At 65.5% G+C, this 57,671-nt stretch carries 45 protein-coding genes (2 of these 45 running past the window's edge); 28 read left to right on the forward strand and 17 right to left on the reverse strand.

Annotated features, from left to right (window positions below):
• From tssA to V3388_RS00775, 7 genes are all read left to right on the forward strand, one after another.
• Positions 1-341 carry the final stretch of a type VI secretion system protein TssA gene (gene tssA / locus V3388_RS00745; protein ID WP_336365606.1) on the forward strand. It extends 1,099 nt beyond the left edge of the window, so the window shows 341 of its 1,440 coding nt (coding positions 1,100-1,440); its start codon lies off the left edge, out of view; its stop codon occupies positions 339-341.
• 28 nt (positions 342-369) lie between these two features.
• Positions 370-3,996, forward strand: a complete 3,627-nt coding sequence (gene tssM, locus V3388_RS00750) for a type VI secretion system membrane subunit TssM (protein ID WP_336365607.1) — start codon at positions 370-372, stop codon at positions 3,994-3,996.
• Positions 3,997-4,046: 50 nt separating this feature from the next.
• Positions 4,047-7,694, forward strand: coding sequence for a hypothetical protein (locus V3388_RS00755; RefSeq protein ID WP_336365608.1), 3,648 nt, complete (start codon positions 4,047-4,049; stop codon positions 7,692-7,694).
• An 8-nt stretch (positions 7,695-7,702) separates the two neighbouring features.
• Positions 7,703-8,743 (forward strand): hypothetical protein, encoded by a 1,041-nt coding sequence (locus V3388_RS00760; RefSeq protein WP_336365609.1) that lies wholly within the window; start codon positions 7,703-7,705, stop codon positions 8,741-8,743.
• On the forward strand, positions 8,710-9,204 hold the full coding sequence (locus V3388_RS00765; protein WP_336365610.1) for a DUF4124 domain-containing protein: 495 nt from the start codon (positions 8,710-8,712) through the stop codon (positions 9,202-9,204). The genes V3388_RS00760 and V3388_RS00765 overlap by 34 nt, the downstream gene beginning before the upstream one ends.
• Positions 9,205-9,284: 80 nt before the next feature.
• Complete coding sequence (locus V3388_RS00770; protein ID WP_336365611.1) at positions 9,285-10,319, forward strand: DNA ligase; 1,035 nt, start codon at positions 9,285-9,287, stop codon at positions 10,317-10,319.
• A gap of 81 nt (positions 10,320-10,400) precedes the next feature.
• Positions 10,401-10,979 carry a porin family protein gene (locus V3388_RS00775; RefSeq protein WP_336365612.1) on the forward strand — a complete coding sequence of 193 codons (579 nt, stop codon included), beginning with the start codon at positions 10,401-10,403 and terminating at the stop codon, positions 10,977-10,979.
• 80 nt (positions 10,980-11,059) lie between these two features.
• Here the strand turns inward: V3388_RS00775 and cysK are convergent, their stop codons facing one another.
• Together cysK and V3388_RS00785 are read right to left on the reverse strand one after the other, a co-directional pair.
• Entirely contained in the window at positions 11,060-12,031 is a 972-nt protein-coding gene (cysK, locus tag V3388_RS00780) for a cysteine synthase A (protein ID WP_336365613.1), read from the reverse strand.
• A gap of 67 nt (positions 12,032-12,098) precedes the next feature.
• Positions 12,099-12,542, reverse strand: a complete 444-nt coding sequence (locus V3388_RS00785; RefSeq protein ID WP_336365614.1) for a methylglyoxal synthase — start codon at positions 12,540-12,542, stop codon at positions 12,099-12,101.
• Between the two features lie 82 nt (positions 12,543-12,624).
• Between V3388_RS00785 and V3388_RS00790 the strand changes: the two genes are divergently transcribed.
• Positions 12,625-13,404 (forward strand): ATP-binding protein, encoded by a 780-nt coding sequence (locus V3388_RS00790; RefSeq protein WP_336365615.1) that lies wholly within the window; start codon positions 12,625-12,627, stop codon positions 13,402-13,404.
• On the opposite strand, the gene V3388_RS00795 is transcribed toward V3388_RS00790, so the two are convergent.
• Both V3388_RS00795 and pdsR read right to left on the reverse strand, forming a co-directional pair.
• Positions 13,374-15,425: an ATP-binding protein gene (locus V3388_RS00795; RefSeq protein WP_336365616.1), complete on the reverse strand. Its 2,052-nt coding sequence runs from the start codon at positions 15,423-15,425 to the stop codon at positions 13,374-13,376. The two genes, V3388_RS00790 and V3388_RS00795, sit on opposite strands and share 31 nt — an antisense overlap.
• Positions 15,426-15,428: 3 nt before the next feature.
• Positions 15,429-16,130 carry a proteobacterial dedicated sortase system response regulator gene (gene pdsR, locus V3388_RS00800; protein ID WP_336365617.1) on the reverse strand — a complete coding sequence of 234 codons (702 nt, stop codon included), beginning with the start codon at positions 16,128-16,130 and terminating at the stop codon, positions 15,429-15,431.
• 235 nt (positions 16,131-16,365) lie between these two features.
• On the opposite strand from pdsR, the gene V3388_RS00805 reads away from it, so the two are divergent.
• From V3388_RS00805 to V3388_RS00820, 4 genes are read left to right on the forward strand one after another with little or no spacing between them, the layout of a single operon-like run.
• Positions 16,366-18,513 carry a marine proteobacterial sortase target protein gene (locus V3388_RS00805; RefSeq protein WP_336365618.1) on the forward strand — a complete coding sequence of 716 codons (2,148 nt, stop codon included), beginning with the start codon at positions 16,366-16,368 and terminating at the stop codon, positions 18,511-18,513.
• Positions 18,510-19,115, forward strand: a complete 606-nt coding sequence (locus V3388_RS00810) for a class GN sortase (RefSeq protein ID WP_336365619.1) — start codon at positions 18,510-18,512, stop codon at positions 19,113-19,115. Before V3388_RS00805 ends, V3388_RS00810 begins: the two co-directional genes overlap by 4 nt.
• A gap of 24 nt (positions 19,116-19,139) precedes the next feature.
• Positions 19,140-19,382 (forward strand): GlsB/YeaQ/YmgE family stress response membrane protein, encoded by a 243-nt coding sequence (locus V3388_RS00815; protein ID WP_336365620.1) that lies wholly within the window; start codon positions 19,140-19,142, stop codon positions 19,380-19,382.
• Positions 19,383-19,384: 2 nt separating this feature from the next.
• Positions 19,385-19,789, forward strand: a complete 405-nt coding sequence (locus tag V3388_RS00820; protein WP_336365621.1) for an MAPEG family protein — start codon at positions 19,385-19,387, stop codon at positions 19,787-19,789.
• Here V3388_RS00820 and V3388_RS00825 read toward each other — a convergent pair.
• Positions 19,777-19,968: a hypothetical protein gene (locus V3388_RS00825; RefSeq protein WP_336365622.1), complete on the reverse strand. Its 192-nt coding sequence runs from the start codon at positions 19,966-19,968 to the stop codon at positions 19,777-19,779. The genes V3388_RS00820 and V3388_RS00825 overlap by 13 nt on opposite strands.
• Before the next feature lie 242 nt (positions 19,969-20,210).
• On the opposite strand from V3388_RS00825, the gene V3388_RS00830 reads away from it, so the two are divergent.
• Complete coding sequence (locus V3388_RS00830; RefSeq protein WP_336365623.1) at positions 20,211-21,656, forward strand: rhomboid family intramembrane serine protease; 1,446 nt, start codon at positions 20,211-20,213, stop codon at positions 21,654-21,656.
• A gap of 66 nt (positions 21,657-21,722) precedes the next feature.
• On the opposite strand, the gene V3388_RS00835 is transcribed toward V3388_RS00830, so the two are convergent.
• Entirely contained in the window at positions 21,723-23,237 is a 1,515-nt protein-coding gene (locus V3388_RS00835) for a hypothetical protein (RefSeq protein ID WP_336365624.1), read from the reverse strand.
• Positions 23,238-23,401: 164 nt separating this feature from the next.
• Between V3388_RS00835 and V3388_RS00840 the strand changes: the two genes are divergently transcribed.
• Positions 23,402-24,925 carry a methyl-accepting chemotaxis protein gene (locus tag V3388_RS00840; protein ID WP_336365625.1) on the forward strand — a complete coding sequence of 508 codons (1,524 nt, stop codon included), beginning with the start codon at positions 23,402-23,404 and terminating at the stop codon, positions 24,923-24,925.
• Positions 24,926-25,100: 175 nt separating this feature from the next.
• The gene (gene acnA / locus V3388_RS00845; RefSeq protein ID WP_336365626.1) at positions 25,101-27,860 is read left to right on the forward strand and encodes an aconitate hydratase AcnA; all 2,760 of its coding nucleotides are present in this window, start codon (positions 25,101-25,103) and stop codon (positions 27,858-27,860) included.
• Here the strand turns inward: acnA and V3388_RS00850 are convergent.
• Both V3388_RS00850 and V3388_RS00855 read right to left on the reverse strand, forming a co-directional pair.
• On the reverse strand, positions 27,847-30,681 hold the full coding sequence (locus V3388_RS00850) for a PAS domain-containing protein (protein ID WP_336365627.1): 2,835 nt from the start codon (positions 30,679-30,681) through the stop codon (positions 27,847-27,849). The two genes, acnA and V3388_RS00850, sit on opposite strands and share 14 nt — an antisense overlap.
• The gene (locus V3388_RS00855; protein WP_336365628.1) at positions 30,662-32,482 is read right to left on the reverse strand and encodes a sensor histidine kinase; all 1,821 of its coding nucleotides are present in this window, start codon (positions 32,480-32,482) and stop codon (positions 30,662-30,664) included. The genes V3388_RS00850 and V3388_RS00855 overlap by 20 nt, the downstream gene beginning before the upstream one ends.
• 78 nt (positions 32,483-32,560) lie before the next feature.
• Between V3388_RS00855 and V3388_RS00860 the strand changes: the two genes are divergently transcribed.
• The 5 genes from V3388_RS00860 to V3388_RS00880 all read left to right on the forward strand — a co-directional run bounded on the left by V3388_RS00860 (position 32,561) and on the right by V3388_RS00880 (position 37,175).
• Entirely contained in the window at positions 32,561-34,252 is a 1,692-nt protein-coding gene (locus V3388_RS00860; RefSeq protein ID WP_336365629.1) for a diguanylate cyclase, read from the forward strand.
• Positions 34,252-35,415 (forward strand): response regulator, encoded by a 1,164-nt coding sequence (locus V3388_RS00865; protein ID WP_336365630.1) that lies wholly within the window; start codon positions 34,252-34,254, stop codon positions 35,413-35,415. The genes V3388_RS00860 and V3388_RS00865 overlap by 1 nt, the downstream gene beginning before the upstream one ends.
• Entirely contained in the window at positions 35,396-35,800 is a 405-nt protein-coding gene (locus V3388_RS00870) for a response regulator (protein ID WP_336365631.1), read from the forward strand. The genes V3388_RS00865 and V3388_RS00870 overlap by 20 nt, the downstream gene beginning before the upstream one ends.
• Positions 35,801-35,862: 62 nt before the next feature.
• A complete protein-coding gene (locus V3388_RS00875; protein WP_336365632.1) occupies positions 35,863-36,192 on the forward strand; it encodes a DUF2288 domain-containing protein in 330 nt (109 codons plus the stop codon).
• Positions 36,193-36,266: 74 nt separating this feature from the next.
• Positions 36,267-37,175 carry a lysine exporter LysO family protein gene (locus tag V3388_RS00880; RefSeq protein WP_336365633.1) on the forward strand — a complete coding sequence of 303 codons (909 nt, stop codon included), beginning with the start codon at positions 36,267-36,269 and terminating at the stop codon, positions 37,173-37,175.
• A gap of 6 nt (positions 37,176-37,181) precedes the next feature.
• Here V3388_RS00880 and V3388_RS00885 read toward each other — a convergent pair whose 3' ends face one another.
• Complete coding sequence (locus V3388_RS00885; RefSeq protein WP_336365634.1) at positions 37,182-38,390, reverse strand: HD-GYP domain-containing protein; 1,209 nt, start codon at positions 38,388-38,390, stop codon at positions 37,182-37,184.
• A complete protein-coding gene (locus V3388_RS00890) occupies positions 38,387-39,196 on the reverse strand; it encodes a TatD family hydrolase (protein ID WP_336365635.1) in 810 nt (269 codons plus the stop codon). Before V3388_RS00890 ends, V3388_RS00885 begins: the two co-directional genes overlap by 4 nt.
• A 136-nt stretch (positions 39,197-39,332) precedes the next feature.
• On the opposite strand from V3388_RS00890, the gene V3388_RS00895 reads away from it, so the two are divergent.
• The gene (locus V3388_RS00895; protein ID WP_336365636.1) at positions 39,333-40,604 is read left to right on the forward strand and encodes a D-amino acid dehydrogenase; all 1,272 of its coding nucleotides are present in this window, start codon (positions 39,333-39,335) and stop codon (positions 40,602-40,604) included.
• Here V3388_RS00895 and V3388_RS00900 read toward each other — a convergent pair.
• Positions 40,579-41,298 (reverse strand): tRNA/rRNA methyltransferase, encoded by a 720-nt coding sequence (locus V3388_RS00900; RefSeq protein ID WP_336365637.1) that lies wholly within the window; start codon positions 41,296-41,298, stop codon positions 40,579-40,581. The two genes, V3388_RS00895 and V3388_RS00900, sit on opposite strands and share 26 nt — an antisense overlap.
• Here V3388_RS00900 and V3388_RS00905 point away from each other — a divergent pair.
• Complete coding sequence (locus V3388_RS00905) at positions 41,297-42,586, forward strand: methyltransferase (RefSeq protein ID WP_336365638.1); 1,290 nt, start codon at positions 41,297-41,299, stop codon at positions 42,584-42,586. The genes V3388_RS00900 and V3388_RS00905 overlap by 2 nt on opposite strands.
• Here V3388_RS00905 and V3388_RS00910 read toward each other — a convergent pair.
• From V3388_RS00910 to V3388_RS00920, 3 genes are read right to left on the reverse strand one after another with little or no spacing between them, the layout of a single operon-like run.
• Entirely contained in the window at positions 42,543-43,061 is a 519-nt protein-coding gene (locus V3388_RS00910) for a DUF4124 domain-containing protein (protein WP_336365639.1), read from the reverse strand. The genes V3388_RS00905 and V3388_RS00910 overlap by 44 nt on opposite strands.
• The gene (locus tag V3388_RS00915; RefSeq protein WP_336365640.1) at positions 43,030-44,169 is read right to left on the reverse strand and encodes an OmpA family protein; all 1,140 of its coding nucleotides are present in this window, start codon (positions 44,167-44,169) and stop codon (positions 43,030-43,032) included. Before V3388_RS00915 ends, V3388_RS00910 begins: the two co-directional genes overlap by 32 nt.
• Positions 44,170-44,209: 40 nt before the next feature.
• Positions 44,210-46,522, reverse strand: coding sequence for an ATP-dependent helicase (locus V3388_RS00920; RefSeq protein ID WP_336365641.1), 2,313 nt, complete (start codon positions 46,520-46,522; stop codon positions 44,210-44,212).
• Between the two features lie 122 nt (positions 46,523-46,644).
• Here V3388_RS00920 and V3388_RS00925 point away from each other — a divergent pair, with 122 nt between their 5' ends.
• Together V3388_RS00925 and V3388_RS00930 are read left to right on the forward strand one after the other, a co-directional pair.
• Positions 46,645-48,858 (forward strand): GNAT family N-acetyltransferase, encoded by a 2,214-nt coding sequence (locus V3388_RS00925; RefSeq protein WP_336365642.1) that lies wholly within the window; start codon positions 46,645-46,647, stop codon positions 48,856-48,858.
• 179 nt (positions 48,859-49,037) lie between these two features.
• The gene (locus V3388_RS00930) at positions 49,038-49,682 is read left to right on the forward strand and encodes an ankyrin repeat domain-containing protein (protein ID WP_336365643.1); all 645 of its coding nucleotides are present in this window, start codon (positions 49,038-49,040) and stop codon (positions 49,680-49,682) included.
• A gap of 44 nt (positions 49,683-49,726) precedes the next feature.
• Here the strand turns inward: V3388_RS00930 and V3388_RS00935 are convergent, their stop codons facing one another.
• Positions 49,727-50,824 (reverse strand): enoyl-CoA hydratase/isomerase family protein, encoded by a 1,098-nt coding sequence (locus V3388_RS00935; RefSeq protein WP_336365644.1) that lies wholly within the window; start codon positions 50,822-50,824, stop codon positions 49,727-49,729.
• A gap of 143 nt (positions 50,825-50,967) precedes the next feature.
• Between V3388_RS00935 and V3388_RS00940 the strand changes: the two genes are divergently transcribed.
• Positions 50,968-51,306, forward strand: coding sequence for a c-type cytochrome (locus V3388_RS00940; RefSeq protein ID WP_336365645.1), 339 nt, complete (start codon positions 50,968-50,970; stop codon positions 51,304-51,306).
• 15 nt (positions 51,307-51,321) lie between these two features.
• Here V3388_RS00940 and ppnN read toward each other — a convergent pair whose 3' ends face one another.
• Positions 51,322-52,704 carry a nucleotide 5'-monophosphate nucleosidase PpnN gene (ppnN, locus tag V3388_RS00945; protein WP_336365646.1) on the reverse strand — a complete coding sequence of 461 codons (1,383 nt, stop codon included), beginning with the start codon at positions 52,702-52,704 and terminating at the stop codon, positions 51,322-51,324.
• Positions 52,705-52,861: 157 nt separating this feature from the next.
• Here ppnN and thiI point away from each other — a divergent pair, with 157 nt between their 5' ends.
• Complete coding sequence (gene thiI / locus V3388_RS00950) at positions 52,862-54,313, forward strand: tRNA uracil 4-sulfurtransferase ThiI (RefSeq protein WP_336365647.1); 1,452 nt, start codon at positions 52,862-52,864, stop codon at positions 54,311-54,313.
• A gap of 27 nt (positions 54,314-54,340) precedes the next feature.
• On the opposite strand, the gene V3388_RS00955 is transcribed toward thiI, so the two are convergent.
• Positions 54,341-55,354 carry a histone deacetylase family protein gene (locus V3388_RS00955; RefSeq protein WP_336366442.1) on the reverse strand — a complete coding sequence of 338 codons (1,014 nt, stop codon included), beginning with the start codon at positions 55,352-55,354 and terminating at the stop codon, positions 54,341-54,343.
• Positions 55,355-55,502: 148 nt separating this feature from the next.
• Between V3388_RS00955 and V3388_RS00960 the strand changes: the two genes are divergently transcribed.
• Complete coding sequence (locus V3388_RS00960) at positions 55,503-56,951, forward strand: NAD-dependent succinate-semialdehyde dehydrogenase (RefSeq protein WP_336365648.1); 1,449 nt, start codon at positions 55,503-55,505, stop codon at positions 56,949-56,951.
• 334 nt (positions 56,952-57,285) lie between these two features.
• Positions 57,286-57,671: the start of a DNA helicase II gene (gene uvrD / locus V3388_RS00965; protein ID WP_336365649.1), read on the forward strand. 1,780 nt of this gene lie beyond the right edge of the window; 386 of the gene's 2,166 nt are visible here — the first part of the coding sequence; it begins with the start codon at positions 57,286-57,288; its stop codon lies off the right edge, out of view.

Here is a 57,671-nt window from a genome sequence, read left to right on the forward strand (position 1 = left end):
CCGACTGGCTTTGGGCCGGCCCCAGTGGTTCGGTGGCCGCAGGTCCGGGGGCGAGCCCTTGGGAGCAGGCGTTGGCCCGGGCCAGGGAGGACCTGGCCGGCCACGACCTCGGCGCCGCCCTGACGCCACTGGAAGCCGGTCTCGCGGACGCCCGGGAACCCCGGGATCGGGTGTACTGGCGCCTGGCCAGCCTGACCCTGCTCAGCGATGCCGGGCTGACCCGCCTGGCGGCCCAGCAGGCTGGCGACCTGCGCCAGGGCCTGGACGGGCGCACCCTGGACGACTGGGAGCCGGGGCTGTTGCGCCAGCTCGACCGGCTGGCCGGTGACACCACTCATTAAGAACGGAAACACAGCAGGAAGGGATACCATGTGGAGAAAGGCATTACTCGTCGGTCGCTGGATGTGGCCACGCCTGCGCCGGGCGGCACCGATCGTGCTGTTCCTGGCGCTGGCCCTGGCCGTTGCGGCGGTTTGGTGGTTTGGCCCGGGCTGGCGCCTGGGGGGAGATTATCCGCTGGCCGCCTGGCAGATGCGGGCCATGGTGACCCTTGGCGCGGTGCTGCTGGTGGCCGTGATCTGGGGGGCAAGCCTGGCCGGCAAACTGCGCCGGGTGGACCGAAGCAAACAGGAAGCTGCCCGGGAACAGGAAGACCCGATCCTGCCTCTGGAGCGGCGCCAGCAACGCCAGCTTGATCGACAACTGGCGTCCCTGACCGGCAATCTGCCCGGCCGCCATGGTCGTTACCGATTGCCCTGGTATCTGCTGCTCGGGGCGGAAGGCGCCGGTAAAACCAGCCTGATCCAGCGTTCTGGCCAGACCTACACCCTCACCAACGTGACCCGGGAACAGCGAACCGACCGCAACCCGGTGGCGGTTGACTGGTGGGTGGGCGACGACGGCGTGTTACTGGACCCGGACGGTGCGTTGCTGGTCCACGGTGAGACCGCCGGCGCTGACGCGCCCATGCACGCCCGCCTATGGCGGCATTTTCTGCGCTGGCTGGAACAGAACCGCCCCCAGCGGCCGCTGAACGGCGTTGTCGTTGCCGTGGATCTGGCCGCTTTGGGGCAGATGGGTCCGGATCAGCGCCGGGCCCAGGCCATCACCCTGCGAACCCGTTTGCGGGAACTGATGGAGCAGCTGGGCAGCCGTCTGCCGGTGTATGTCGCCTTTACCAAGCTCGATCTCTTGTACGGTTTCACGACCCTTGCCCAGGCGCTGACGGCGGAGGAAAAGGCCTCAGCCCTCGGCTTCACCTTTCGCCTGGAAGGGCTGAACGAGCCGGACGACTGGATGGCAACGTTCGCCGAACGCTTCGATGAGCTGGTGGAGGGCCTGAACGCCCGTCTTCCGGAAATCCTGGAGCACGCCCGGGATCCGGAAGCGCGAGCGGCCGCGTTTTCCTTCGTGCGGCAGTTGGCCGGCCTCAGGGAAACGCTGGAAAGCTATCTGGCGGACCTGCTGTCGGCGGACGCCTTCTCCACGCCGGCGCTGGTCAGGGGCACCTATTTCACGTCGGTTTTGCAGGAGGGCGTTCCGGAGGACCCCTTCGTCAGCGCGGTTGCCGGCCACTACGACCTGCCGGCCCCCATCCAGCCGGCCCAGCGTCCCGGACAACCCGCGAGCCTGTTCACCCAGCGCTTGTTTCCGGACATCATCTACCCCGAAGCGGGGCTGGCCGGCGACAATCGGAAGGTGGCCGCGCGCCGGCACCGGGCGCTTGCCGCAGCGTCTGTGGTGGCGGTAGTGGCCGGCGTTGCCATGACCGCCGGCTGGCAGCACTACTTCATCAAGAATGCGGCCGCCGCCGATGCGGTTCAGCAGCGGGTCGGGCAGTTCCTGACCGACTGGCAGCCGGTCGGTTATGAGCCGGACAGCACCGGCCGAAGCCTGCTCGCGCCCCTCGACCAGCTTCGGGAAGCCACGTTTGCGTTCGGCGATTATCACAGCCGCTGGCCGGCCCTGGCGGATATGGGCCTTTACCAGGGCCAGCGGGTCGGGCCGGAAGTGGCTCAGGCGTACCAGAACCTGCTTGCCTATCAATACCTGCCGTCGCTGATGCTGGGCGTCATGAGCGCGCTGTCCGAGGCGCCGGATACCGATCTGGACCGGCTGCGTCACCTTCGTGTCCTGCGCATGCTTTACGACGCCAGCGGTCGGCGCCCGGCTCTGGTCACCGATTACTTCAAGGATTACTGGCAGGCCGCGTACCCCGGCCAGCGGGACCTGCAGGACCGGCTGATGGGTCATTTGCAGTTTGCCCTGGCCAACACCGACCTGGCCGGCATGGCCGAGGCCGGTGACCGGTCGGCCGAACTGGCCCTGGCGCCATTCCGCAGCAGTGTGGAATGGGCGCAGGCGTCTCTGGGGCAGACCCGCACGCCGGAACGGGTGTATCGCGACCTCGAGCAGCAGGCCGGTGAGCAACTGCGCGCGCCGCTCGATCTGGCCCGGGCCAGCGGGCCGGGTTTCGGCACCGTCTTCACCCGCCTGGATGACAACGGCGAACCGGATGACGCGAGCCCATCAACGGTCAGCGCCCCCGCCAGCGAGGGCAACGCAGTCGTCCATGACCCGCTGATGGTGCCGGCACTGCTCACTCGCCAGGGCCTGGATAAATGGTTCCTCAAACGCTCCGCCTCGGTGACCGACCTGGCCCTGGTGGATGCCTGGGTGCTCGGCCGCCGGGACAACGTCAACTTCAGCGACGCGGACGAGGCCCAGCTGCGGTCACGCTTGCAGACACTTTATGCCGAGCACTACGCCGCCGCGTGGCGAAACGCCCTCAGCCATCTGGACATCCGACCGTTCAGGGATCTGAACCAAGGGGTGCGAGTGCTGGAAACCCTCACCAGCAGCCAGCAGCCCCTCGCCACCCTGCTGGCCCAGGTGCAGCAGAACACCCGCTTCATTCCGCCCGCAGATACCGACGACAAAGCCGCACAGGCCCGGCGAGCGCTGCTGGAGCAGTCGCCGCAGATCCGTATGCTGAGGGACATTGAACGGCAGTTTGCCGAGTTGAATCAGCTCACCGACCGGACGGGTGAGCAGCCCAGCGGGCTCGACCAGATCATGAAGGTGATCACCAGCCTGCATCAGTACCTGCGCAACATCCAGGAGGCGCCGGACACCGGTAAAGCAGCCCTCGAGGCCGCCCGCGCCCGACTGAGCTTGCAGGGCGACGATCCCATCTTTACCCTTCAACGCATGGCCGAAGACCAGCCAGCGCCTCTGAACCGCTTGCTGAAGCGGCTGGCGGATGAAAGCTGGCGGGTTCTCCTTGATGGTGCAGTGGCCCAGCTGGAACAGAACTGGTACCGGGATGTGTATGTGCCGTTCCAGCAGACCCTGGCCCGCCGCTACCCGCTCAATCCGAAGGCCGGCCGGGACGCGGCGCTGCAGGATTTCGAGCGTTTCTTTGCCCCGGATGGCGTCCTGGCGACCTTCTACGACCAGAACCTGAAGCTGTTTCTGGACGAGCATCCGGGTGGTGTGAGCGGCGCGGAACGGGCCAGCCTGGTCCGCCGGGACGTGCTGGACGCCCTAGACCGGGCGGAGCGCATCCGCAAGGCCTATTTCACCCGCAGCGGCACGCTGGACGTGGAGTTCGCCCTGGAGCCACTGGACCTGTCGAGCAACAAACGCCGCAGCGTAATGAACCTCGATGGCCAGTTGGTGGAATACAATCACGGCCCCCGTCAGAACATCCCGCTGGTCTGGCCCAACACCCTGCGGGACGCGGTGGAGAGCCGGGTGACCCTGGTGCCGGTGCAGGTCAACCGATCGCCCCGGAGCGTGTCCGAGAGCGGCCCCTGGGCCCTGTTCCGCCTGCTGGACCAGGCGGACCTGACCGGCGTCAGCAACACCGCGGTGGATGTGCGCTTTGAGGTGGACGGCGGCGACATGCGCTACCGCCTGCACGCCGCCAGCAACACCAACCCCTTTACCCAGCGACTGCTGGCGGGGTATCGGTTGCCGCGCAGCCTCTACTAGGCTGCCGGCAGCGACACGGAACGTCATAAACTGGTACAGGAACGACACGGATGTCTGAATCTCGCACCTTGCAGCCGCCCCGCGGCCCCGCCTGCGAAGGCCCGGTCCTGATCATCGAAGTGGTCGGGCAGGATCACCCGGAGGGCCACCGCTTTCGCCTGTTCGATCCCGCCGATCAAACCGAGCAGGAGTGGATGGACCAGCGTGGTCACCGGGAGGCTCTGAGCCAGAGCGAACTTGCGGTCTGGCCGACCACCCCTGAGGCCCGCCAGAACGTCTGGCTGGATATTGACGCCGACGACGGCTCGCCCATCCGGGTGCTCCTGTTTGAACACGTTGGCGCCACGCCGCGCCAACCCATCGCCCAGTGGAACCGGGTATGTCCGCTGGTGCCGATCACCTCCCTGATGGCTCAGGACCCGGATCCAGGTGGTCATCCCAGCCATCCGGTGCCGGTGCGGGCCGGCTATGTCTACGTGTTCCGGGACGGCCGCTTGTGGCGGGAACTGCAGGTGGATGCACCGGCCGACCAGCCGCCGGGTTTCCGGGACGTGCGGCTGAGTGACTATCGGCAACAGGGCGGTGACGGCCTGACCGAAGACCGCCGCCCCGCCGTCGGGCGCCGGCTGGACGCCATCTGGGTGCCACTGAGGGAAATGGATAGCGCCCTGACCGGACAGATCCAGATGGCCTTCTCCGAAGTGCAATGGCCGGGGGACCGGGTGGCTTTCCTTGAAACGGACGCCGCCGCCCGCCGGGACCGCTGCCAGAGCCTCAGCGGCGATGGCTTGGTGTGGCAGGGGCGGCCACTGTCCGAGGGCGCCCCAGGCCCCGGCGTGATCCAGCCGGTGGCCACGCTGCCCCCGGCGCGGGCCCGGGAACCGTTTCTGGAACAGCACCTGCCGGACCCCTGGCGCAACGTCCTGGACCTGACCGGAAACTACGCGCACGGCCTCTATCAGAAAGCCTGCGACGAACAAAAAGCGTTTGACGAGGCGTCGGACGCTGCGCATGACGCCTGGGAGGCCGCCGGTTACCGGGATTGCCCCCTGCGCTGGGCCCCGGCGGCCCGCCTGCAGGCTTTTGCCGGCCGGGCGAATCAACCGAAGAAAAAGCCACAGCCCGAAGCCAAGCCCATCAGTCGCGTGGTCGACGTCTCCGCCGACAAAGCGCTCTGGGAACCTCTGGGCGCCGCGCCAGATGCCTGGGCCGACGCCCGCACCCGGGGCTACGCCTCGGTCACCCTGAACGATGACCTGTTTGAGGTGCGCCACAGCCTGAACCAAACGCTGTCCGCCCAGCGTTACCTCACCGCCGTGCTGGAGGCCGTGAACGAGGAACCGTATGGCGACAGTGCTCAGCTGATTGAGCGGGTGATGGGGCCGGAGTATCTGGGAGGCAAGAAAAATCCGCTGAACGACTACCTGAAAAACATCAACAACACCTACTTTGGAGCGCTTCAACGAACCCTGAAAAGCGCTGAGCGCCGACTGGCGACGGAATCCTTAGGATTGACACAGGCTGCCCTCACGCACCTGGTCCACCAACCCCGTTATCAGAACGCCTTCGCCGACCTGTTCGCGCTTAAAGGTCTCGACTATGCCGAGGGCTTTGCGCTCTTTGGGGACCTGGTTTCCGTGCTGAGGCTGGACCCCAACACGGTCGACCCGCTGAACAAGCAGCCGATGGTCAGCCGTGAACAGGTCCGTGCCGCCAATTCGGTGATCTTTGACATTCTTGACCCAGAAAAGCAGAAGCCGCTGAGTGCCATGGTGTTTCCACGACTCGACGGTACTGGTGGAAATGCTGTTGCCGAAACGGAATCTTCATCTGCCGAGCCCGTTGGTGGGGATGGTAGTTGTCGCCCGAATGATCTGCGTTGTTTGCCCGACGAGGCTCCTCAACCTGATACAGTCCAGACACTAACAGCAGCAAGCCTGCTGGCGGTTGCAAAGGGCAACAGCCTCAATGGAATTACCGAAGCCAAACGCTTTGGTAACGCGGTTAGTGCCATTTTGGACGCACTGGAACAAAAGTTGGTTGTATCGCTGAAGGCAGCAAAGCCGTGGCTAACTGCGGCGCCTGCACGCTTGTACGGACCTTTACTAAGCCTTGCGAATGCCCGCAATCCGAAACTCTTTGGTGACGTCAAAATGGTCCCGCGAAACGCCATCAGCAAAGATATGGTCATGCTCGGTGTGCATGATCCGGAGGGTGGACTGAAGTATGGTCTAACTGAAGCTGACCGTACTTATCTCCATAGCAAGAGAAACCTACGACGTTTCTACGGTGAGATCCGCACTTCTGATGGTGAATTGCTTGCTTCTACCCGCCGTTCAGAAATTTCTGATCTGGGCAAGTTGCCCGAGGCACGCAATGTTGTCGTTTTTGTGGCTGAAAAAGATTCGGACATTGCGAAGTATCTTAGGAACGTTCGTCTTGGTAGGACAGCCCAGAGTATTTCAAAAAATGTGCAAGTGCCCTTTTTTGTCTTTGGGCTAGAGCTTTTGAATGTTTGTCAGGAAATTCACTTAATTAAGAAAACGAGTAAACAAAGAGGGGAAGTCCGAGCTTCACTTGGTTTGACTTCTGCATTGTCTGAAGTGGGTATGGCCATCGCTTTGTTAGCTGATCAAATTTCCAAAAATATGCTGGGTTGGCAGGGCATTTCAAAATTCCTCGATAAGGCGGTTGTCACCGTTCCTAAATCTTTTGAAACGTGGGCAGAAGGAGGTATTGCAAGGGCGTTACCAGAAACGGTAACTCGCCGCATGGTGGGAGGAATGGCAATTGCTTATGTGGCCATTATGTTGTCACTTTGGGATATGCAACACGAATTCGACACTGCCGATTATGACGCCGCGTTTGCCCATGGAGTATTTGCGATCGGCACAGGTATGACTGTCATGGGGTCGTTAATGTCTAGCACGGCGACGGAAAGTGGTGCAGCCATCGTTTTGCTGGAAATGGGGCCCGTTGCATGGGCTGTCGTTGGCGTCGTCATGGCCGTCATTGCTGGTATCGCAGCTATTTTTCTTGATGATCCACCTCTGGTTGACTGGCTGAAACGAGGCCCCTTCGGAGACGAACAGGATGACCTTTATGACTACCTCCAGAATAATCCATCAGAGTTGTATTATCGTTTGCTTGGACTTTTGCTCCAACCCAGAATCCGAATTGAAAACGTCCGGGATTTGGCCGCATCGCTGTCATCGAAAGGATATCAAATTAGCCCTAAAAAGGCGTCAGTTATTGATCGCGTGAGCAAACGAGTCGTCGTTGAAAGCGACCTTGCTTTAATATTTGATGACATTCAACTTACGACGTCTTTCCGAGGTACCAGAGTTTCAGAGAAGGTCTTGGCTAAAGCGATTCTATCCAGTAAACAGCGTTTATGGCCGGATCCAGAACCGCTATTTACTCAATTGACGCCTTCTGGCGCAGTTTACTATTTCGACCAGCTTGAAACGGCGGTATCAACGCCGGCGTTTGGCGCAACTCGGGTTTCCTTCATTGATCTACAGGTCCGTGCCCAGTGGCGATTACAGGCGTCAGAGGCGCCTGGTGGCGAAGCGCGGGCTTTCCCTTCACCACCTTTATACGATGACGTCAAATTTCTGCCGGATTCTCATGAAAAGCCAGACTTCACAAAAACCGACAGGCCTTTTTGGGCAGATGAGCAAACTTACAGATTTTAGGGGGGGCCATGACAGTGGCTGTTGATTTACGGGGATATACTCGTTCTGCTTATCACGGTATGGGCAATGACGAGGTGGCTAACGGTGATTGTAAGCATAGTTTTATGTTTAGAAACAGCTGGACCATGGGACGCCCCCTCGTAAAAGACGGACGATACAGTGGCCTTTTTCCGCCACTTTTCCTGGATAAGTGGCGGCCAGACACGCTCAGGTCCTCCAAGCGACCCCTCGATATGGTGCTGGAAAGGCGAGCGTTATGGCACGACAGGTTTGATGAAGAGTGTCTGAAGTGGGCATCGCCGCCAGGAAGCAGCAAGATTATATTGCGGCTGCACTATTGGAGCCGTTTCATCTTTCTTATGTTTTTTCCTATCTTTTGTTTGGCCGTGGTCATTCAATGGCTTCTAGCTCCCGATGATCCTTCTTTCGGTGAGTTCTTGAATGGGGACGTCAGCCTGATTTTCATGGCGATGTTCGTTCCGATGCTCCTGTGCTGGTCAGCCGGCTGGTTTTTGGAAACCTATTTCCCCCGGACGGTTCGCCAGCCGATAAAGGGGCCGAAATGGGAGCTGAATCGTCGAACGGGTCTGGTGACGCTCTACCACAAGCCAGGCTCCAACCGGACCGGGGAGATTCGCGCACAGGCACCTTTTCGGGAGTGGGATGCCTACCTTCTAAGCCTGCCGGGGCCGCAGGGCAACTTCTGGTATCAATTGGTTCTGGTGCACCAGGTTCACGAGTGGGCCTTACCGATGAGCCAGATGTTTGCACCGACGACGAACAGGGAGCAGGTTCTGGCGTTGTGGGATGTTATCCGGCAGTACATGAACGTGACACAGCCTTTGCCGGACATGCCTGTTCTTGAACCGTATCGAAAGCTGGACCCGACGACCCTGAAATACGATAACGAAACGGGCCGAGACCCCAATTACTGGCGAAACATGGACGATGACGCCTATAAAGCGTTTTGTGATCGAAACTACAGGCAGCTTTGTCGATACAACTGGGAGAATGAATGCGACCAAATGCAAGCTGCCGATGCAGGCTAAAGTCCATCCTGCCAGGCCTTCGACACCTCACTCTAAGCACACTGCTACTGGCCCCGCTCCCTACGGCAGCCGGCGTCTACACCTGGGTCGATGCCCAGGGCGTGACGCACTTTGGCGATCGCCCGCCGGCGGGTTCGGCGCCGCGGGCGGTGGCGGTGGATACGCCGGTTTCGGGTGTGGACGATTCGGTGCGGGCTCGGCAGCAGCGGATAGACGCGTATCTGGAGCAGCAGCGCACCGCTCGGGAGCAGCGGGAGGCGGCCGATCAGAAGGCCCGGGCGGCGTCGGAGAAGCGGGCGGCGCTGTGCACGAAACTGCGGGCTCGCCAGACGAATATGGCGCGGATCTCCACCTTCTATCGTCTGAACGACCAGGGTGAGCGGGTGTTTGTGTCCGAGGACGAAAACCGCGCCGTTCGTGAACGTTTTGACAGACAGGTGGCGGAGGTCTGCGACCCGTAACCAATAGTGATCGCCCCACCCAAGAGCGATAGGTCGGCGCCTTGCGCGACCAGGACATTCCCAACGGCAAAGGAGTTGCCATGTTCACCGTTTTCCAGGCGGTTTATGCCCGCTTTATCCGTTTTATCCATTTCGTCCACGTCCTCCAACTCAATCATTCAGCCCGCCGGGCCGGCCTGGCCCAGGTCACCCTGGTGCTCTGGCTGGCCCTGGGCGCGGCCGCGTCGTTCGCCTCGCCCCGCGAGTTGCCGCTGGCAAACACCTACCATCGTGGCCTGGACCTGAGCGCCTACTGGGTCAGCGAGAAGTACGACGGTGTGCGCGCCTACTGGGACGGCGAGCGCTTGTGGTCCCGGGGCGGGCATCCGTTTCGGGCTCCGCCGGGGTTTACCGATGGCTTCCCGGCGCAGCCGCTGGACGGCGAACTCTGGCTGGGACGGGGGCGGTTTGCCGAGCTGTCTGGCATTGTGCGCACCGTTGAGCCGGCGCCTGTGGACTGGCAGTCCGTGCACTACATGGTGTTTGATCTTCCGGTCACCGGGGTGCCCTTCACCGAGCGCTACCGGCGCCTGAAGGCCTTGGTGGCGGCCGCGGGTTCCCGCCATCTGAAGCTGGTGGAGCAGGCGCCGGTGGCCTCCCATGAGGCCCTGATGCGCCGGATGCACGAGGTGGTCTCCGCCGGCGGCGAGGGTGTGATGCTCAAGCGCAAGGCCAGCCTGTATCAGGGCGGCCGGTCGGACGATCTGGTGAAGGTAAAGCCCTATGAGGACACCGAGGCCGTGGTGGTCCGGGCGCTGCCAGGGCAGGGCAAGTATGAGGGGCAGATGGGCTCGCTGCTGGTGGCGCTGCCGAACGGGCGCCGCTTCCGGATCGGGACGGGATTTTCCGACGCGGAGCGGGCGCGGCCGCCGCAGCCAGGGCAGACGGTGACCTTTCGGTTCCGGGGCTACACCGCCACGGGTCTGCCCCGGTTTGCCAGTTTCCTGCGGGTCCGGGACGATGAGCCACCGGGCGATCCGGGCGATCCGGGCGATCCGGGCGATCCGGGCGACGTCGATGGTAGGAAAGCCTCGGCAAAGGCCTCAAAAGATGGATATGGCATGACAGAATCGTAGTGGCGGGGTAACCCCCCGGAAGGTGGGGCTCAGGTACGGTGGTGGGGCGTGAAAGGACATTGACCCACGGAGGAAACCGCGATGAGTTACACCGTTCGATTTGCCTACGCCACCGTTCTGACCGCGGCCGTATTCACTGCCCCTGCTGTCTGGGCCGAGGACGGCGTTGACCGGGATACATCCGGCCCGTACATCACGGGCAGCTACGGCGGCTACAAGTCCCACGGCGGGGAGTTTGACGACGATAACGACCTGTTCGGTGCCGGCCTCGGGTACCAGTTCAACTCGTTCTTTGCCCTGGAAGCCGAGTACATCGATTTCGGCAAGTTCGGGAACGACGAGGTCGACGGCAAGCTCAAGGGCGTCAGCGTGGCGGCGGTGGGACGCCTACCCCTGACCCAGAGCTTCGGCATCTACGGTAAGGCGGGGGCCTTTGCGTCCGCGTTTGATGTGGATGCCTTCGACAACAGCGAAACCTACGACGACGTCAATCCGATGGTCGGCGCCGGCGTGGACTTTCGTGTGACGCCGCAGCTGACGGCGTTCGCGGAGTACAACCGCTACAACGTCGACATTGATGAGAGCGATTTCAACGGCCAGATCAACAACGATGGTCCGGATTTCGACACCGGGAAGGTGGGGCTGAAGTACCAGTTCTGATCCGGCCCCACTTCCACGTCCGAAAGCAAAAAGCCCCGCACGGATGCGGGGCTTTTTGTCGTTTGGCGAATCGCCCGGGCTTACTGCACGTTCTCCAGCTCGCCGAAGCGATCGGCAAACAGGGCGGAGGAGAGATAGCGCTCGGCCGAGTCCGGCAGCACCACCACGATGTTCTTGCCCTTGTGCTGCGGCTGCTGGCCTACCCGCACGGCGGCCACCACCGCGGCGCCGCAGGAAATCCCACACAGAATGCCTTCTTCCTGCATCAGCCGGTGGGCCATGGCCATGGCGTCCTCGTTGGTGACGCTTTCCACCTGGTCCACCAGGGACAGGTCCAGGTTGCCCGGCACAAAGCCGGCGCCCAGGCCCTGGAGTTTGTGGGGCGCGGGCTTCACCTCGTCGCCCCGCATGGTCTGGGCGATCACCGGGGAGTCCGCCGGTTCCACCGCCACCGTGGTGATGGCCTTGCCACGGGTGTGCTTGATGTAGCGGGATACGCCGGTGAGGGTACCGCCGGTGCCCACGCCGGCCACGAAGATGTCCACGGCGCCATCGGTGTCGTTCCAGATTTCCGGGCCGGTGGTGTCCTCATGGATACGGGGGTTCGCCGGGTTCTCGAACTGCTGGGGCATGAAGTGGTGGTCCGGATCGGTGGCCACGATCTCCTGGGCCCGGGCGATGGCGCCGGGCATGCCCTTGGCGGGCTCGGTCAGCACCAGTTCCGCGCCCAGGGCCTTGAGCACCTTGCGCCGCTCCAGGCTCATGGAGGCGGGCATGGTCAGCGTCAGCTTGTAGCCCCGGGCGGCGGCGACAAATGCCAGGGCAATGCCGGTGTTGCCGCTGGTGGGCTCGACGATGGTCATGCCGGGTTTGAGCACGCCGCGCTTTTCCGCGTCCCAGATCATGGCGGCGCCGATGCGGCACTTAACGGAGTAGGCCGGGTTGCGGCCTTCAATCTTGGCCCAGATGGTGGCGCCGTCGTTCACCCGGTTCAGGCGAACCAGCGGCGTATTGCCGATGGAAAGGGAATTATCGTCATAAATGTTGGCCATCACCGGTTCCTTCTGTCAGATCGTTGGGATGGCCTTCATCATAGCACCGGGGCCCGGCGCGGGCGCGTCAGTCGGTGACCTTGCGGCCGGTGTAATCCGAGAAATCCGGTTTGCGGGGCCGGTAGCCGTCGTCGGTCATGCAGGTGGACGCCAGCACGAACTCGGCGGTGGCGCGGTTGCAGGCCACCGGGATGTTCCAGAGCGCGGCAATCCGCAGCAACGCCTTGATGTCCGGGTCGTGGGGTTGGGGCTCCAGGGGGTCCCAGAAGAACACCAGCAGATCGATATCACCCTCGGCGATCTTGGCGCCGATTTGCTGATCGCCGCCCAGGGGGCCGCTGAGCAGGGACACCAGATCCACTCGCCCCAGGGCCTCTTTGAGCATGCGTCCGGTGGTGCCGGTGGCGTAGAGCCGGAGCGGCGCCAGGCGTTCCCGGTTCGATTCCGCCCATTCCACCAGTTCCCGTTTCTTGTTGTCGTGCGCCACCAGGGCGACGGATTTTACGGCCATTTGCGGTACAGTCTCCGGTTAACAGTGAGAACAGGTGTCAGTGTTCCACAACCCACCACTGGACGAAACAGGAACCCGCGTCATGCAAGAAACAACCTTCGACTGGCAAGACACGCCGGCGGCGGTCTGGCGCCGCCATCGAGCCGGCCTTCGCGCCATCCGCCGGCTGGACCCGGTGGCCTGGAACAGCCTGACCGGCATTGAACGCCAGCAGGCCGAACTGGCCCGCAACACCGAGCGCTTCCTGGCCGGCGAGCCTGCCAACAACGCGTTGCTCTGGGGCTCCCGGGGCACCGGCAAATCGTCCCTGATCAAGGCGTTGCTGAACCGCTACCAGGCGCAGGGGCTGCGGATGATTGAGGTGGACAAGGACGATCTGGTGAACCTGCCGGAGATCGTGGACGAGATCAGCGAGTTGCCGTTCCGATTCGTTATCTACTGCGATGACCTGTCGTTCGACGTGGGTGAGACCGGTTACAAGGCGCTCAAAAGCGTGCTGGAAGGTTCGCTGGAGCTGCCGCCGGAGAACGTGCGGGTGTACGCCACCTCCAACCGCCGTCACCTGATGCCGGAATTCATGAGCGACAACCTCAACAGCGAGGTCCGGGACGGCGAACTGCACCCGGCCGAAACCATCGAGGAGCACGTCTCCCTGGCGGACCGGTTTGGCCTGCAGCTGTCATTCTACCCGTTTGGCAAAGACGTCTACCTGCAGGCGGTGGATGCGTTGTTTCCCAGCGTGGCGGACCGGGCGGCCCTGCACGAGGAGGCGATGCGCTTTGCCACCGCCAAGGGCGTGCGCAACGGCCGCACGGCCCAGCAGTTTTTCCGTCAGTTCTCGGGGGATGGCCGGTTTCTGTGATCGCCCCCGGGCGTGTCCGCCTCGTTTGGAAAGGTCACCCGGAAGCGGACACCGCCGGGCTCGTTGACCGCGTCCACCTCGCCGCCGTGGTAGGCGGCAATCAGCCTGACGATCAGAAGGCCCTGGCCGAGGTGGCCCTCACCGCCACCGGCCCGGTGGGACACGAACGGATCGAAGATGCTGGCGGACGCGGGGCCCGGCAGCCGGGAACCTTCATTGAAGACCGACAACTGCCAGCCCGCCGGCGCGTCCGTCAGCGCCACCTCGATGCGCCCGCCCTCGGGGGTGAAATCCCGGGCGTTGTCCACCAGTTTGTCCAGCAGCTGCACCAGATGCTCCGGTGAGCCGAGGAGGGTGGCGCCTGTGGCCGGCCCCTGGTACGCCAGCCGGTGGCGGTCATCCAGGCTCTGGTAGGCCGCCGTGGCCTCGCTCACTACCCGGGCCAGGTCAAAGGTCTCCCGCTCCGCCTGGTCAAAACTCTGCTCCAGCCGGGCCGCCTCGCTCATGCCGTTCAGAATCCGTCGCAACCGCTCGGTGGCGCTGGCTGCCCGTTCCAGGTAGGGCCGGCTGGCGTCGTCGCCGGTGATGTGCTGGAGGTTTTCCAGGGACGAACGGATCACGGCCACCGGGGTTTTCAGCTCGTGGGACAGGCGCCGGGAGAACGCTTCGAGGTAATCGTGGTAGCCCCCCAGCCGCTGCACCATCTGACCAAACTGATCCTGCAGCTGGGCCAGTTCGTCTCGGCCGCGGGCCGGCGGCAGGGTGCCGGTGATGCGGCCGTCGTCGTCCACGGTGTCGTTGATCAGGCGCTGCAGCCGGGTGATGCGCCAGGACAGCCAGCTGGCGTAGCCGAGCAGCGCCAGGGTCAGGGTGAGGGTGATGAGCAGGCTGCGGGCGATCACGGAGCCCAGGGTGGTGCCGGACACCGTCAGTAACTGGTCAATAGACTGCTCGAGGACCAGGGTGCGATCGCCGTCGACGGGCGCCCGGGCAAGCAACCAGCGGCTGTCGTCGGTGTGCCGGACCAGCCCGGGGTCGGGCAGCGTATCGATGGCCAGGCGACGGTCATCACCGGCCAATGGTCGGGGCGTGGGTTGTACCCGCCTGACCAGCCAGCGCAGGGCGTTCAGCGTCGTCTGCTCAAGGATCTGGCCGGGGCTCAACTGGTCAAACTCTGGGGATGCCGCGGCCACCGGGCCGCCGGCGTCCGCCACCACCCACCCGGAAGGCTCCACTACCCGGGCCCTCTGGCCCGGCGCCAGCTGCCGTGCCAGGGCCCGTTGCAGCGGGGCGTCCGGGCCGAACAGCAACCGTCCGGCGCCGGCCGGTGCGCGGTCGCCTTCATCGGTGATCAGGCGCAGATCCAGGCGGCTGTAGGGCGCCGGTGCCGGCATCCGCAGCTCGAGCTGCCAGCCGCCCGCAGCGACCTGCCAGACCCCCTCCACCCGATAGTCCGGTGGCCCCGGTTGCCCGGTGTCCCCGCCCTGATGGCCGTAAAGTCGCCCGAACCCGAGGGGTCTAAGCCGCCAGCGCCGGGCATCGGCGCTGGCGTCCACCCGGGTTGCCGGCGGGTCCAGGCGAAGGGCGAGCTCATCGTGGGGCGCGGTCGGACGGTCCGGCTGGTAGAACGTCGGCGGTTGTTGCCGGTGTATCAGCAGGTAGAGCCAGCGGCCGTCCCGGGCGGCACGCCAGCGCAGGGTCGGGTCGTTGGTGGGCTGCCACAGGCTGGCGTGCGTGTCGGCGCCGTCTTCCTGGAACCCTGGCCAGTCGCCCAGGTAGCCGTCCAGGGTAAGCGGGGCCAGGGTATCGCTGGCGTACAGGATGGGGGTGTCCGACCCGATCACCGGCGCCCCCAGCAAGGCGTCGCCGGCCTGTTCCGCCAGCCGTCGGGCTTGCAGCGACAGTTGCTGGCGGGCCTGGTCCCGCAGCGCCGTATCCAGTTCCAGCACGAACGTCATCCCGGCCCAGGGGATCAGCAACATCAGCACGCTGGCGATGAACAGTTGCCGTTTCAGGGTCACCGGTCAGGCCTCATGGGCGTGCCAGCGGTAACCCATGCCGTAGGCGGTCTGGATGGCGTCAAAGTGTGGGTCCACCTGGGTGAACTTGCGGCGGATGCGCTTGATGTGGGAGGTCACGGTGTTGTCGTCGAGCACCGTGCTGGCGGCGTCCATCAACTGTTCCCGAGACCGCACATGGCCGGGGTGCCGGACCAGCGCGTGCAGCATCCAGAATTCGGTGACGGTCAGTTCCACCGGGCACTGGTTCCAGGCCACGGTCATTCGGTCCGCGTTCAGGCTCAGGCGGCCGCGCTGGAGCACCTCGTCGGGCTTGCGGGCCGCATCGGCCCAGGCTTCTGCCCGGCGCAGCAGAGCGGTAATCCGTGCCAGCAGGTGGTCCAGGCTCATGTCCTTGGTGACGTAATCGTCGGCACCGAGGCGCAGGCCGTGCACCGAGTCGATGTCGCTGTCCCGGGCGGTCAGGAAAATGATCGGCAGGGTGGCGGACAGCCCCCGCAGGTCCTGGCACAGGGTAAACCCGCCGTCCGGTTCATCCCCCAGGCCGACGTCGATGATGGCCAGGTCCGGCAACGCCTGGCGCAGGGCCTGGTAGGCGCTGGCGCGGGTGCCATAGGCAGACACCCGATAGCCCCGGCGCTCGAACGCCGCCCGGTAGTTGTCCCGGATACCGGGGTCATCCTCTATCAGCACAAGGTGTTTTTTCATGGCGTCCACGGGCCGGTGTTCGGAAACGTCTTAAGGCTAACCACGGCCCCGGGCCGGCACAAGCGGCACGGAGCGCTTCGCCATAATTCATCACATTCTGGCCCCGGAATTGTCCCACTTCGTCACGGCCTGTGCCTTTCGAAACGGTGAAATGGTTGTCATCCCATCCGCCGGGCCCATGGGTTCAGGGCCGCCGGCGGGACCTGGCCCGATTCGCCCGAAGGAGAACTTTGCCATGATGTTGCCCCTTTCGCTGCTCCGACTGACACCGTCGGCTCTTCACTCCGAGGCCCGCGCCCGGCGGCTTCGGCGACTGCTGGAAGGCGTGACCCTCTGGCTCGCCTTTGGCTTGCTGCTGATGGTTCAGCCGCTGTACGCCGAGGCCGCCGGCACCGGTGACCTTGGCTCCCTGGAACTGGTGGCACCGAGTGGTGGGGCTCCGGTGTCAGCCCTGGCTCTGGACAGCCGGTTTGACGTCACGGTCAGTGGCCTGATTGCCAGCACTCGTCTGGTGCGCCGGTTCCGGAACCCGTCCGATCAGTGGCGGGAGGGGGTGTTCGTATTCCCGCTGCCGGAAAAGGCCTCGGTGTACGGGCTGGTGATGACGGTGGGGGAGCGCCGGATTGAAGGAAAGGTGCTGCCCCGGGCGGAGGCCCGCCGGACCTACGACACCGCGAAGCAGGCCGGGCAGCAGGCGGCGACTGTGGAACAAGACCGCCCGAACCTGTTCACTTCCCGGGTGGCCAACCTGCCGCCCGGTGGTGAGGTGACCATTGAGCTGTCCTATCAGCAGCCGGTGGCCTATCGGCAGGGGGTGTTTGAACTGGACCTGCCGAGCACCCTCACACCACGCTACATGCCGGGGCCACCCCTGGCTCAGGCGTCGCCCGCCGACTGGCGTTCGGGCTGGGCGCTGGCGACCGCCCTGGTGCCGGATGCCGGGGCGATCAGCCCGTTTACCGTAACCCCTACCGACCTGGCCGACGGCAGTCACCGCATGGCCATTAACGTCACCCTCAACACCGGTCTGCCCCTGGCCAGCGTGGCCAGCCCCAGCCATCCGATTTCCGTGCAGGACACCGCCAACGGCGTTCAGGTCGCGCTGTCGCCGTCGACGGATGATGCTGACGGGCACCGGCCAACCACGGTGAGGATGGACCGGGATTTTGTCCTGCGCTGGGCGCCGGCGGCCGGCCAGGCACCGGTGGCGGCGGTGTTCCACGAGCGCTTCGAGGGTGAGGATTACCTGATGACCCTGCTGGTGCCGGGCCAGGCCTCTGAAGCTGCGCTGCCCAGGGACCTGGTGTTTGTCATTGATACGTCCGGCTCCATGGCGGGCGCCTCCATCCGGGAAGCCCGCTTGGCGCTGGCGCGGGGTCTGGACACTCTGGGGCCGGATGACCGTTTCAACATCATCCAGTTCAACAGCCAGGCCGAGGCCCTGTTCATGGCGCCGGTGCCGGCGGATGGCAACCACCTGGCCCGGGCCCGGCGCTACCTGGCGGGGCTGACCGCGGACGGTGGCACCGAAATGGCCTCCGCCCTGAGCCTTGCTCTTGGCGATGGCAGCGAGCGCAATGAGGCCCCGACGCGGGTGCGCCAGGTGGTGTTCATTACGGACGGCGCCGTGGGCAACGAGGCGGGCCTGTTCCAGCAGATCCGCCGACAACTGTGCAGCCAGCGGCTGTTCACCGTGGGCATCGGCTCGGCGCCCAATCGATATTTCCTGCGGGAGGCGGCCCGCTGGGGCCGGGGCAGCTACACCTCGGTGGCGGACAGCGGCGACCTGGGCGGGCCGCTGGATGCCCTGTTTGCGTCCATGGCCGCGCCGGTGCTCACCGACATTCGGACGGACTGGCCGGGCACCGCGGAGGCTTACCCGGCTCGCCCCGGTGACCTGTTCCAGGGCGAGCCTCTGGTGCAGGTTGTGCGCGGGGTACCCGCCCGCGGTCAACTCACGGTCTCCGGCCTGACCACCCGCGGGACGGCCTGGTCCCGCACCCTGGACCTGGGTCAGGCGGCGCCCGCCACCGGGCTGCACCGTCGCTGGGCCAGGGCGCGTATCGACGACCTTCAGGACCGGGCGGCGCTCTCCGGTACCGAGCCGGACAAAGCCACCATAACGGCGCTGGCCATGCGCCACAGCCTGGCCTCGCCCTACACCAGCTTTGTGGCGGTGGACACCACGCCGGCCCGGCCGGTGACGGCGCCCCTGATGACGGAGTCGGTGCCCACGTTGCTGCCCGCCGGGAGTGCCCCAGGGATGCTGAGGTACCCAGGTACCGCCACCGGCTGGCCAATGATGGTGCTTGTTGGCGCGCTCGGTGCCGCTTTCATGGGGCTGTGGTGGAGCGTGCTCGCACGCCGGAGGGTTGCAGTATGAACCGCCTGGCCTGTTCTGCATTTACCGCCTGTGCGCTGCTGGTGCTCATGGGCCTGTGGATTCCGCTGAAGGCGGTGGTGGCCCAACAACTGCTCGACCTGGCCTGGGCCCGTAGCCAGGCCGAGCAGGGGCCGGTGCGGCCATGGCCCTGGGCCGACACCTGGCCGGTGGCCCGCATGGACTGGCCGACCCTGTCCGAATCCATGGTGGTGCTGGACGGCGCCTCCGGCGAAAGCCTGGCCTTTGGCCCCGGCCGACTCGCCGGCACCGACGATCTGGACGGGCCGGTGATCCTGGCCGGCCACCGGGACACCCACTTCAAACGTTTGGGAGACCTGGCCCCAGGCAGCCCCATCCGTCTCCAGGGCCGGGACGGGCGCTGGCACGATTACACGGTGGTAGCCACCCGGGTGGTGGACAGCACGCAGGAGCGCCTGGCGCCCGGCCGATTGCCAGACGATTCCCTGTTGCTGGTGACCTGCTATCCTTTTGATGCCCTGCGCGCCGGCGGGCCGCTGCGCTACGTGGTGACGGCAAAGGCCGAAAAGCTTGAAGCTACCCAGGGAACCGGGCAGTCTTTGCGGGGTTTGCGTGTGATGTAAATCCAATTCAGGGAGAGACCTATCATGGGTGTGATTCTGTTTCTGATCATCGGTGGCGTGGCCGGCTGGCTGGCCGGGCTGATCATGAAGGGGCGCGGTTTCGGGGTGCTGGCCAATGTGGGTATCGGCATCGTCGGCTCGCTGATCGGCGGATTCCTGTTCGGGCTGCTCCAGCTCTCCGCCCACGGGCTGATCGGCGAGCTGATCACCGCCACCGTGGGCGCCGTGCTGCTGCTCGCCATCGTCAACAAGATCAAGAAGGGCTGACCATGATTGTTCCGGTAACCGGAGTGTTTGCGGCCGTCATCGGCTTGCTGCTGCTGGTGTTGTCTGCGCAGGTGGTGCGCTTTCGGCTGAAGTTCGGCAAGGGGCTTGGCGTTAATGATGATCTGGATTTCCAAGCGGCGGTGCGGGCCCACGCCAACCTGGTGGAGTACGCGCCGCTGGGTCTGCTGATGCTGGCGATTGCGGAAGTGAACGGCGTCGCCAGTGGCCTGGTTTACTGGACCGGCATGGCCCTGGTGGTGGGCCGCATCCTGCACGCCTGGGGCATGATCAAGGGGCGCGGCGGCCCTCACAAGGCCCGGATGGTCGGTATTTTACTGACCTGGCTGGCCATTCTGGCCGCCGCGCTACTGCTGCTGGGGAATGTCTGGCAGGTTTACAGCCGCTGAACCAGCGCGGGCAGGGCGCGCCGGGCGGCCTGATGACGATCGGGCGCTTCCAGGGCCTGATCGAGGGCCGGTGCGGTTGGCTTTTCGCGGACCGGTTGTGCGGATTCCGCGGCGGTATCTCCAAACAGAAGGGCGGCTCGGGCCAGCAGTTCCGGGTTGTCCAGTACGAGTACGGTCATGTGCAGTGTCCTTGGTCTCAACGTCCGGTCAGTTATTGTTATGCCTCGCCACTATTGGCGACGGTGGGCATAACGGCAATTGGCGAATGGTCGATAGACGCCGCTCACCGCCATTGAAGGCGGTTTCCGTGACGATCCTGTGACGACCATCGCCTGTGAGCCTATTTCAGCGCGAAAAGCCGGCGCCGCTGTGGTAAAACAGCGACGATTCACGGACCGAATATGACCAATTGTGGCGCCCCATGCTGATTATCCCCGCTGAAAAATCCATCGACTGGAAACACCCCCCCTGGGCCACCTTCACCATCATGCTGATCTGTCTGCTGGTGTTTGTGGGCTACCAGAGTGAAGACGACGCCAAGCTGACCGAGGCGGTGGACGCCTACCTGGAGGCGGACCTTGCCCAGCTGGAAGCGCCGGTCTACGAGGCCTACCTCCAGCGGCAGATCCGCTTTGAGGGGGACGCCGACCGGGCTCGGGATCTTAACCAGTTCCAGCAACTGCAGGCCGAGGACGAGCAGGAGTGGGTTGCGGTCACGCTGCTGCTGGATGAAGGCTTCTACCAGTACCTGCAAGCCAATCAGGACGTGCTCTGGGCGCCCCGGGAGCAGGCCTACTGGCAGGCCCACCGGCCGGCCATTGAAGATCAGTACATTCGCCAGATGAGCGGCCAGGCCCTGGGGTTGGTGCCCGGCCGGCTCACCTTGTATTCCCCGATCACCTATCAGTTCCTGCACGGCAGCTGGGGCCACATCATCGGCAACCTGGTGGTGCTGTTCCTGCTGGGCTTCACCGTGGAAAAGGCCCTGGGCGCGGCCCGCTATCTGCTGGCGTATCTGCTCTGTGGTGCGCTCTCGGGGCTGGTGTTCGCGGCCGTCTCCGGCAACAGCCTGGTGCCGCTGGTGGGGGCCTCTGGCTCCATCGCCGGGCTGATGGGCCTGTACGTGGCGATGTTCGGCAGCCGGCGCATCCGGTTTTTCTATTACCTGGGGGTGTACTTCAACTATTTCCGGGCGCCGGCCCTGGCGCTCTTGCCGGTCTGGCTGGCGAAAGAACTGTACGATTACTTCTATGCCGGTGCCACGGGCGTGGCGTATATGGCGCACGTGGGCGGTCTGGCCGCTGGCGCGGCGCTGTACTGGGTGTTCCGGCGCTCCCTGCTGCGGGTTCAGGACACGTTTTTTGAGCCGGAAGGCGAAACCGAGGACAGCAAGTTCACGGCCCGCTACGGACAGGCCATGACCAGTCTCGGGCGCATGGACTTTGCCCTGGCGGAGCGACAGTTCGAAGCGCTTACCGAGCAGTATCCGGAGCGTACCGTGCTGCTGGAGCACCTCTACCAGTTGGCCAAGCTTCGGCCGGACCTGCCGGCCTACCGGGAGCGGGCACGGGCGCTGATGAACGCGGCCCAGAGCCAGCGCCAACCGGAACGCATGGTGGCGGTGTGGCAGGAATACCTGGGCAAGGGCGAAGCTCACCATCCGCTGGCGGCGGAAGACCACAACCGGGTGCTGTTTGCCAGCCTGCGCCAGCAGGATTTCAAGGTCGCTGAGAAAGCGTTTGAACGGTTGCGTGCCACCGCCAATCCACTGCTGGTGGACGAGGCCTGCCGTTTGCTGGTGCAGGAGTTTGAAAAACGCCAGATGGAGCCCAAGGCCCGGCACTATCGCCAATTCCTGAGCGCCTAGCGTCCCCGGACCAAACGGCTGTGCCGGGCACCGGTTTATTCCGGTCCCCGGCGCCGTGGGCGGTCGTCAGCCCGTTCGCGATCGGGCGGGCTCCGGGAGATCGGCGGCGAAGCTCGCCCGGGGTTCTTTCAACGGCTGTTTCAGCCGGACCTGCTCCAGATACCCCGCCACTTGACCGTGCAGTGGATGCCCGCTGCACCGCTTTTCCACGAAGGTCAGAAACGCCCCGGCTTTTTCCCATTGCGACAGCCCGTTGGCCAGCACCTGGGCCGCCAGCAGGTAGGCCGGCGCTAGCTGGTCGCTGTCGGGGAAGCGCTTGTGAAAATCCTGTAGCAGGCGCAGGGCGGACTTGAAGGCCCCTGCCTGGTAAAGCGCGCGGGCGCAGCGCACCGCCAGTTCCGGATCCTCCAGTCGGAAGGCGGGATCGGCTTCCCGCAGCAGGGTCAGCAGTTCATCCATTCGCACCCCGTCGTTGCGATCCGCCAGCCAGCCCAGAATGCGAGGGTGATATCGGTACAGCTCGGAGCGGTCGTTCCTGGCCAGCAGCAGGGTGGCCAACTGGCCGATGCGCACCGGGTTGTCCGGCTGGCGCTTCAACGCCTCCTTGAGCATGGACTGCACCCGGTCGTAGTGGCCGTCCTTGAGATTCATATCCAGATCCGCATCGAACCGCAGGCTTCGGTCCCGCTCTGTCGGCGCGGCGTCGTCCTGCAGGTCGGCGGCAAAGCCCAGCTCCTCCTGATACTGGAACAGCAAGTAGCCGAGCATGTGGAACAGGATCAGCGTGAAGGTACTGTTGAGAAAGCCAGCCAGGGGTTGGGACAGCCACATCGGAAAGTGCGTCAGCGCCAGATCCTGGGCAGCGCCTGAAGCCAGCACCACCAGCACCAGGTAGCCGTAGAGCAGGAAGTAGGGCCAGCCGATGCGGGAGATCAAGGACACCAAGTGGGCCGGGTTCACCGCCGATTTCACCGACCTTTCCATGGCCAGGATCATGATGCTCGCGGGCAATGCCAGCACCACCAGGGCGACGGTGAGCCCCATCAGCAGCGGGCCGCCGAATCGCTCCGCCACGCCCACCAGGGCGCCCATCAGAATGAACACCAACACCTGGAGTACCGCAATATCGAACCCGCTGCCGGTGAACGCCGCCGAGATGGGCGGGGGCTTCAGATGGCCTTCGGCGGTGTAGTTGATCACCTCATAGGTGTATTTCACCAGCGCCAATACCAGAACCAGAGCAAGGGCAATACCCGCCAGCCCGCCCGGGGCAATCATGGGCACAAAGGTGCAGATGGCAATCACGATCAGCGGGTCCGCGTGGAACGGGTAGCGGAAAAAGGCACCGATGCGCTGCCAGAAAGGCACCACCTCGGTGGCCGCGCCCAGGTAGCGCATGGCCTGGCTGCAGTGGGGGCACAGGGCCCGGCGGTTGCGAACGTCGGCGTCCGGCATGCAGCGGCTGCAGTAGTGCGTGAGGCAGCCCGGGCAGTGCCATTTGGCCGGGTCGCCGGGATGGTAGTGGCAATCGTGTTTCACGGTGGGCAGGTCCTGGTCCGTCAGAATCTCGGGAGCGCCCATGATGACAGAAGCCCACGGGGCGTGCAGCGTTTCGGTTCACACGCGCTTCTACGGATGGTCGATTTTCACATTGCGACGTATATGTGCCGCGCCGGAGGGTGGTATCGGCATTCAGAAACCAGGGAGGGTTGATCTGCGCCGAGGGCGCTTTGAGGGTTGTTACGATGTTGTCGACCTTATCCCTGTCTCACGCCGTCCGCCAGGACCGTCTGGCCAGTGACCAGCGCATGCTCTGGATGGTGCTGGCGCACCTGCCGGTGGTTGGGCTGCTGGTGCCGCTGGGTATGGACACCCAGGCCTTTGCTCTCGTGTCCGTTCTTGCGATCGGCCTGCTGGCGACGGCGGGCTGGTGGCTGCTCAAGGGCGAACGGGCCTGCTCGGTGCTGTTTGCCGTCTGCCTGATGGCGCTGTCGGCCACCATGATTCAGGCCCGGCTGGGGGAAGTGGAAATGCACTTCCACATCTTTATTGGCCTGGCCCTGCTCATCGGCTACCGGGACTGGCTGCCCCTGGTGGCCGGCGCGGCGGTGATCGCCGTCCATCATTTTGCCCTGACCGCCCTGCAGATGGCCGGCGCCACCTTGGGTGACCTGCCGGTCATGCTGTTTAACCACGGCGCCAGTTACGGCATGGCCCTGGTGCACGCTGCCTTTGTGGTCTTCGAGACGGTGGTGCTGGGTGCCATGGCCGCGCGCATGGCCGCTGAGCGGCGTGAAGCCCAGAGCATCATTGCGGCTATTCAGGCGTTTGCCGATACCCGGGATCTGCTGGTGCGGGTGGATGGTGGTTCGCGCAGCGAGACCGCCCGCCATTTCAATGACCTGATGGCCCGATTCGGCACCCTGATTGATCAGGTTCGCGGCCTGTCACACACCCTGGATGAAAACGCGGGCGCCCTGCACCGGGCCAGCGACAGCACCGGCGACATCCTTACCCATCAGCACCAGGACCTGGACCAGGCCGCTGCGGCCGCCCATCAGCTGGCTACGGCTACCCGCTACGTTGCCGGCGGCGCCCGGCACGCCGCCGGCCGCGTCAGCGATGCCCGCCGGGCGGCGGCCGAGGGCAAAGCCACCGCCGACCAGGCTACCCGCCTGACGGAGGCCACTCAGAGTTGCCTGCAGGTTGCGTCGGACCGGGTTGAGCACCTGACGGACCGGATCCGCTCGATTGAAGCGGTGGTAGCGTCCATCAACGAGCTGTCGGACCAGACCAACCTGCTGGCGCTGAACGCCGCCATTGAGGCGGCCCGGGCCGGCGAGCACGGCCGCGGGTTCGCGGTGGTGGCGGAGGAAGTCCGACGGTTGTCCCGCCGTACCCAGGAATTCACCCGGGACATCGAGGACACCGTGGCGGAACTGGGGGCCTCCGAGCAGGCGGCCCTGGAAGCCATCCGGAACGGGCTTGCGCAATCGGAGCAGACCACCCACAAGATTCGCGAGACGGTTGCCGCGTTCCAGAGCGTGGACGCCGCCGTGGTGGAAGCCGATGACCTGGCGGACGGGATTGCCGCGGCCGCTGAGCAGCAGGCGGCGGCCTCGGTCCAGATCAGCGATAGCCTCGACATGCTGGCCGGCCGCAACGGCGACATCCGCACCAACACCGGTACCGTGGCCACCTTGGCCAGCGCTCTCGAGCACACCATCGCCGACGTCGAAGCCCTGGTCGGCGCCTACCGCACTGCCTGACATCGCCCCCTGAAACCACTGGGTATTCACCGTGCGAATGCCCGGTATTCAGGGGTCGGCGGTTGAAGTCTGGGGGATCGGTGCAATAGTTATAGGAGGAATTTCACGTCTGGGGTTTGCCCGCAAGCCTGCCAGCCTTCCGGACGCTCGGACAACGACGATAAGGAGGCACACTATGTCGAACAACCCGCTTGGTAAAGACAGCCTGAACACGCTCAGTTCGCTGGACGTGGAGGGCAAAACCTTCCACTACTTCAGCCTGCCGAAAGCCGCCAAACAGCTGGGCGATCTGGACCGGCTGCCATTCTCCCTCAAAGTGCTTCTGGAGAACCTGCTGCGTAACGAGGACGGCATCACCGTCGATAACACCCACATCCAGGCCATGGTGGACTGGCTCAAGAAACGCCATTCCGACACGGAAATCCAGTACCGCCCGGCCCGGGTGCTGATGCAGGATTTCACCGGCGTGCCCGGTGTGGTGGATCTCGCCGCCATGCGTGAGGCCGTTAAGCGCGCGGGCAAGGATCCGGCGCTGATCAACCCGCTGTCGCCGGTGGACCTGGTGATCGACCACTCGGTGATGGTGGATCATTTCGGCGACGCCTCGGCGTTCAAGGACAACGTGGCCATTGAGATGGAGCGCAACGGCGAGCGCTACGAATTCCTGCGCTGGGGCCAGCAGGCGTTTGACAATTTCCGTGTGGTGCCGCCGGGCACCGGCATCTGCCATCAGGTCAACCTGGAGTACCTGGGCCAGACCGTCTGGCACAAAGACGTGGACGGCAAGACCGTGGCCTATCCGGACACCCTGGTGGGCACCGACTCCCACACCACCATGATCAACGGCCTGGGCATCCTGGGCTGGGGCGTGGGCGGCATCGAAGCGGAAGCGGCCATGCTCGGCCAGCCGGTGTCCATGCTGATTCCTGAGGTGATCGGCTTCAAGATCACCGGTAAGCTCAAAGAAGGCATCACGGCCACCGACTTGGTGCTCACCGTCACCGAAATGCTGCGCAAGAAGGGCGTGGTGGGCAAGTTCGTGGAGTTCTACGGCGACGGCCTAAAGGACATGCCGGTGGCGGACCGGGCCACCATCGCCAACATGGCCCCGGAATACGGCGCCACCTGCGGCTTCTTCCCGGTGGACGACCAGACCCTGACGTACCTGCGCCTGACCGGCCGGGACGATGCCCAGATTGCCCTGGTGGAAGCCTACGCCAAGGCCCAGGGCCTCTGGCGGGAGCCGGGCCATGAGCCGGTCTACACCGACACCCTGTCCCTGGACATGGGCGATGTGGAAGCCAGCCTGGCCGGCCCGAAACGGCCTCAGGACCGGGTGGCGCTGAAGAACATGAAGGCGTCCTTTGAACTGCTGATGGAAACGGCGGAAGGGACGCCCTCGGCGCAGGAAGATCGATTGGCATCCGAGGGCGGCCAGACTGCTGTCGGCGTCGAGGACAGCTACAAGCATCCCTCCAGCCAGTCCCTGGAAATCAACGGCGAAAAGAGCCGGCTGGACCCGGGCGCCGTGGTAATCGCGGCGATCACCTCCTGCACCAATACCTCCAACCCGAGCGTGATGATGGCCGCCGGCCTGATGGCCCGGAAGGCCGTGGCCAAGGGCCTGAAAACCAAGCCCTGGGTGAAGACCTCCCTGGCGCCCGGTTCCAAGGTCGTCACCGACTACCTGAAAGTGGCCGGCCTGCAGGACGACATGGACAAACTGGGCTTCAACCTGGTGGGCTATGGCTGCACCACCTGCATCGGCAACTCCGGCCCGCTGCCGGACCCGGTGGAGAAAGCCGTCAACGACGGCAACCTGACGGTGGCCTCGGTGCTCTCCGGCAACCGCAACTTCGAAGGCCGCGTGCATCCGCAGGTGAAAACCAACTGGCTGGCGTCACCGCCCCTGGTGGTGGCCTACGCCCTGGCGGGTAACGTGCGGGTGGATCTGACCAAGGACCCGCTGGGTAAAGACAAGGACGGCAAGCCGGTCTACCTGAAGGACCTGTGGCCGAGCCAGGCGGAAATCGCCGAAGCGGTGGAGAAGGTCAAGACCGACATGTTCCGCAAGGAATATGGCGAGGTGTTCGAGGGCGACGCCACCTGGCAGTCCATCAAGGTGCCCGAGAGCAAGGTCTACGAGTGGTCCGAGGCGTCCACCTACATCCAGCACCCGCCGTTCTTCGACGGCATGGGCGAGGAGCCGGATGCGATTGAGGACATCAAAGACGCCCGCATCCTGGCGCTGCTCGGGGACTCCGTGACCACCGACCACATCTCCCCGGCCGGGTCCTTCAAGCCGGATACGCCGGCGGGCAAGTACCTTCAGGAGCACGGCGTTGAGCCCAAGGATTTCAACTCCTACGGCTCCCGCCGGGGCAACCACGAGGTGATGATGCGGGGCACCTTCGCCAACGTACGCATCCGCAACGAGATGCTCGACGGGGTCGAAGGCGGCTACACCCGCTTCGTGCCCACCGGCGACCAGATGCCCATCTACGACGCCGCCATGAAGTACATGGAGCAGGGCACGCCGCTGGTGGTCATCGCCGGCAAGGAATACGGCACCGGCTCCAGCCGGGACTGGGCCGCCAAGGGCACGCGCCTGCTGGGGGTGAAAGCCGTGGTGGCGGAATCCTACGAGCGGATTCACCGGTCCAACCTGATCGGTATGGGCGTCATGCCCCTGCAGTTCCAGGAGGGCACGGACCGCAAATCCCTCAAGCTGACTGGCGAGGAGACCATCACCATCGAAGGCCTGTCCGGGGACATCAAGCCGGGCCAGACCCTCACGATGACGGTCACCTATAAGGATGGCAGCACCGAAAGCTGCAAGCTGACTTCCCGCATCGATACCGCCAACGAGTCGGAGTACTTCCGCCACGGCGGTATCCTGCACTACGTGGTGCGGGAAATGCTCAAGTCGGCGTGACGGCCGGATCGGCCACGGGGACCTCCAGCCAGAAGGTGGCCCCGTGGCCGGGCTCCGACTCGAACCAGACCCGCCCACCCAGCTGTTCCATGATGGCCTGGGTGATGGCCAGCCCCAGGCCGGTCCCGCCCAGGTTCTTCCGGCGGCTCTCCGCTGCCTGGGCAAACTTTTCAAATACGTGGGCCCGGAAGGCCGCCGCAATGCCGGGGCCCTGGTCGCTGACCGAAATGCGCGCCGCGCCGTTCGTCTCGGCCACCCTTACCGACACCGTCCCGCCTTCGGGGGAGTACTTGATCGCGTTGGACAGAAGATTGTTCAGTGCCTGGGTCAGGCGCAGTGCGTCCGTGTGGGCCACCGGATTGTCCGAGCCCTGGAGCACCACCGAGACGTCCCGGTCGGCCGCGTAGGTTCGCAACTGGGCGACGGCGCTCTCTACCAGCGGTTGCAGCGGGTGCTCCTCCAGCAGAACCGAGAGGTTCCCCGAGGCGAGCTTTTCCATGTCGAGCAGGTCGTTGATCAGCATCTGCAGCTGGTCTGTATTGCGGTTGGCAATGTCCACCAGTTGAACCGCCCGCTCGGACAAGGCACCGGCCACCCCGCTGGCCAGAAGCTTTAGCGAGCCGGCCACCGAGGTGAGTGGTGTGCGCAGCTCATGGCTGACGGTGGTGATGAATTCGTTCTTCATCTGCTCCGCCCGCCGCTGTTCGGAAATGTCGTTGATGAGCGTCCAGATCAGCGCCCGCCCCGTGGCGTTCTTGATGCGTAGGCCCTCAATGCGGGCCGGGAAAGCACTGCCGTCCGCCCGTGACACGTTCGCATCGAAGGGGCCGAAACGGCCGGCGGTTTTCAGCCCCGTCAGGGCGTCCTCGCGCAGGGCCTCGAAGCGCTCCCTGAGCAGATCACGGAACGCCAGTTTCATGAACTCGGTCCGGCGGAAGCCGCTGGAACGCAGCAGTGCGTCGTTGACCGCCAGACACTCGCCGGAGTGGTAGTCGTTCAGGGCGATCCCCATCGGTGAAAGCTCAAACAGGCGCCGAAGCTGCTCTTCGCTTTCCTGCAGCCGGAGCTGGGTTCGCTTGATTTCATCAATATCAACGATATACCCATGCCAGATGGTGCTGTTGTCCGGCAACCGTTCGGGGCTTGCCCGCCCTTCTACCCAGCGCCAGCCGCCGTCTTTGCTTACCCGGTACTGATGCTGCCACAGGCCGAGCGTCCGCTCGGATTTGCGGATGCTTCTGCCGACCTTGTCCAGATCGTCCGGGTGAATACGGTCAAAGACCGGGCGGGCATCGGTGAGGACGTCCTCGGGGGAGACGCCGTAAATGGCCTGGATGCCGGCGCTGGCGTACGGAAAGGCGGTGCGCCCGTCCGGCCACTGCCGGTATTGGTAGAGGATGCCCGGGGCCTGCTCAGCCAGTTTGGCGAGCGTGCGCGTGGTGACATCGGACTCGATCTGGCTGGACAGCCAGCGGGCCAGAAGCCGGACAAAGGTGATGTCGATGTCGCTGAAAGGCGCATCGCGAGGGTCCGGCGACGAGAAGTTCAGGGTGCCGTAGAGCCGGCCGCGAACGGTCAGCGGTGCCGCGATGTAACTTTCCAGCTGCTGCACGGCGTAGGACGGATGATCGCAGTGGGGCGAGTGCGCCATATGATGGATGGCGAGCACGTCGTTGCCGTCGATCAGCAGATCGCAGTAGGTCTGCGCCAGGGGCAGCGTCAGTCCGGGCTTGATGCCGGTGGCCGATGGGGCTCGCACCTGAAGGACCGTGTACGCGTCTTCAGTGATCTCACTGACAATGGCAATCGGCAGACACAGGAAGTCACGGCCCTGCGCCAGAGCCTGTTTCATGCGATCGTCAAGGGAGCCCCGGGCGTTGATCACCAGGTCATTCATGACGGCGAGCGCGCGGTTCTGGCGGGCGAGGCGCTGGGCGGTGTGCATGTCCTCCGTGATGTCCGAGTGGGTGCCATACATGCGAAGGGGCTCGCCTGTCTCTGTCCATTCGAACACGCGCCCGCGATCATGCACCCAGACCCAGTGCCCCTCCTTGTGGCGCATGCGGCAGCGCACGTCGTATTCGCCGGTCTCGCCTCGGAAATGCGCCGCCAGCGCCTCGGAGGAGGCCGGCTCGTCGTCCGGGTGCGCCAGGTTGAGCCAGGTCTGAATGCTGATGGGTTCGAGTTCGGCCAGCCGGTACCCGCAGATCTCTGCCCAGCGCTCGTTGAACACCGTTTCCCCGGTCTGCACATTCCACTCCCAGGTTCCGACCCGGGTGCCCTCGATCACGGCCCGGGCACGGCGTTCGCTGGCTTTGAGCTGCCGAAAGGTGTCGATGTGCTGCTGCAGGGCGATTTCCCGCTCGACGTCGTTCGCCAGGTCCCTCAGCAGCCCCTGTTCGGTCTCATTCAGGTGGCGGGGCCGCCGGTCAATGAGGCACAGGGTGCCCAGACAGTGGCCGTCCGGCGCGTGCACGGGCGCGCCGGCGTAGAACCGGATGTGGGGTGCACCGACCACCAGCGGGCCGTCAGCAAAACGGGGGTCCGCCATGGCGTCCTCAACGATGAACAGCTCGGGCTGGCAAATGCCGTAGTGACAGAACGAAGTGGCCCTCGGGGTTTCCCGGTCGGCCAGGCCCTGACAGGACTTGAACCAGACACGGTCCTCGTCCACCAGGGACACGAGGGCGATCGGAACGTCGAACAGGCGGCAGGCAATGCGGGTGATCCGGTCGAACCGGTCCTCGGCGGGGCTGTCCAGCAATCCCGTCCGGGTCAGGGCGTCGAGCCGGTGGCGTTCCTCAGGGCTGAGCAGAGTCATGGCCGTGATTCCTTTCTTCGGGTTGATCCGTGACGGGCAGTTCCACCCAGAACTGGGCCCCTTCTCTGAACCGGTAACCGACCTCACCGTCCATCAGCTCGGCGAGTTCGCGGCAGATGGCCAGGCCAAGACCGGTTCCGGCACGGCCCCTCGCGGTGTTCGGCTCGGCCTGGGCGAAGCGCTGGAACAGTCGGGGCCGAAACGCCTCGGGTACCCCCTTGCCCTGGTCGGCGACAAACAGACGAATGCGGCCCGGGCCCGCCGGTGCGGCAAAGAGCTGCACCGAATGGTCGGCGGGTGAAAAGCGGATGGCGTTGCTGACGTAATTGTCGAGAATCTGACGGAGCCGATGCTTGTCGGCAACCACCCAGGCGGCCGGCCCGGGCTCGGCGCACAGTCGGACGTTGCGGCTGGCGGCGGTGGTCTGATGGGCCGCGGCGGCATCGGCAAGGGCGTCGGCCACCGACACCGGGACCAGGTCCACCGAGAGCTGACGGTTGACCGCCCGGCTGAAATCGAGCAGGTCCGAGACGAGCTGCTGCAGCTGTTCGCTGTTGCGCAGGGCGATGTCCACCAGCCCGGCCGCTTTCGCGGGCAGGGCGCCACCCGCGCCGGCGTGAACCAGTTTCAGGGCGCCGCCGATGGCGGTCAGCGGCGTGCGCAGCTCATGGCTGACGGTGGCGACAAACTGATCCTTCACGGCGTCCAGGGAGTCCCGTTCGGACATAAGTTGGTTGAACGCGATGGCCAGATTGCGCACCTCCGGCGGGCCGGAAACGTCCAGCCGCAACTCGCTGTCCGGGCGTTCCAGCCAGCGCCGGATGGCGGAGGCCATGCGGTTCAGCGGCTGGCTGATGGCACCGGACAACAGCGTGACCGCAATCAGCACGAACAGAAGCAGGGCGGCGCTCAGGGTCAGGAACCGCTGGAATGACGCCCGGGCCGGCGCCACGGCCTGTTCAAACGGCACGGCCTGCAGCAGTACCCAACCGACCCGATCCAGGTGCCGCGTGGCGTAAATCCAGGTTTGTCCGTCAGCCCCGGTTACCACGCCCGCAGTGACACCGGAAAGCGCCGCATCGGTCAGTGGATCGACCCCCGGTTCGGGCAGATCCAGGATACGGCCGTCGTGTGCAACCGAGTCCACCTGGGTAAAGGTTTCCGTGTCGAGGACTTTAAACAGCGTGCCGGAGGCGGTCTTTTCGGGGTGTGGCAGGAGGCTGTCGTTTGCAAGGGGTACGGCCGCACTGACCAAGCCAAGCAACTGTCCCTCACCGGACTTGATCGGCGCGACGAAAGAGAGCAGCGGAACGCCGGTTTTGCGGCCGATAATCGGATGACTGATGGTGGACTCGCCGGAGTTCATGGCCCGTTTGAAATGCCGTCGGTCCGCGTAGCCGGTGCCCAGGCGCCCCGGTACCGGCTGGCTTTCGGCAATGACCACCGCGCCCGCGTCCAGAATCTGAACACCGTCGTCAAACAACGCCAGGGCGCGGCTGGGCTGGCGCAGCAGCTGCTGGATGTCGGGCAGCGGCTTTAACGAGATGCCGTCCGTCATACGCGCGCCCAGCAACTCCAGGGCATCAAGGCGCTGACGCAGGCTGTCGTCCATCTCCAGGGCATAGGCCCGGGTCTCCAGCTGCTGCCGCTGTTCCACGACCTGTTCAAAGTCGTCCACCAGCTGGTCGAACGCGATGACCAACAGGAGTAACGCGGATAAAAGGCTGCTGGCGACACTGATCAGCGCAATGCGCGCGCCCAGGGAAAGACGGCTGAACCAGACGGACGGCGTTAACGACATGACGAATCGATTCCGGATTACACGGGGCCTAGCTTAGTGTATTTTCAGGCTTGGCACGACGATGTTTCAGGAGTAAACGTGGCCAGCCCAGACCGTATTGATATTGCCACCAAGCTGGCATCCCTTCGCCAACAGTTCCTCGCACGGTTGGACGATGATTTGCAGGCGCTGGCCGCCGATATCCACGCCGTTGAAACCGCGCAACAGCCTGCCGCGCTGGCCGGCGCCTACCACCGTTTGCATCGGCTGGCCGGTTCGGCCGGCACCTTTGGTCTGCCGTCGCTGGGCGCCGTCGCCCGTGACTGCGAAAAGCGGCTGAAACCCCTGGCCGAGCTGGATGAAGCGCCGTCGTCGGCGCAGTGGTCGGCGCTCGTACTCGACTTGCGGGCCTGCCTGCTTGAGCTGGCGAGGCTGGCCCAGGATGCCCGGGATGGCCTGGGCCCGGCCATGACGGCGCCGTCCGCCTCTCCTGAGATGCCCCACGCCCCGCGGCAGGCTGACGTGCTCATTGTCGAGACGGGTGACGGTCTGTCCACCCAACTGACGGAAGGCCTGACCCGTTTCGGTATTGGCAGCGTGTCGGTTCCGTTAGCGGAACTACCGGCTTGCCTCGAGACGACGACGTTTTCAGAGGCCCTGGCGGTGGTGGTCGCGGCCTCCGCGCTGACCAGGGCCCGCCAGGCCCTGATGGCCGCCGCGCCGGGTCTTGATGGTGTTCCCATCTTTGCGGTGGGCGGGCCGGACGATTTCGACACCCGCTACAGGCTGGCGGAGCATGGTGCCCTGGCTTTTTTTCCCGATCCCGTCCAGATTCCAGAGCTCGTGGACCGGCTTGAGCGGCTATCGATGGAGCGGGCCCGGGAGTATCAGGGCCGGGTTCTCCTAGTTGAGGATGATCCGGTGCTGGCGGAGCATTACCGCGTGGTGCTCGCCGACGCCGGCATCAAGTTGCGGGTGCTGGCGCGGCCGGCCGAGTTGCTGGATCAGCTGGCGGCGTTTCAGCCGGACCTGGTGCTTCTGGATATGCAGCTGGGCAGCCATTCCGGCGTTCATCTGGCCCGGCTTATCCGTTTCGATGCCCGCTGGCAGAGCCTGCCGATTACGTTTCTCTCGTCTGAGGACGATCTGGACGTGCAGCTCGATGCACTGTCCCGGGGCGCGGATGATTTTCTGACCAAACCCATCGCCGACCACTTCCTGGTTCGGGCCGTGCGCCTGCGCTGCCAGCGGGCACGACAATTGTCCGAGTTGATGAACCGGGACAGCCTGACGGGGCTGCTCAAGCACTCGATGATCAAGCAGGGACTGAATCGGGAGGCCGAGCGCTGCCGGCGGGACGGCGGCAGCGGTTGTGTGGTGATACTCGATCTGGACCATTTCAAGCAGGTGAACGATACCTGGGGTCACCAGGCGGGGGACACGGTGATCAAAGCCCTCGCGAACCTGCTGCGCAACCGCCTGCGAAGTACCGATCTGATTGGTCGTTACGGCGGCGAGGAGTTTGTGGTGGTGATGACCGCCTGCGGGCTGGCGGAGGCACGGCCGGTTATCCAGGCCATTGTCGATGGGTTTGCCAACCTTGAGTTCCGGGTCGGTGAGTCACGTTTTCACGTCACCGTCAGCGCGGGGCTTGCGCCGCTGGATGGCTTTGCCAGCGGTGAACGCGCCCTGGCGGCCGCCGACGCCGCGCTTTACCACCGGAAACGCCATGGCCGAAATGGCATGACCGTCTATCAGCCCGATATGAACAGCCCCGGGGCGGAGCCGTGATGAGAGTGTTGATACTTGAGGACGACCCGCTGGTGGGAGAGCTTCTGGAGACGGTCGTGTGCGGGCTTTACCCGGGCACCGAGGTGACGCTCTCGGAAACCGTCGAAGGCGCTCACTCGGCGTGGCGGGGCGAACGGTTTCAGTTGGTGATCGCGGACTGGAACCTGCCGGACGGGTCCGGTCTCGATCTGATTCGCGCCCTGCGCCAGGCCGGCGATGCCGTGCCGGTGCTCATGGTGTCTGGCCGTGCCGACCGGGAGTCTGTGCTGCAGGCCGCGCACTACGGCATCCACGGGTACATCACCAAACCGTTCAGCGTGGAGCGCATCCATCAGCGCCTGGTCGGATTGTTGCCGGCAACGACGTCAGCCGATGCGGGCCCGGGTACGCCGTCAGATTGGCTGGCGGAGCACCGGGATCGGGTGATCCAACTGCCCGGTGAAGTGTCCGTGCCGGATGTGCTGGAACTCATGGAACGCCAGGCCACGCTCTCGCCGGCGCAGCTCTCCGAGCGCTGGCGCGACCACACGGCGCTGATGGTGCGGCTGCTGGACGTTGCCAACGGGGTGTCGCTGCGCCGCTCCGGCAAGCCGGTCCAGGCGCTGAGGGATGCCATTGGCCTGCTGGGTGTGCCGATGACACTGAATCACGTGCTTGCCCTCGCGCTGGACGTGTCCAGCGCTTTGGCGTCGCCCACCCTCAAAGCCCGGGCTGATGGCTTCCGGGAGCAGACTCAGGCTGTGGCCCGCCGGGCCCAGGCGCTGGCCCTTCGCCTGGGGATTCCGCCATTTCCGGTGTACAAGGCGGCGCTGCTGAGCCGCGTGGGCGAACTGGCCGTCCTCCGGGTGCTTAATGATTACGTCCTGCGAGGCGGTGAGCTGCGGGTCGAGGACATCGAGGCCGGCCTGGCCACCTGGGCGGTGCCGTTTGGCAACCACCTGAAGATTCGATGGCGATTACCGCTGGGCCTGCGGGAGTTGATCGGATCGGTTCATCAGTTGCCCCGGGATGCAACCCGCCCGGAGCAAATGGTGATGCGATCGGCGGCACTGATGGCGGCTGGCGTGGAGGGGTCCGAGGAGTGTCAGCGACTGCTGCGACGCCTGGGGCTGGATCAGGACATGACCAGGGAGCGGGCATCCGATGCGCCCAGAGAGCGCTAGACCTTACCGTGTACTGTGTGTTGAAGACGACGCCGACATTCGTGCCATCGCCGAGCTGGCGCTGGCCGACATCGGGGGCTTTGAGACGCGCCTGTGTGCCAGCGGCGATGATGGCCTGAAGGAAGCCGTGGATTTTGCGCCCGACCTGGTGATTCTGGATGTGATGATGCCGGGGATGGACGGGCCTGAGACCCTCAGGGCGCTGCGGCAATTGCCTGATCTGGGCCCCGTGCCCGTGGTGTTCATGACTGCCCGGCTGCAGGACTCGGAAGTGGCCGACTACCTCGCCCAGGGTGTTATCGGCGTGATCCCCAAACCCTTCGACCCACTCACCCTGGCGGAGGAACTGAGGGCGCTGATGGCCTCCGCAATGGCTCAACAATGATGCGTCCGGCCGCCGTTTCCGGTAGGCTTCGCCCGGATAAACGGCAGTCACACGAGGTCCCCATGTCCACGCCCCCGTCCACGCCCTCTCCGGATGAGCTCAAGCAGAAGCTGCTTCTGGAAACCTCCCGCATTCCCTGGCACGAACTGCAGACCTACTATGCCCGCGGTCAGGTGGTTCGAGTGTCGGCCAGCCTTGATTTGCTGGACGTTGCCGCGGAACTGACGGCGGACAACAAGGCCCGTTTCGAGCGATGGATGGCGGACCAGCAGGTGGGCGAGGTCAGCCCGGACCTGGCGCGTACCTGGTACGAGCGCAACGCCGAGCTGTGGGCCGTGGTCGTCGCCCCCTGGGTCCTGGTCCAGGACCGCTCCGCCGGCGACCTGCACTGACTGATCCCCTGTCGCCCGACGCTTGAACGTAACACCCTGGCGCCGGGCACTTCCCTGATCTGAAAGGACACCCCATGCTCACCGGAGCCTTGCTGATTCTGGCGCCGCTGTTTGTCGGCTTTGCCATTTTGCTGTCCAATCGCCGGCTGATGACCGTGGTGCATCATCTGGTCAACGCGCTGGTGTACTTCATCCTGGCGCTGCTGGGCCTGGGGCTCGGGCAGATGGAGGGGCTGACCGACCAACTGGCCGGCATGGCGGGGCAAGTAGCCACCCTGACGGCCGCACTGTTGCTGACCAACCTGGCGGGCCTGTACCTGTGCCATCGCTGGCAGCCGATGACGCTGGAGGCGCCGCAGTCGGCCTCGGCGTCCGCTTACCACCGCTTGTTTCTGGCCGGGTTGAATCCCTTGCTGGCGGTGCTGGTCGGCTTGCTGGCGGGGTATTTTGTGGTGCCCGTGCTGGCCTGGGTGGATCAGTTGGCCACCGGCGCGCTGATGTTCCTGCTGTTTCTGATCGGCTTGCAGCTGCGAAACGCGGGCCTGTCCCTGCGGCGGTTGCTGATCAACCGCCACGGGCTGGCCATTGCGTTGACCGTCTGCGTCAGCTCGATGCTGGCGGGGGTGTTGCTGATGCCGGTGATCGGCCTGCCCTGGCACGACGTGTTGGCGCTGGCGTCCGGCTTTGGCTGGTATTCGCTGTCGGGGATCGTGATTGGCGATGCGTTGGGGCCGGCCTGGGGTGGCGTGGCCTTCTTGAACGATGTGCTGCGGGAAATCCTGGCACTGGCCCTGATTCCGGTGCTGATTCGCCGGCGCCCGGCCATGGCCATCGGCTACGGCGGTGCCACCGCCATGGATTTTACCCTGCCGGTCATTCGCAACAGCGGCGGCCTGGCCTGCGTGCCGGTCGCCATTGCCTCCGGTTTCCTGTTGTCGTTCCTGTCGCCGGTTCTGATGGCGGTATTTCTGTCCCTGGGCTGAGCCGGCTCAGCTCAGGAACTTGCGCACGTCCAGCTGGTACTCCTCCGGGTCCACCGCCCGCACGATGCGGTCCTGGGCGCTGGGTTTGGCCAGATCCACCCGGGCCACGGTGATCGGCATGCGAAATCGGGTGTGATACATCACCCGCACCACCGGCAGCCGCTGGTCGGCCTCGTTGGTCTCGATCACCACCCCCAAACGACCGCTTTCCAGCAGCACCAGTGATCCCACCGGGTACAGCCCCACGCAGCGGATGAATTGCCGGACCAGCACCGGGTCCAGGTGGTCGCCGCTCCACTCCAGCAGCTTCTTCAGCCCCTGGGTGGGCGTCATGCCCTTGTGGTAGACCCGGTCGGCGGTGATGGCGTCGTACACGTCGGTGATCGCCACCATGCGACCGTATTCGGAAATCTCATCGCCCTTGAGGCCCTCCGGGTAGCCGCTGCCATCGAGCTTTTCATGGTGCTGGGCGGCGGTGATCACGGTGATCTCGCCGACGCCTTCGGTGCTGGCCAGGATGTCCCGGGAATGCCGGGCGTGTTGCTTCATCACCTCGAATTCCTCCGGGGACAGCCGGCCCGGCTTGTGCAGGATCTCGTCCGGGGTCAGGATTTTGCCCAGGTCGTGCAGCAGGGCGCCGACGATGGTCTGGTGCAGTATGTCGGCCGGCAGCCCCCGGCTGGTGCCGAACAGGGACATCAGCACGCTCAGGTTGACCGAGTGTTCCAGCAGGTAGTTGTCTTTTTCGCGAATGCGGCCAAGGCAGCTCAGGGCATTGGCGTTGCGCAGCACCGAGTGACGAATGTCGTCGGCGAGCTGGTGAATCGGCGCCACGTCCACCGCCGCGCCGATTTTCACATTGTTGAGGAAGCTGCCCACCAGCCCCTGGGCCTGGCTGTGAATCTGCTGGGCGGCGGCCATTTCCTCCGCCCAGTCCACCTTCGCGGGCACCGCCGGTTCCGCTTCCCCCGCTCGCTCCAGTGCCGCCTGGTTGCGCCGGTCCACGTCTCTGGCCGGCTCGGCATCTTCGCTGTCCAGCCCCCGTTCGGTGTCAATGTACACCCACGCGACCCCCATCCGGCGAATGCGGTCGATGGTTTCCTCACGTTTGATCAGGCCCTGTCGGCGCTGGGCGTTGTGGGGAATCCAGTCGTTGTTCAGGTCGGAAATGAACATGCCGACCTTCAGGGCGCCAATGGGTACGCGTTTGATCATGGCGTTGGGAAGAACGTCCTCAGGCTGTTCAGGTAAGTCTGGCTCAGGACCTGCTCAAGGGACAGATTTTTTACGCTGGCGATGTTCTCGGCCACGAACGGCAGGAAAAACGGCGCGTTCTCCCGGCCGCGGTAGGGCACCGGCGTCAGGAACGGGGCATCGGTTTCCAGCAGGATCTGGTCAATGGGCGTCATGCGCACGATGTCCCGCACGTTCTCCGCCTTGTTGAAGGTGGTAATGCCGTTGAAGCCCAGGCACCAGCCCTGGTCCAGGGCATAGGTAGCCAGCCCGGGGCCGGAGGTGAAGCTGTGAATCACGCCCCGACGGGACAGGCTGTTCTCGAATTCCTTGAGGATGGTGATGGTGTCTTCGTCCGCGTCCCGGCTGTGAATGACCACCGGGAGATCGGCGTCGCAGGCAATCTGCAGCTGCCGGCGGAATACCGCCCGTTGCACGTCCCGGTCGGCGTTGTCGTAGAAATAGTCCAGGCCAATCTCGCCCACCGCCACAATGCGCTCATCCCCCGTATGGTTACGGATGTCCGCTTCCACCGCGTCGGTGTACTGTTCGGCATCGTGGGGGTGGATACCCTGGGTACCGTAGATGATGTCCGAGGCGCGGGTCAGCTCGCGGACTTTGGCCAGGTTGTCCGGTGCGACCGCGATGGTGATGATGCGCTCGATGTTGACCTGCCGGCTCTGGTCCAGGGTGTCCGCAAGAGGGCGGTCCTTGAGGTAGTCCAGATGGCAGTGGGTCTCGATGATCGGGTGGTCAAAAACCGGGATTTCACGGCGTTTTTTGCTCATAACAGGCGTTGGTCTCCGTGGCACCCGCCCGGGGCGGGCGCTGTGAGTGCTATTCTGCAGATGACGTCACAAAATAGTATCAGGTTCTGGGATTGTTAACCTGAATTGGACCGATAGGAAGCGACGGAGGATGTGCATGCATATTGCGGTTGTCGGCGGGGGCGTGGTGGGGACCACCACGGCCTATGAACTGGCGCAGCGGGGGCACCGGGTCACGGTGTTGGAGCGGCACCCGGTTGCAGGCAATGAGACCAGCAAGGGCAACGCCGCCCAGCGGTCCTATGGGGTGGTCTATCCCTGGGCCGACCCGGCCATGGTGTGGAAGGCGTTGCCCTACCTGATGCGCCAGGATGGCCCCCTGAAGCTGCGCCTGCCGCCGTCGCCGGCGGCGCTGAAATTCCTGTTCTCGACTCTGCGCTACGCCTGGTCACCGGGCCTGTTCGGGCTGAACCGGCGGGCCATGCTGCGGCTGGCCATGCACAGCCGGGACCGGTTCCTGGCGCTGGAAGAAAGCCTCCCGCTGGATTTTGATGGCGCCCACAAGGGCCTGCTTCACCTGGCCAGCACCCCGGAGGCGCTGGAGGGCTACCGGAGCGTTCACCGGCTGCTCACGGAGATGGGTATTGCCTCGCGCCTGCTCAGCCCCGAACAGGTGCGGGAGCAGGAGCCGGGCATGACCGGCAACGGCCCGCTCTATGGCGCCATCAGTTATGACACCGACGGCACCGGCGACTGCCACAAATTCTCCCAAGCACTGGCGGCGGCGTGCGAACGCCAGCAGGTGACCTTCCGCTACGGGGTGTCCGTGGATAACCTGATCGCCGGCAGCCAGCGGGTGGACGCCATTGCCCTGGCCAACGAACGGGGCGACCGGGAAGTGCTCGAGGTGGATGCCTGTGTCATCTGTGCCGGCTGCTGGTCGCCGGAACTGGTTCGGCCCCTGGGCCTGCGCCTGCCCATCTATCCGATCAAGGGCTACAGTCTGACGGTGCCCCTGAGTGACCCGGCGAAAGCGCCCACCAGTACCATTCACGACGACCAGTACAAAGTGGTGTCCACGCGCCTGGGCGACCGGCTGCGGGCCACCGGGTTCGTGGAGCTGGCGGATTTTCACCGGAACATTCCGGAGGCCCGCATCGCCACCATTCGGAAATCCGTACAGTCCCGTTACCCTGGCTGCGCCGACCTGGATGCGGCGGAAACCTGGACCGGTTTCCGGCCGATGACGCCGGATGGCCCCGCGATTATCGGCCAGGGCCCCCGGGACAACCTGTACCTGAACACCGGCCACGGCACGTTTGGCTGGACCCTGTCGGCAGGCAGCGCCTCGGTGATCGCCCAGGTCATCGAAGGCGAGCCGACCGCCGTGCCCCTGGACGCGTTCAGGCCGGGCCGTTATCAGGAGTAGGTTTGTCCGCCGCCCCGGCAAGCCGCCGCTCCAGATTGCCGCAAAGCGTGTGCACAAAGCCGAGGTCCCGCTCGGTGAGCAGCGGCAGGCGCTCGAGCGCCCATTGCTGCAACTTGCTGCCGTCCGGGGCGTCCAGGGCCGGCAGCAGCCGTTCCAGGCGTTGGCGCAGAGCCCCCAGTCGGGCGTCCGCCGGCGCAGGCCCCGGGGTGGCGTCCGCCGCCAGGCCGGACAGCTCCCAGGCGTAGAGCATGACCGACTGGGCCAGGTTCAGGGACGGGTACGTGACCGCCATCGGGAAACCGGTGAGCAGGTCGCACGCGTCCAGTTCCTCGTTGGCCAGGCCCCGGTCTTCCCGACCAAAGACCAGCGCTGCCGTGGCCACGCGGTCGCCCTTGTTGGCGAGGGTCTGGCGCAGGGCTGCCGGCGGGTGCCAGTCGTGCCGGTTGTGGCGGGGTTTGGCGGAGGTGCCGATCATCAGGTCGACGGCGTTCCTTACCGCCGCCAGATCGGGGAAAATGCGCGCGTTATCCAGCAGGTGGTCGCTGCCGTGGGCCAGCCAGTGGGCCTCGGGTTTGGTATGAAGATCCGAGTTGACCAGCCACAGATGGCCGAACCCCATGGTGCACAGGGCCCGCGCCGCCGCGCCAACGTTTTCCGGAACCTTGGGTTCCACCAGGACAAAGGCAAGTTGCATGACGATTCCTCCGGCCGAGAGTGTACACCAGCCGTCGCACGGGTTTTACTCCCGGTGGTGTGATCTGAACGCCTGGCTGGCGACCCATGAAGCGCTCTGGCGGCCATCGCCGTTCACCGAGCCAGCCCCGCACTGGATCCGTGCCTTCCCGGCGCTGGCCGACTGGCTGGACGCCCTGGACGACGCAGACTGCGACCGTTACGAACAGCAACCGGTGCAACTCGCGACGGCCCTGACCCACGCCCTGCCGGAGCTGGCTGATCATCTGGGATTGCCGGAGCACAGAGCGCGAATCGCGCTGCCTCAGGTGACCGGCTCGGCAGATGCACGGGCCGCCACCCTGCCGGAGCGCCGGGCGGTGGACATGCCCGGGCGCAAACGGGAGCAGGCCGGCGCCTTTGCCGCGGCGATTACGCCGCTGGTGGACCCGGTGCTCGACTGGTGCTGCGGCAAGGGTCACCTGGCCCGTACGCTGGCCAGCGCCGGCGCGCCGTCAGTGGTTGGGCTGGAATGGCAGACACCGCTGGTCGCGGACGGCAACGGCCTGGCAGAACGGTTCGGGGATCCGGTACGCCTGCGGGCGCAAGACGTGATGGACCCGGAGCTGGCCTGGCCGGAGGGCACCCACGGGGTGGCCCTGCACGCCTGCGGCGATCTGCACCGCCGGTTGCTTACTCGGGCGGCCGACGCCGGTGCGCCGCGCCTGAGCCTGTCCCCCTGTTGCTATCACCTGCACGCCCAGCCGCTGTACCGCCCCCTGTCCGACTTGGCCCGGGGCACCCCGGGCGCCTTGACGGTGGACCGGGACACCCTGCGGTTGGCGGTTCAGGAAACCGTGACCGCCCCGGCCCGGGTGCAGGCCCAGACGGATCTGGCCCGCCAGTGGCGGCTGGGGTTTGATGAGCTGCAGCGGACGCTGCGGCAAGACGATGAGTATCTGCCGGTACCCCCACACCCCACGCACCTGCTTCAGGACGGCTTTGCGGCGTTCTGCCGGTGGGCGGCGGCCCGCAAGGGGCTGGCCCTGCCCGACGGCCTGGACTGGGATCGATGGCGGGCGGCCGGCGCCCGGCGTCTGCGACAGGTGCGCCGGCACGAGTTGCTGCGGCACCTGTTCCGCCGGCCCCTGGAGCTCTGGCTGGTGCTCGATTACGCGGTGTATCTGGAGGAGCGGGGCTACCGGGTACGACTGGGGGAATTCTGCGAGCGCAACCTCACGCCCCGGAACCTGCTGCTGGATGCCATCAGGGTTTTCGATACTCCACCCGGTCCACGCAGCCGTCCCTGAAATACACGTAGATCAGTTCGTACAGGGCGCCGTAGTAGCGGGTCTGGTAAATCCACACTTCCTGGGGGCTGGGGTAGGTCTCGGGTGGCGATCCGAAGGCCCGGCGAACCTGGTCCCGGGTCATGCCCCGAACCACCTGTTCGCGCACCAGATAGCGCCTGAGATCCGTGGAATTGATGAAGCGGCAGGTGCCGTTGTCGGCGGTTTCCGCCGGATCTGGCGGTTCGTCTGCGGCGGGTGCCGACGGTTCCGGCAGGTTCTGGTCGAGACGGCCGACCCGGGGATCCCGGATCTCAACCGCCTCGCCAGCGCCGGGGCAGGGCTGATCGGTGAACCGAACGCCCTGCTCCGACTCACACCGGTAGATGGCGCTGTGGGCCATCACCGGTGCGGTCAACAACGCGGCCAGCGCGAACGACGGGCCGAGTCGGTTCAGGCCCGGCTTAGCGCCGGATCTGGATGCGGGCTTCCACACGGCGGTTCTGGGCGCGGCCGTCGACGGTGTCGTTGGACGCGACCGGCTCGGATTCGCCGTAGCCTTTGGCGGATACCCGATCCGGGTCTACGCCGAGCTTGCCGGTCAGGCGGCCGGCGACGGCTTCGGCGCGGCGCTGGGACAACCACTGGTTGTAACTGGCCTTGCCCCGGCTATCCGTGTGGCCGGCCACTTCCACCACGGTTTCCGGATTCGCCTTGAGGGCGTCTGCGACTTTGCGCAACTCGTCGTCGTAGCGGTCGCCGATCACCGAGCTGTTGGTGGGGAACTGCACCTGGATGGAGAACGTCTGTACCGTCTCGACTATGCCCTCGCAACCCTTGGCGTCCACCGTGGCGCCGGCGGTGGTGTTCGGGCATTCGTCGGCGCTGTTGACCACGCCGTCGTTGTCGCTGTCCAGCTCGCAGCCGAGGGTATCGACCGAGGTTCCAGCGGGGGTGTTCGGGCACTGGTCGGTGGCGTCAATCACGCCGTCGTTGTCACTGTCCGCCGGCGGCATCGGTGCCGGGGCCGGGGCTGGCGCCGGTTCGGGGCTGCCCACGGTGCGGGAGAAGGCCACGCTCAGGCCCAGGGACACCATGGTGTCGAAGGTGCTCTCGTCAATGCCGTGGAACTCCCGCAGGTCGCCCCGAAGGGAAATGCTGTCGCTGACGTTGTAGCGCACGCCGGTGCCCATGTTCACCCGGGTTTCCTCGTGGTTGGTACCTGCGGTGTGGATGCTGGCCGGGCCGTTGCCGAAGTCAGCGTTACCGGCGCCCAGGGACACGTACGGATTCCACGCGGTGTCCGGGCCGGCAAAATAGTAGGTGCCGTCCAGGCGAATCTCGTCAAAGTCCGAATTGCCTCCGGCGTATTTGCGATCCGCCTCGGCCCTAGAGTAAACCGCTTCCACCGCCCAGCGGGGCAGGAAACGGTACTCCACGCCAACACCAAAGGTGCCGGTTTCGCTCAGGTCGCGGGCGTCGTCAAACAGCTGGAAGCCGGCGAACGGGTTAAGGTAAATGGTTTCCTGATGCTCGTCGGCCAGGACGGGCGAGGCCAGGGCGGTGGTCAGGATCGCCAGGGCGATCGGTCGAGTGGTGCTCATCCAGAGCCTCCTTATTGCCTTTTTGAGGTTGTGTCGGGGGTCAGTCCGACGGCGCCGGCGTGAAATAGAGGTGGGCACTCTGCTTGCTGAAATTCAGCGTGTCTCCGTTGTCGAAGCAAACCTCGAAGCTCCGAGCGTCCTCCATGACCACAGTACCGGTGCCGAAGATCGTATGGTGGATACGCGTGCTTTGCCAGACCGGACCGCTGCGGCTTATCCCTATGGCCTCTTCGCCCTCGAGAGTGATCCCCTCCCGTTGTGCGTAGCGTTGAGCGATGGGAGTCACCGGTGCGGACACCCTGAGCTCGGTCAGGGCGCCATCCGCCCGTTCGGTCAGCCGGTCGCCCAGTTCCTCCGACAGCTCGAAGGCGCATTCGGCAATGAAGCGGCTGGGGCCCTCGTCCCCGTCCAGGTGCGGGCGGGCGCTGGCGGCACGGGTGATCAGGTGCAGCTGGTGACGGGTCCGGGTCATCGCCACGTACATCAGCCGGCGCTCGCTCTCCAGGGCGTCCTGGGCGTTGTCCTGGGACCTGGGCTGGTAGGGCAGGTATTTTTCCTGCAGGCCCGGCAGCAGCACCGCCGACCACTCCAGCCCCTTGGTCCGGTGGATGGTGGACAGCAGCGGTCCGCCGGTGCGCCCGGCGCCGGCGCTCTGTTGCAGGGTGTCCAGGTGCGCCAGGGCGCCTTCGGCGTCCACGCCCAGGCCTTTGAAATAACGCCGGAATCCGTCGAGCGTATCGATGCGCTCCTCGGCGGCTTCGTGGGTCATCGCCAGGCTGCGCAGGCCGTCGTACAGCTCCGTGTGTTCGGCGTAGACGGTCAGCAGTCCGGCCACCGGGCCCCGGTAGCCCCGGAGCTGGCCCAGCACCTCACCCAGGCGGCGGATCTTGCGCCCGGGCAGCGGCGCCAGCGACGAGGTGTCCACCGCCAGCAGCACGCCGGCCCAGTCGTCACCGGACTGGGCCAGGCCCTGGGCCAGCTGTTCCAGCTCCGGTTCCTTGAGGCCAATGTGGGGAAACCGCAGCAGCACCCTGGCCCGCTCCAGGCGATCGTGGTCCGGCAGGGCCCCGACCCGGCCGGTGACCAGTTGCAGCAGGGCGGTAATGGCTTTTAGCTCCCGGCTGAACAGCGCGCCCTTGCCAGCGTCGATCCGGTAGGGCATGCCGCTCGCCAGCAGCTTCAGCTCAATCGGCACGCTCTGGCTCCACACCCGGAACAGGATGGCGCTGTCATCCCGGGCGTCCGGTGCCATGGATTGCAGCACCGACAGCACCTGGTCGGCGTCGCTGTCGGCGCGATGCAGGTGAATGCGGGTGTCCGGCGTGCTGGGGTGGGCGTGGCAGAGCACGTCCTTGCGGCCGGTGTTGTGGCTGATCAGGTGGTTGGCCAGCAGCGCCACCCGATGGCCGTAACGAAAGGTGTAGCTCAGGGTGTGCTCCCGGGGGCTCTCGAACTCGTCGCTGAACCGGCGCAGGATGAACTCCGGCCGGGCACCCCGGAACTCATAGATGGTCTGGTCCGGGTCGCCGACCACGGTCACCCGCGCCCGCTCGCCGGCCACGTAGCGCAGCAGCAGGTGCTGGACCTCGTTGGTGTCCTGGTATTCGTCCACCAGGATCAGGTCCATCTTGTTGGCCACCAGCCGCTGCAGGGGCGGGTTCTGGTGGATCGCCATCACCGGCTCGTAGAGCATGTCCGCGTAGCTGATGCGGCCCTGGCGCTTGCGCCACTGCTCAAAGCTGTGGAACAGGTCTACCAGGTAGCGGTGGCGGCTGGCGTAACCCTGGGTCTCGAACACCTGCTCGGCGGGGGAGAGGGTGGTTTTCACCAGGTCGATGAATCCGGCGGCCACTTCCACAAACTCTTTTTTGTTGCGCCGGATGTCGTCCGCCAGGTCCTCCGGTGCCAGCCGGCGGGTCAGTTGCCAGACCTGATAGTGGATATCCTGCTCGCTCAGGATGTTGTCCGAGAAGTCGGGCAGGTAGCCTTCCCGCACGAATCGGCGGTACAGCCGCAGGCCCATGCTGTGGTAGGTGCGGATGTCCGGCAGGGCCAGGCTGGTATTGGCGCACACGGCGGCCAGCTTGCGGCCGAAATCCGTGCGGGCGCTGCGGTTGAACATCAGCACCAGCATCCGGGCCGGGTCGTGGCCTTGCTCCAGAAGGAAGCGAATGCGCCAGGCCAGGGTGGAGGTCTTGCCGCTGCCGGCCACGGCGGTGATCACCGAATGCTCGTAGCCCGCGGTGATGATCTCCCGCTGCTCGTCGGTCAGGTAGTCCGGCAGGTGAGCGCCGGCCTCGGCGGTGTCGGATGCAGGTGGGCTGGCGCTGACCCATGGGGTATCGGATGGCATGGCGCCATTGTAGCGGCCAACTGGCAGAGGGCATAGCGCTGCCGCATAATGGCCGGCGAGAGTTATCGGCCACGATCCCTGAGGTTCCTGGCGACCGTTCAGCATTCCCTCGGAGTTTGCCCATGTGCCCAACCCGCCCGTCTGCCGACGCGCCCGCGTTCTCCCGGCCCGGGGACTGGGGCCGTCTGGTGAAGCAGTTGGCCCGGCGGGGCGAGCGCCGGCTGGTGCTGGTGGAAGGTGATCGTGACGCCGCGTTGGCCTGGCTTCGCGCCCTCTTGCTGCAGTTGCCCGTTGGTGACGCCCCCGGTTTGTGGGCAGGACGCTCCCCACCGGTCTGGCTAGACGATCTGGAGCGGGTATCGGCGCTGACCCCCAAAGACGCCGGCGGCTGGCTGGGCCGATCGTCCCGGTGGCTGGTGCTGGACGGCTGGCAGGGCAACCCGCCCGATGCCTGGGCTGCCCTGGCGGGTACCCTGGCCGCCGGTGGGCTGCTGTTCTGGTTGATGCCGCCGCTGTCCCAGTGGCGGCAATGGCCGGACCCGGACTATCGTCGGGTCGGGCTGGACCACGACGGCGATCACCCCTTCGCCGATCGCCTCGCCCAGGTGCTGGCGGCGGACGACTCGGTGATCCGGGTGACCGCCGAGGCGCCCGAACGCACCCGGCTGCCGGAGTTGGCCGACCCCGACGCGCCGTTCCGGGTGGCGGGCACCCCCGAGCAGGCGGCGCTGGTGGCGCAGATCGTCCGCTTTGGCCAGGGCCGACGGCGGCGCCCGCTGGTGATTCGCGCCGACCGGGGCCGCGGCAAATCGGCGGCGCTGGGGCAGGCGGCGGCCCGGCTACTGCAGGAGGGCCGCCGTTCGGTGCTGGTTACGGCGCCGAGCCGGGCCCAGGTGGACACCCTCTTTGCCCACGCGGAGCAGGCTCTGGGCGACAGCCTGGCCGAGCGTGAAGCGGGCGGCCTGATCACCGCTGACGGCGCCCGCCTGACGTTCTGCCCGCCAGATGAGCTCCTGGCCAACCGCCCGGACGCGGAAGTGCTGCTGGTGGACGAAGCCGCCGCCTTGCCGCCCGGCACCCTCACCCAATGCCTTACCGGCTGGCCGAGGGTGGCGTTCTGCACCACCGTGAATGGGTATGAAGGCACCGGCCGGGGCTTCGAAGTGCGATTCCAGGCCGTTCTGGACCGAATCACGCCGCAGTGGCGACTGTGTCGGCTGCGGGACCCAATCCGCTGGGCCCGATCGGACCCCCTCGAGGCGCTCGTGGACCGGCTGTTTCTGCTCTCAGCCTCCAAGGGTGAAGACGTCGGCGAGCCTGCCGCCGGGCCGCTGACCATCGCGCCCTGGCGACCGGCCACGGCCAGCGACGCCGAACGACGGGAGGCCTTCGGCCTGTTGGTGGACGCTCACTATCGTACCCACCCCTCGGACCTGCGCCAGTGGCTGGATGATCCGGCGGCCCTCAGTTGGGTAGCGCGCCGGGGCGATCGGCTTGTGGGCGTTCTGTGGGGGACCGTGGAAGGCGGCTTTTCCGCCGGGCTGGCGGCGCAGGTGGCTAACGGCGAGCGGCGGCTTCGGGGGCATCTGCTGGCTCAGTCCCTGGCCAATCACGGTGGGGAACCGGACGCCGCCCGCCTGCGCCTGCTGCGGGTGGTGCGGGTGGCGGTGTCGGCGGAGCAGCGCCGCTTGGGGGTTGGCCGGCAATTGCTGTCGGAGGCGCTGATCGACGCCCGGGCACGGGGGCTGGACGCGGTGGGCAGCAGCTTCGGCGGCACGTCGGACCTGCTGGCCTTCTGGCGGTCGTCGGGCTTCACGCCGGTCCGGCTGGGATTCCAGCGGGAGGCGTCCAGTGGGGAGTATCCCCTGCAGGTGCTGACCGGATTGAACGCCAGCGGCGACCGGCTGACCCGGCACCTGCATCAGCGTCTGGCCCGCTTCTGGTGCCACGGTCTGCCCCGACACTGGCCCACGCTCGCGCCGGCACTGGTGCTGGCGATCAGCGGGGCGCTGCCCGCCAGGGAAGACGCGCCCGAGCCCGGGGTACAGGACGATCTGAGCCGGTTTGCCGGTGGTCACTGGGGCCTGGCCCTTTGCCTGCCGGCGCTGAAAGCGCTGATCCGGATGCCCGGCTATGCACCCTGGCTGGCAGGACAGGCGGACGCGTCCCTGTGGACATCGGTGGTGTTGCAGGAGCGGCCATGGGCCACGGCTCAGGCGTCGGGGCTGTGCCTGGGCGCCCGGGACGGCGAAGACCGGCTGCGACGCCTGGTGGCCGCCTGGCTGGCCCGGGACGTGCCGCGCCGGGACGTTGCGCGCGGTTGTAAGGAGTTGTGACCGGTTCGCTGTAAATTCCCGCCGGGGCTGAGCAGAATAGGCCCACACTTCTTGACAGGATCTCGGCCATGGCCAGGGAACTCGGCGCCTTTTACCGATGCTCGCGCATGGCGCGGCATCGCTCTTCATACCCTTCATGCCGCTTACGCCACCGCCTGGCCGTTTCTGCGGTGTTTGCGATGTTGGCCGGTCTTGCAGGCTGCGCCTCGGAACCGGTGGAGCGAAACCTGGACCATCACGCCTCCGCCAGCGAACAGTCACCGCTCTGGCAGGCGGCGTCCAATGGAGAGCTGGAACAGGTTACCGCACTGGTGCAGTCCGGCAGCGCCCTGAATACGGTGACGGAAGCGGGCACCCCCCTGATGGCGGCGGTGCGGGCTGGAGAGGCCCGCATCGCCTGGTACCTGCTGTCCGAGGGCGCCGACCCGGATCTGGCGGACGCCTCCGGCGAGACGCCGCTGATGGTAGCGGCCGGCGAGGGTAACCGCCGGATGGTCGAGTTGCTGCTGTCCGGAGGCGCCCGGGTCAACGCCGCGGATCGCGACGGTAACACCGCCATCATCCGTGCCGCAGAGCAGGGCAATCTGTCGGTGGTGAAGACGCTGCTGACGGCGGGGGCGAATGTGAATGTCAGCCAGGGGGGCGACTCCCTGCTGATGAAAATCGTCGACAACGGCGACCTGCTGACGGCGGAGATGCTTTTGGCAGCGGGCGCCGACGTCCACTACCAGGCCCCCGACGGAGATACCGCCCTCGATCGCGCACGGGCCATAGGCAACGAGGACCTGGAAATGCTGCTGGTGCAGGCGGGCGCCCGGCGCTGAGCCCCGCAGGCCGGTGTCGGGGCGTTGCCGGTAACGGAGCGGTTTTACAGCCCCATCGGATCGTTGTGATCGGTGTACTCGGGGCGGAAGTGCTCCTCAACCACCTCCGCCGGTACCGCCTCGACGGACGGGTAGGACCAGACCGGCGGCCGGCGCTCAATCAGCCGAGCGGCAATGCCTTCGGGCAGATCCGGGTGCCGGCAGCAGGCCTGGGCCATCGCCAATTCCATTCTGAACACATCCTTCAGTGACATCTGCTGGGCCTTGCCCAACTGGGTCCACACCAGCCAGGCCGACACCGGGCAGCCGGTGCGCAGGTTATCCATGCAGCTCTGCCACCAGGGGTCGTCCGAGGCCGAGGCCAGCAGTTGGTTCACCACGTCTGGCAGGGTCGCGCCGGCGCTCAGGCGGGCAATGGCCTGTTCGTGTCGAGCCAGGTGGCTGGCGGGCAGGCTGTGGTAATCCGGCCCCTGCCACTGGTTCAGCAGGCGGTACAGGCGATTGTCGTCCGCCGGTGCATCGCCGGTCCAGCGCTGCTCCTGCAGGTGTACCAGCAGCCGCTCCCGGTCCTCCGGGGCCAGCGCCAGGTCCGCCAGGCCGACCCGAAGGGCGTCGCTGACGTTCAGGCGCGCGCCGGTCAGGCCCATGAACAGACCCAGGCGCCCAGGCAGGCGGTTAAGGAACCAGCTGGCGCCGACGTCCGGGAACAGGCCGATGGCGATCTCGGGCATGGCCAGAGTCAGGTCCGGCGTTACCAGCCGATAGCGGCAGGCGGACAGCAGACCGAGGCCACCGCCCATGACGGCCCCGTGGCCGATGCCCACCACGGGTTTCGGGAACCGGTGCAGGTGGTAGTCCACCCGGTACTCCCGGGAGAAAAACGCCCCGGCGGTGTCGGCACCGCCCGGGCTGCTCAGGGTGTCGTGTAGCTGGCGGATATCACCGCCGGCGCAGAAGGCCCGGTCGCCGGCGCCGTCCAGCACCACCAGGCAGATCCGGTCGTCGCTGGCCCACCGGTCCAGGGTCTCGCCGATCTGTTCAATCATCGCCTGGCTCAGGGCGTTCAACCGGTTCGGCGCGTTCAGCGTCAGCCGGCCAATCCTACCTTCGGTGCAGGGCAGTTCCCGGGACTCAATGCTCATCGAAAGGCCTCTTCTGGGTTTCCGTTGGCCGGATCATGGACGGTTCGGGCGCGTTTCGGGGATCATCGGCGAGTGTGATATAACAGCCGATCAAACACGTATCCCCTTGGCGTCGTTCACGCCATCCAACACGGGCCCGGATCATGACTCTTCGTTGCTTGCGGTTTGTTGCCGCTGTCGCTGTTTTGCTGGGCCAGGCTGGCGCTGTGTCTGCCGGCGATGCCGAGGCCGGCAAGGCGCTGGCCGGCGCCCGCTGCGCGGCGTGCCACGGTCAGAACGGCATCTCCGCAATTCCGGTCTACCCCAGCCTGGCCGGGCAGAACGAGGCGTATCTGGTGTCGGCCCTGAAGGCCTACCGGAGCGGTCAGCGTGCCGGCGGCCAGGCCGCCATCATGCAGGGCCAGGCGGCGTCGCTCACCGATGAGCAGATCGACAACCTGGCTGCCTACTTCGCAAAACTGCCGGCCGGTGGCGGCCAGTAAACCGGGCGGCGCGGCTCAGACGCCGCTGCCGACAATCCGGTAGCAGGGCCGGTAGGCCTGGCTGCCGGGAAGCTTCATCCGGTTCTGGGCGACAAACTGCTCCAGCATCGCTTCCAGCGGTTTGATCAGGGTCGGGTCGCCGGCCAGTTCAAACGGCCCTTTCTCCTGAATCTGCCGGATACCGGCTTCCTTCACGTTGCCCGCGACAATCCCGCTGAACGCCTTGCGCAGGTTGGCCGCCACCAGGTGCGCCGGCTGGTCCCGGTGCAGTTCCAGGGCGCGCATGTTCTGGTGCGTGGGCTCGAACGGGAACTGGAACACCGGGTCGATTTTCAGCATCCAGTTGAAGTAGTAGGCGTCCTGCATGGCCCGGCGGAAGGTTTCCACCTCCTTCATGCCGTCGCGCATGGTCTGCGCCACCCGCACCGGATCGTCGATAATGATGTCGTACTTGCTGGCGGCCTCGTCCCCGAGCGCGTTGCGGATGAACTTGTCGATCATCTCGAAGTACTCGGCGTTTTCCTGCCTGCCGGTGAACACCACGGGGAAGGGCAGGTCCGCGTTGTCCGGGTGCAGCAGGATGCCCAGCAGATACAGGATTTCCTCCGCGGTGCCAACGCCGCCGGGGAAGACGATCACGCCGTGGCCGCAGCGCACGAAGGCCTCCAGGCGCTTCTCGATGTCCGGCAGGATGACCAGCTCGTTGACGATCGGGTTCGGGGCTTCGGCGCCGATGATGGCCGGCTCGGTAATGCCCACGTAGCGGCCGTCACGGATGCGCTGCTTGGCGTGGCCGATGGTGGCACCCTTCATCGGGCCCTTCATGGCCCCGGGGCCACAGCCGGTGATGATGCTCAGGCCCCGCAGGCCAAGCTGATGGCCCACGTCCTTGCTGTACTGGTATTCCGACTGGCCGATCGAATGCCCACCCCAGCACACGACCATGTCCGGGTGACGGCCGGCTTCCAGCACGCCGGCGTTGCGCAGGATCTGGAACACCAGGTTGGTGATTTCCTCCGGCTCGCTGCGGCGGAATCCGGGCACGGTTTCGGGAATGGAGTGGGTGTACACGATGTCCCGCAGCACCGAGAACAGGTGCTCCCGGATGGCCCGCAGCATCTCGCCGTCCACGAACGCATGCGCCGGGGCGTTGATCAGTTCCAGCTTCACGCCCCGGGGCTGCTGCACCAGGCGCACGTCAAAGTCCGCGTGGGCTTCCATCAATGCCTTGCAGTCGTCGGTTTCCACGCCGGTGTTCAGTACGGCCAGCGCACACTGACGGAACAGCCGGTACAGGCCGCCCTCGCTCCTGTCCTTGATTCGGTTGACTTCGTGGTTGGACAGAATTTCGAGGGACCCTTCCGGGGACACCAGGGCATTGATGGTGGGGACGGTCATGGGGCAATCACACTCCTTGCGAATCAGGCAGCTCCGCCGGACGGGTATCGCCGGGGCGGGCATGGGTGTTTCGGGCATGCCTCATTGGAGGGCATTCCGGCAAAAAGGTACACTAAGGGTTTTCCATTGTTTACGCCACCCGACGAAAATCCGATCTATGAAGCTGCTGATTCGCCCGGCCCCGGAAGTGGCCATCAAGAGCAAACCCGTTCGCCAGCAACAGATGCGCCAGCTGCGCCAGAATATCCGCAAGCTGCTGGTCCGGCTGGATCCGGCGATTCGGGTGGACGGCACCTGGGACCGGGTGGACGTGACCCTGCCGGAGGATCGCGGCCTGCTCAGCCCGGCGGTGGACGTGCTGATGCGGATCCCGGGCATCTCCACCATCCAGGAAATCGCTCGCTACCCGCTGACCTCCCTTGATGACATCGTTGCCAGGGCCGTAGCCGATTACGCCGGCCGCCTCGAGGGCCGTACCTTCGCGGTGCGGGCCCGTCGTCTGGGGCAGCACGGCTTCCGTTCCGGCGACATTGAGCGGGCCGTGGGCGCAGCGCTGCTGCGGGCCTACGACACCGGCGGCGTGGACCTGCGCTCGCCCCAGGTGGAGGTACGCATTGAGGTGCGCGAGAACGACTTCCACGTCGCGCAGCGCCGCCACGAGGGGTTGGGCGGTTACCCCCTGGGCACGGTCGAAAACGTGCTGACCCTGCTCTCCGGCGGCTACGATTCCTCGGTGGCCGCCTACCTGATGATGCGCCGGGGCCTGCGCAGTCATTTCCTGTTTTTCAATCTCGGCGGCACCGCCCACGAGGTGGGGGTGCGCCAGGTGGCCCATTACCTGTGGGAACGTTACGGCGCCTCCCACGGCGTCCAGTTTGTCTCGGTGCCGTTCGAGGACGTGGTGGCCGAGATCTTGCGCACCGTCAGCCACCGGCATTGGGGCGTGGTGCTCAAGCGACAGATGCTCAAGGCCGCGGCCCGGATTGCGCCCACCATCAACGCCTCCGGGCTGGTGATGGGCGATGCCGCCGCTCAGGTGTCCAGCCAGACCCTGTCCAACCTGAACGTGGTGGATCGGGCCAGCGATGAGGTGGTGCTGCGGCCGCTGATTGCCATGGACAAACAGGACATCATCCGCATCGCCCGGGACATTGGGACGGAAAGCTTTGCGCGGAACATGCCGGAGTATTGCGGTGTGATCAGCCAGAAGCCGGCCACCCGCTCGAAGCTGGACCGGGTGCTGGCGGATGAGGCCACCATGGACCCGGCCGTGCTGGAACGGGCCATTGAGAGCCGGGTAGCAACCCCGGTGAACCGCCTGCTGGAGGGCAACCGGACGGTCGAGGATGTGGAACTGGTGCAGACGCCGGCGGTGGATGACGTGATCATCGACGTGCGCCACCCCGCCGAGCAGGAGCAGGCCCCGTTGTCGCTCACCAACAACGACGTCCTCGCCATCCCCTTCTACGAGCTGAACCAGCGGGTGGAGCGCCTGCCCGCCGGCCGCCAGTACCTGTTGTACTGCGACCGGGGCAGCATGAGCCGGATGCACGCCGGCCACCTGCGGGCCGAAGGCCACCGGAACTTCAAGGTGTACGCCCCGGCCTGAAGCCGGGGTCAGAAGGGGGTGGCGGGGTCAGTCCACCAGGTCCTGGAAGAATTGTTTGACGTTGGTGGACAGCGCCTCCAGATCGTAGCCGCCCTCCTGCACGATCAGGGTCGGCAGGCGCAGCTCCGATACCGCCTGGCTGAGGCGATGGAAGCCTTCTGAGGTGACCGACACCTTGGCCTGGGGGTCGTTCTCGTAGACGTCAAACCCGAGGGTCAGGATCAGCACGTCCGGCTGGTACAGGCGAATTGCGGTCAGTGCTTCCTGCACTTTGTCGAAGAAGTAGGCCTCGCTGGACCCGTGGGGCATGGGCAGGTTGATGTTGTAGCCGTAGCCCTCGCCTTCGCCGCGCTCGTCCTCGTAGCCGGTGACCACCGGGTAAAAGTTGGTGGGGTCGCCATGGATGGACACGTAGAGCACGTCGCTGCGGTCGTAGAAAATCTCCTGGATGCCCTGGCCGTGGTGCATGTCCGAATCCAAAATCGCCACCTTGCCAAACCGCCGCCGCAGATGCTCGGCGGCAATCGCGGCGTTGTTCAGGTAGCAGAAGCCGCCGGCGGCGTCCTTGCGGGCGTGGTGCCCGGGCGGGCGGCAGACCGCGTAGGCGGTGCGGTCACCGGCAATCAGCGCGTCGGCGGCGCCGAGGGCGGACTGAGCGGACCAGTAGGCGGCGGTCCAGGTGTGCTCACCGATCGGGCAACTGCCGTCCGCCAGGTAACGGGCCGCTTCCGCCAGAACGCCTTTCATGGCGTTGGGCGAACGGACGAAAATGTTCGACATCACCTCATCGCCCCAGTCGCCCATCTCCTGCCAGCGCCGGTGGGCGGATTCCAGGAACCGCAGATAGCCCAGATCGTGCACCCGGGAAATCGGGCCCGCGCCCTGGTCGGCCGGTTGCAGCACCGAGATGCCCAGTTCCTTCAGACCTTCCAGCATCAGCTCGGTACGGGCGGGTACCTCCTGCGGCTCGCGCATTTGCCCCCGGGTAAAATACGTCTTGGGAACATGCAGGTCCTGGGACGGGTGGAAAAACGCTTTCATCATCCGGGCTCCTCTGGATCCGGCTCCGACGGGAAAAGTCGGGGCTTGACTTTACAGGTATAGACTCAAGATCCACTATGGAAGACATTCGATAGCGGCGCAACCCGATCCGGATCGGTGCGTCACCCCACACGGAAAAGGAGCCGAGATGATCGAGTCACCCCTGCTTGCGAAGCTTACTGGCTACATCGGCGGACGCTGGACTGACAGCGCCGGCGGCAACACCTTTGATGTCTACAATCCCGCCACGCGCGAGGTTATTGCGAAAGTGCCGTCCATGCCGGCGGAAGATGTGGAAGCGGCTGTGGCGGCCGGCAAGGGCGCCTTGAAGCTGACCCAGCCCTACCCACTGGAAACCCGCCGCAAATGGCTGGTAGACATTCGGGACGCGCTCAAGGACAACCGCGAGGAAATGGGCCGAATCCTGTGCCTGGAGCACGGCAAACCCTGGAAAGAAGCCCAGGGCGAGGTGGACTACGCCGCCGGGTTCTTCGATTACTGCGCCAAGCACATTCAGGCCCTGGACGCACACACCATCCCCGAAAAGCCCAAGGATTGTACCTGGACCGTGCATTACCGCCCGGTGGGTGTCACCGGCCTGATCACGCCCTGGAACTTCCCCATCGGCATGATCGCCAAGAAGCTGTCCGCGGCCCTGGCCGCCGGTTGCCCGTCGGTGATCAAACCGGCCAGCGAAACGCCACTGACCATGATTGCCCTGTTCAGCCTGATGGACAAGCTGGACCTGCCGGACGGACTGGTCAACCTGGTGATGGGTAAGGCGAGTGTGATCGGCAAGGTGCTCTGCGAGCACCCGGACGTGCCCATGCTCAGCTTCACCGGCTCCACCGAAGTGGGCCGCAAACTGATCGTGGATACCGCCGAGCAGGTCAAGAAGCTGGCCCTGGAGCTGGGCGGCAACGCGCCGTTCATCGTATTCGACGACGCCGACCTGGACGCGGCGGCCGATAACCTGATTGCCAACAAGTTCCGTGGCGGCGGCCAGACCTGCGTGTGCGCCAACCGGATCTTCGTGCATGAGAAAGTCGCGGATGCGTTCGGCCAGAAACTGGCGGACCGCGTCGCCAAAATGACCGTCGGCGACGGCATGAAGGACGGCGTGGACATTGGCCCGCTGATCAACCAGCCGGGCTTCGACAAGGTCAAGCGGCACCTGGAAGACGCGCTCCAGCAGGGCGCCAAACTGGTCGCCGGCAAGCAGCCGAGCGAGCTTGGCGACGGCCTGTTCTTCCCGCCGACGGTGGTGCACGGCGTGACCCGAGACATGTGCTGCTACCAGGAGGAGACCTTCGGCCCGCTGGTGCCCATGGCCCTGTTCCGTACGGAGGAAGAAGTGATCGACGCCGGTAACGACACCGAGTTCGGCCTGGCCTCCTACGTGTTCACCGGCAACGCCGAGCGCGCCCAGCGCGTGGCCGCCGGTCTCCGGTTCGGCCATGTCGGCTGGAACACCGGCACCGGCCCGACGCCAGAAGCGCCGTTTGGTGGCATGAAGGCCTCCGGCATCGGCCGCGAGGGTGGCCTTGAGGGGCTGTTCGAGTTCGTCGAACCGCAGACCGTGCCCCGGGGGTTCTGACCCGGGCGTCGCCACTACCCCCCCCCAGCTTTTGCGTGTGGGGGTGTCGCGCGGGGGAGGGCCTCGTTCCAGGACACGCTACAAGCACGTCCGTGTGCGCTTGGCTGCGGCCATCCCTGGCCACAGACAGTCCTGGAACGAGGCCCTCCCCCGCGCTTTGTCGACGCTGAACAGGGCGTCTTGCCGGTGCATGCCCCCGAAGTAAAACAGCCCGCCAATCTGACAGCCCGCCAATCTGGTAGTACCCATGCCCCCGCGACACAGGTCCCTGACCTGTTATACTCTCGATCTTCCGTATACCCTGTGTATTTAACCAGTAGCGAACCCGGTTTCTATGGACGTCTCCCACATCATCGACTCCCTCAACGACGCCCAGCGCGAGGCGGTCACCGCACAGAACGATCACCTGCTGGTGCTGGCCGGTGCCGGCAGTGGCAAGACCCGGGTGCTGGTGCACCGGATGGCCTGGCTGATGACGGTTGACCGGGTGCCGCCCACCTCGATTCTGGCGGTCACCTTTACCAACAAGGCCGCCCGGGAGATGCGCTACCGGGTCGAGCAGATGATGCAGATCCCCACCCGGGGCCTGTGGATTGGCACGTTCCACGGCATTGCCCATCGCCTGCTGCGGGCCCACTGGCAGGACGCCGGCCTGCCGGAGAACTTCCAGGTGCTCGACAGCGACGACCAGCTGCGGCTGATCAAGCGGGTGATGCGGGA

The sequence above is a fragment of the Marinobacter sp. C2H3 genome (genome assembly GCF_037080155.1).
Lineage (GTDB): Bacteria > Pseudomonadota > Gammaproteobacteria > Pseudomonadales > Oleiphilaceae > Marinobacter.

Bases quoted from the DNA above. Each gene is read 5' to 3' on its own strand.
- tssM (WP_336365607.1), top strand. From the start codon at position 370: ATGTGGAGAAAGGCATTACTCGTCGGTCGCTGGATGTGGCCACGCCTG.
- V3388_RS00755 (WP_336365608.1), top strand. From the start codon at position 4,047: ATGTCTGAATCTCGCACCTTGCAGCCGCCCCGCGGCCCCGCCTGCGAA.
- V3388_RS00760 (WP_336365609.1), top strand. From the start codon at position 7,703: ATGACAGTGGCTGTTGATTTACGGGGATATACTCGTTCTGCTTATCAC.
- V3388_RS00765 (WP_336365610.1), top strand. From the start codon at position 8,710: ATGCGACCAAATGCAAGCTGCCGATGCAGGCTAAAGTCCATCCTGCCA.
- V3388_RS00770 (WP_336365611.1), top strand. From the start codon at position 9,285: ATGTTCACCGTTTTCCAGGCGGTTTATGCCCGCTTTATCCGTTTTATC.
- V3388_RS00775 (WP_336365612.1), top strand. From the start codon at position 10,401: ATGAGTTACACCGTTCGATTTGCCTACGCCACCGTTCTGACCGCGGCC.
- cysK (WP_336365613.1), bottom strand. From the start codon at position 12,031: ATGGCCAACATTTATGACGATAATTCCCTTTCCATCGGCAATACGCCG.
- V3388_RS00785 (WP_336365614.1), bottom strand. From the start codon at position 12,542: ATGGCCGTAAAATCCGTCGCCCTGGTGGCGCACGACAACAAGAAACGG.
- V3388_RS00790 (WP_336365615.1), top strand. From the start codon at position 12,625: ATGCAAGAAACAACCTTCGACTGGCAAGACACGCCGGCGGCGGTCTGG.
- pdsR (WP_336365617.1), bottom strand. From the start codon at position 16,130: ATGAAAAAACACCTTGTGCTGATAGAGGATGACCCCGGTATCCGGGAC.
- V3388_RS00805 (WP_336365618.1), top strand. From the start codon at position 16,366: ATGATGTTGCCCCTTTCGCTGCTCCGACTGACACCGTCGGCTCTTCAC.
- V3388_RS00810 (WP_336365619.1), top strand. From the start codon at position 18,510: ATGAACCGCCTGGCCTGTTCTGCATTTACCGCCTGTGCGCTGCTGGTG.
- V3388_RS00815 (WP_336365620.1), top strand. From the start codon at position 19,140: ATGGGTGTGATTCTGTTTCTGATCATCGGTGGCGTGGCCGGCTGGCTG.
- V3388_RS00820 (WP_336365621.1), top strand. From the start codon at position 19,385: ATGATTGTTCCGGTAACCGGAGTGTTTGCGGCCGTCATCGGCTTGCTG.
- V3388_RS00825 (WP_336365622.1), bottom strand. From the start codon at position 19,968: ATGACCGTACTCGTACTGGACAACCCGGAACTGCTGGCCCGAGCCGCC.
- V3388_RS00830 (WP_336365623.1), top strand. From the start codon at position 20,211: ATGCTGATTATCCCCGCTGAAAAATCCATCGACTGGAAACACCCCCCC.
- V3388_RS00835 (WP_336365624.1), bottom strand. From the start codon at position 23,237: ATGGGCGCTCCCGAGATTCTGACGGACCAGGACCTGCCCACCGTGAAA.
- V3388_RS00840 (WP_336365625.1), top strand. From the start codon at position 23,402: ATGTTGTCGACCTTATCCCTGTCTCACGCCGTCCGCCAGGACCGTCTG.
- acnA (WP_336365626.1), top strand. From the start codon at position 25,101: ATGTCGAACAACCCGCTTGGTAAAGACAGCCTGAACACGCTCAGTTCG.
- V3388_RS00850 (WP_336365627.1), bottom strand. From the start codon at position 30,681: ATGACTCTGCTCAGCCCTGAGGAACGCCACCGGCTCGACGCCCTGACC.
- V3388_RS00855 (WP_336365628.1), bottom strand. From the start codon at position 32,482: ATGTCGTTAACGCCGTCCGTCTGGTTCAGCCGTCTTTCCCTGGGCGCG.
- V3388_RS00865 (WP_336365630.1), top strand. From the start codon at position 34,252: ATGAGAGTGTTGATACTTGAGGACGACCCGCTGGTGGGAGAGCTTCTG.
- V3388_RS00870 (WP_336365631.1), top strand. From the start codon at position 35,396: ATGCGCCCAGAGAGCGCTAGACCTTACCGTGTACTGTGTGTTGAAGAC.
- V3388_RS00875 (WP_336365632.1), top strand. From the start codon at position 35,863: ATGTCCACGCCCCCGTCCACGCCCTCTCCGGATGAGCTCAAGCAGAAG.
- V3388_RS00880 (WP_336365633.1), top strand. From the start codon at position 36,267: ATGCTCACCGGAGCCTTGCTGATTCTGGCGCCGCTGTTTGTCGGCTTT.
- V3388_RS00885 (WP_336365634.1), bottom strand. From the start codon at position 38,390: ATGATCAAACGCGTACCCATTGGCGCCCTGAAGGTCGGCATGTTCATT.
- V3388_RS00890 (WP_336365635.1), bottom strand. From the start codon at position 39,196: ATGAGCAAAAAACGCCGTGAAATCCCGGTTTTTGACCACCCGATCATC.
- V3388_RS00895 (WP_336365636.1), top strand. From the start codon at position 39,333: ATGCATATTGCGGTTGTCGGCGGGGGCGTGGTGGGGACCACCACGGCC.
- V3388_RS00905 (WP_336365638.1), top strand. From the start codon at position 41,297: ATGACGATTCCTCCGGCCGAGAGTGTACACCAGCCGTCGCACGGGTTT.
- V3388_RS00900 (WP_336365637.1), bottom strand. From the start codon at position 41,298: ATGCAACTTGCCTTTGTCCTGGTGGAACCCAAGGTTCCGGAAAACGTT.
- V3388_RS00915 (WP_336365640.1), bottom strand. From the start codon at position 44,169: ATGAGCACCACTCGACCGATCGCCCTGGCGATCCTGACCACCGCCCTG.
- V3388_RS00920 (WP_336365641.1), bottom strand. From the start codon at position 46,522: ATGCCATCCGATACCCCATGGGTCAGCGCCAGCCCACCTGCATCCGAC.
- V3388_RS00925 (WP_336365642.1), top strand. From the start codon at position 46,645: ATGTGCCCAACCCGCCCGTCTGCCGACGCGCCCGCGTTCTCCCGGCCC.
- V3388_RS00930 (WP_336365643.1), top strand. From the start codon at position 49,038: ATGTTGGCCGGTCTTGCAGGCTGCGCCTCGGAACCGGTGGAGCGAAAC.
- V3388_RS00935 (WP_336365644.1), bottom strand. From the start codon at position 50,824: ATGAGCATTGAGTCCCGGGAACTGCCCTGCACCGAAGGTAGGATTGGC.
- V3388_RS00940 (WP_336365645.1), top strand. From the start codon at position 50,968: ATGACTCTTCGTTGCTTGCGGTTTGTTGCCGCTGTCGCTGTTTTGCTG.
- ppnN (WP_336365646.1), bottom strand. From the start codon at position 52,704: ATGACCGTCCCCACCATCAATGCCCTGGTGTCCCCGGAAGGGTCCCTC.
- thiI (WP_336365647.1), top strand. From the start codon at position 52,862: ATGAAGCTGCTGATTCGCCCGGCCCCGGAAGTGGCCATCAAGAGCAAA.
- V3388_RS00955 (WP_336366442.1), bottom strand. From the start codon at position 55,354: ATGAAAGCGTTTTTCCACCCGTCCCAGGACCTGCATGTTCCCAAGACG.
- V3388_RS00960 (WP_336365648.1), top strand. From the start codon at position 55,503: ATGATCGAGTCACCCCTGCTTGCGAAGCTTACTGGCTACATCGGCGGA.